The organism is Vibrio sp. 1727, assembly GCF_033344415.1.
Taxonomy (GTDB): domain Bacteria; phylum Pseudomonadota; class Gammaproteobacteria; order Enterobacterales; family Vibrionaceae; genus Vibrio; species Vibrio alginolyticus.
The window spans coordinates 1-57,671 of the sequence record NZ_JAWPOT010000008.1; the positions used below are offsets into that span (position 1 = coordinate 1).

52 protein-coding genes and 1 pseudogene (1 of these 53 running past the window's edge) are annotated in these 57,671 nt (G+C 45.4%); 31 read left to right on the forward strand and 22 right to left on the reverse strand.

Features of this window, described 5'->3' with window-relative positions:
• Nucleotides 1-209: 209 nt before the first annotated feature.
• A complete protein-coding gene (locus R8O10_RS09530; protein ID WP_318191336.1) occupies nucleotides 210-1,388 on the reverse strand; it encodes a 2-octaprenyl-3-methyl-6-methoxy-1,4-benzoquinol hydroxylase in 1,179 nt (392 codons plus the stop codon).
• A 257-nt stretch (nucleotides 1,389-1,645) separates the two neighbouring features.
• Between R8O10_RS09530 and miaB the strand changes: the two genes are divergently transcribed.
• From miaB to lnt, 5 genes are all read left to right on the forward strand, one after another.
• The gene (gene miaB / locus R8O10_RS09535; protein ID WP_318191337.1) at nucleotides 1,646-3,070 is read left to right on the forward strand and encodes a tRNA (N6-isopentenyl adenosine(37)-C2)-methylthiotransferase MiaB; all 1,425 of its coding nucleotides are present in this window, start codon (nucleotides 1,646-1,648) and stop codon (nucleotides 3,068-3,070) included.
• A gap of 73 nt (nucleotides 3,071-3,143) precedes the next feature.
• The gene (locus R8O10_RS09540; protein WP_005373033.1) at nucleotides 3,144-4,241 is read left to right on the forward strand and encodes a PhoH family protein; all 1,098 of its coding nucleotides are present in this window, start codon (nucleotides 3,144-3,146) and stop codon (nucleotides 4,239-4,241) included.
• A gap of 2 nt (nucleotides 4,242-4,243) precedes the next feature.
• Nucleotides 4,244-4,708 carry an rRNA maturation RNase YbeY gene (gene ybeY / locus R8O10_RS09545; RefSeq protein WP_005373030.1) on the forward strand — a complete coding sequence of 155 codons (465 nt, stop codon included), beginning with the start codon at nucleotides 4,244-4,246 and terminating at the stop codon, nucleotides 4,706-4,708.
• Between the two features lie 105 nt (nucleotides 4,709-4,813).
• Nucleotides 4,814-5,713: a CNNM family magnesium/cobalt transport protein CorC gene (corC, locus tag R8O10_RS09550; protein WP_005384118.1), complete on the forward strand. Its 900-nt coding sequence runs from the start codon at nucleotides 4,814-4,816 to the stop codon at nucleotides 5,711-5,713.
• Nucleotides 5,714-5,745: 32 nt separating this feature from the next.
• A complete protein-coding gene (lnt, locus tag R8O10_RS09555) occupies nucleotides 5,746-7,263 on the forward strand; it encodes an apolipoprotein N-acyltransferase (protein ID WP_005384119.1) in 1,518 nt (505 codons plus the stop codon).
• An 84-nt stretch (nucleotides 7,264-7,347) separates the two neighbouring features.
• Here the strand turns inward: lnt and R8O10_RS09560 are convergent, their stop codons facing one another.
• Nucleotides 7,348-7,818, reverse strand: coding sequence for a zinc ribbon-containing protein (locus tag R8O10_RS09560; protein WP_005373024.1), 471 nt, complete (start codon nucleotides 7,816-7,818; stop codon nucleotides 7,348-7,350).
• A 153-nt stretch (nucleotides 7,819-7,971) separates the two neighbouring features.
• On the opposite strand from R8O10_RS09560, the gene leuS reads away from it, so the two are divergent.
• From leuS to lipA, 12 genes are all read left to right on the forward strand, one after another.
• Nucleotides 7,972-10,545, forward strand: a complete 2,574-nt coding sequence (leuS, locus tag R8O10_RS09565; RefSeq protein ID WP_054730409.1) for a leucine--tRNA ligase — start codon at nucleotides 7,972-7,974, stop codon at nucleotides 10,543-10,545.
• Between the two features lie 152 nt (nucleotides 10,546-10,697).
• The gene (gene lptE, locus R8O10_RS09570; RefSeq protein WP_005373019.1) at nucleotides 10,698-11,237 is read left to right on the forward strand and encodes an LPS assembly lipoprotein LptE; all 540 of its coding nucleotides are present in this window, start codon (nucleotides 10,698-10,700) and stop codon (nucleotides 11,235-11,237) included.
• 5 nt (nucleotides 11,238-11,242) lie between these two features.
• Entirely contained in the window at nucleotides 11,243-12,262 is a 1,020-nt protein-coding gene (gene holA / locus R8O10_RS09575; protein WP_318191338.1) for a DNA polymerase III subunit delta, read from the forward strand.
• A gap of 88 nt (nucleotides 12,263-12,350) precedes the next feature.
• A complete protein-coding gene (gene rsfS, locus R8O10_RS09580) occupies nucleotides 12,351-12,668 on the forward strand; it encodes a ribosome silencing factor (protein WP_005373015.1) in 318 nt (105 codons plus the stop codon).
• Between the two features lie 4 nt (nucleotides 12,669-12,672).
• Nucleotides 12,673-13,143 carry a 23S rRNA (pseudouridine(1915)-N(3))-methyltransferase RlmH gene (gene rlmH, locus R8O10_RS09585; protein ID WP_017821762.1) on the forward strand — a complete coding sequence of 157 codons (471 nt, stop codon included), beginning with the start codon at nucleotides 12,673-12,675 and terminating at the stop codon, nucleotides 13,141-13,143.
• A 29-nt stretch (nucleotides 13,144-13,172) separates the two neighbouring features.
• Nucleotides 13,173-15,089 carry a penicillin-binding protein 2 gene (gene mrdA, locus R8O10_RS09590; protein WP_042521231.1) on the forward strand — a complete coding sequence of 639 codons (1,917 nt, stop codon included), beginning with the start codon at nucleotides 13,173-13,175 and terminating at the stop codon, nucleotides 15,087-15,089.
• A complete protein-coding gene (rodA, locus tag R8O10_RS09595; RefSeq protein ID WP_005373004.1) occupies nucleotides 15,089-16,210 on the forward strand; it encodes a rod shape-determining protein RodA in 1,122 nt (373 codons plus the stop codon). The genes mrdA and rodA overlap by 1 nt, the downstream gene beginning before the upstream one ends.
• A gap of 2 nt (nucleotides 16,211-16,212) precedes the next feature.
• Nucleotides 16,213-17,016: a septal ring lytic transglycosylase RlpA family protein gene (locus R8O10_RS09600; RefSeq protein ID WP_017635670.1), complete on the forward strand. Its 804-nt coding sequence runs from the start codon at nucleotides 16,213-16,215 to the stop codon at nucleotides 17,014-17,016.
• A gap of 91 nt (nucleotides 17,017-17,107) precedes the next feature.
• Nucleotides 17,108-18,286, forward strand: coding sequence for a serine hydrolase (locus tag R8O10_RS09605; RefSeq protein ID WP_005384132.1), 1,179 nt, complete (start codon nucleotides 17,108-17,110; stop codon nucleotides 18,284-18,286).
• Between the two features lie 139 nt (nucleotides 18,287-18,425).
• Entirely contained in the window at nucleotides 18,426-18,704 is a 279-nt protein-coding gene (ybeD, locus tag R8O10_RS09610) for a DUF493 family protein YbeD (protein WP_005384135.1), read from the forward strand.
• A 176-nt stretch (nucleotides 18,705-18,880) separates the two neighbouring features.
• Nucleotides 18,881-19,543, forward strand: coding sequence for a lipoyl(octanoyl) transferase LipB (gene lipB, locus R8O10_RS09615; RefSeq protein ID WP_005384137.1), 663 nt, complete (start codon nucleotides 18,881-18,883; stop codon nucleotides 19,541-19,543).
• Nucleotides 19,540-20,505, forward strand: coding sequence for a lipoyl synthase (gene lipA / locus R8O10_RS09620; protein WP_005391329.1), 966 nt, complete (start codon nucleotides 19,540-19,542; stop codon nucleotides 20,503-20,505). Before lipB ends, lipA begins: the two co-directional genes overlap by 4 nt.
• Before the next feature lie 461 nt (nucleotides 20,506-20,966).
• Here lipA and glyA read toward each other — a convergent pair whose 3' ends face one another.
• Nucleotides 20,967-22,217, reverse strand: a complete 1,251-nt coding sequence (gene glyA / locus R8O10_RS09625; protein WP_005381985.1) for a serine hydroxymethyltransferase — start codon at nucleotides 22,215-22,217, stop codon at nucleotides 20,967-20,969.
• Nucleotides 22,218-22,564: 347 nt separating this feature from the next.
• On the opposite strand from glyA, the gene R8O10_RS09630 reads away from it, so the two are divergent.
• From R8O10_RS09630 to R8O10_RS09640, 3 genes and pseudogenes are all read left to right on the forward strand, one after another.
• The gene (locus R8O10_RS09630) at nucleotides 22,565-23,167 is read left to right on the forward strand and encodes a YitT family protein (RefSeq protein ID WP_017635671.1); all 603 of its coding nucleotides are present in this window, start codon (nucleotides 22,565-22,567) and stop codon (nucleotides 23,165-23,167) included.
• 90 nt (nucleotides 23,168-23,257) lie between these two features.
• A pseudogene (locus R8O10_RS09635) lies at nucleotides 23,258-24,778 on the forward strand (winged helix-turn-helix domain-containing protein).
• A gap of 131 nt (nucleotides 24,779-24,909) precedes the next feature.
• Entirely contained in the window at nucleotides 24,910-25,809 is a 900-nt protein-coding gene (locus R8O10_RS09640) for a hypothetical protein (protein ID WP_318191339.1), read from the forward strand.
• Nucleotides 25,810-25,908: 99 nt separating this feature from the next.
• Here R8O10_RS09640 and treC read toward each other — a convergent pair whose 3' ends face one another.
• The 4 genes from treC to gmhB all read right to left on the reverse strand — a co-directional run bounded on the left by treC (nucleotide 25,909) and on the right by gmhB (nucleotide 30,856).
• The gene (treC, locus tag R8O10_RS09645; RefSeq protein WP_318191340.1) at nucleotides 25,909-27,594 is read right to left on the reverse strand and encodes an alpha,alpha-phosphotrehalase; all 1,686 of its coding nucleotides are present in this window, start codon (nucleotides 27,592-27,594) and stop codon (nucleotides 25,909-25,911) included.
• Nucleotides 27,595-27,681: 87 nt separating this feature from the next.
• On the reverse strand, nucleotides 27,682-29,106 hold the full coding sequence (gene treB / locus R8O10_RS09650; RefSeq protein WP_005383602.1) for a PTS trehalose transporter subunit IIBC: 1,425 nt from the start codon (nucleotides 29,104-29,106) through the stop codon (nucleotides 27,682-27,684).
• A 176-nt stretch (nucleotides 29,107-29,282) separates the two neighbouring features.
• On the reverse strand, nucleotides 29,283-30,230 hold the full coding sequence (treR, locus tag R8O10_RS09655; protein ID WP_054576934.1) for a trehalose operon repressor TreR: 948 nt from the start codon (nucleotides 30,228-30,230) through the stop codon (nucleotides 29,283-29,285).
• 74 nt (nucleotides 30,231-30,304) lie between these two features.
• The gene (gene gmhB, locus R8O10_RS09660) at nucleotides 30,305-30,856 is read right to left on the reverse strand and encodes a D-glycero-beta-D-manno-heptose 1,7-bisphosphate 7-phosphatase (RefSeq protein WP_318191341.1); all 552 of its coding nucleotides are present in this window, start codon (nucleotides 30,854-30,856) and stop codon (nucleotides 30,305-30,307) included.
• A gap of 341 nt (nucleotides 30,857-31,197) precedes the next feature.
• Here gmhB and metN point away from each other — a divergent pair, with 341 nt between their 5' ends.
• Genes metN through R8O10_RS09675 form a run of 3 tightly spaced genes read left to right on the forward strand, consistent with a single transcriptional unit; the run spans nucleotide 31,198 to nucleotide 33,741 of the window.
• On the forward strand, nucleotides 31,198-32,232 hold the full coding sequence (gene metN / locus R8O10_RS09665; protein ID WP_005381962.1) for a methionine ABC transporter ATP-binding protein MetN: 1,035 nt from the start codon (nucleotides 31,198-31,200) through the stop codon (nucleotides 32,230-32,232).
• Nucleotides 32,222-32,899, forward strand: a complete 678-nt coding sequence (locus tag R8O10_RS09670; protein ID WP_005383604.1) for a methionine ABC transporter permease — start codon at nucleotides 32,222-32,224, stop codon at nucleotides 32,897-32,899. The genes metN and R8O10_RS09670 overlap by 11 nt, the downstream gene beginning before the upstream one ends.
• 32 nt (nucleotides 32,900-32,931) lie before the next feature.
• Nucleotides 32,932-33,741: a MetQ/NlpA family lipoprotein gene (locus R8O10_RS09675; RefSeq protein WP_005381966.1), complete on the forward strand. Its 810-nt coding sequence runs from the start codon at nucleotides 32,932-32,934 to the stop codon at nucleotides 33,739-33,741.
• Nucleotides 33,742-33,867: 126 nt separating this feature from the next.
• On the opposite strand, the gene R8O10_RS09680 is transcribed toward R8O10_RS09675, so the two are convergent.
• Nucleotides 33,868-34,644, reverse strand: coding sequence for a Zn-ribbon-containing protein (locus R8O10_RS09680; protein WP_005383605.1), 777 nt, complete (start codon nucleotides 34,642-34,644; stop codon nucleotides 33,868-33,870).
• A 2-nt stretch (nucleotides 34,645-34,646) separates the two neighbouring features.
• Nucleotides 34,647-35,192: a SecY-interacting protein gene (syd, locus tag R8O10_RS09685; protein WP_318191342.1), complete on the reverse strand. Its 546-nt coding sequence runs from the start codon at nucleotides 35,190-35,192 to the stop codon at nucleotides 34,647-34,649.
• Nucleotides 35,193-35,300: 108 nt separating this feature from the next.
• Here syd and queF point away from each other — a divergent pair, with 108 nt between their 5' ends.
• From queF to xni, 5 genes are all read left to right on the forward strand, one after another.
• Nucleotides 35,301-36,146: an NADPH-dependent 7-cyano-7-deazaguanine reductase QueF gene (gene queF / locus R8O10_RS09690; protein WP_318191343.1), complete on the forward strand. Its 846-nt coding sequence runs from the start codon at nucleotides 35,301-35,303 to the stop codon at nucleotides 36,144-36,146.
• 164 nt (nucleotides 36,147-36,310) lie between these two features.
• Entirely contained in the window at nucleotides 36,311-38,593 is a 2,283-nt protein-coding gene (locus tag R8O10_RS09695) for a tetratricopeptide repeat protein (RefSeq protein WP_017635678.1), read from the forward strand.
• A 98-nt stretch (nucleotides 38,594-38,691) separates the two neighbouring features.
• Nucleotides 38,692-40,257: a diguanylate cyclase gene (locus R8O10_RS09700; protein WP_318191344.1), complete on the forward strand. Its 1,566-nt coding sequence runs from the start codon at nucleotides 38,692-38,694 to the stop codon at nucleotides 40,255-40,257.
• Nucleotides 40,258-40,548: 291 nt separating this feature from the next.
• Nucleotides 40,549-41,925, forward strand: coding sequence for a nucleotide 5'-monophosphate nucleosidase PpnN (gene ppnN / locus R8O10_RS09705; RefSeq protein WP_005383611.1), 1,377 nt, complete (start codon nucleotides 40,549-40,551; stop codon nucleotides 41,923-41,925).
• 58 nt (nucleotides 41,926-41,983) lie between these two features.
• On the forward strand, nucleotides 41,984-42,766 hold the full coding sequence (gene xni, locus R8O10_RS09710; RefSeq protein ID WP_138940417.1) for a flap endonuclease Xni: 783 nt from the start codon (nucleotides 41,984-41,986) through the stop codon (nucleotides 42,764-42,766).
• A gap of 108 nt (nucleotides 42,767-42,874) precedes the next feature.
• On the opposite strand, the gene rlmM is transcribed toward xni, so the two are convergent.
• The 7 genes from rlmM to pomA all read right to left on the reverse strand — a co-directional run bounded on the left by rlmM (nucleotide 42,875) and on the right by pomA (nucleotide 49,769).
• Nucleotides 42,875-43,966, reverse strand: a complete 1,092-nt coding sequence (gene rlmM, locus R8O10_RS09715) for a 23S rRNA (cytidine(2498)-2'-O)-methyltransferase RlmM (protein ID WP_017820611.1) — start codon at nucleotides 43,964-43,966, stop codon at nucleotides 42,875-42,877.
• Complete coding sequence (locus tag R8O10_RS09720; RefSeq protein WP_025768894.1) at nucleotides 43,963-44,361, reverse strand: DUF423 domain-containing protein; 399 nt, start codon at nucleotides 44,359-44,361, stop codon at nucleotides 43,963-43,965. The genes rlmM and R8O10_RS09720 overlap by 4 nt, the downstream gene beginning before the upstream one ends.
• Nucleotides 44,351-44,974, reverse strand: a complete 624-nt coding sequence (locus R8O10_RS09725) for an alpha/beta fold hydrolase (RefSeq protein WP_005383614.1) — start codon at nucleotides 44,972-44,974, stop codon at nucleotides 44,351-44,353. Before R8O10_RS09725 ends, R8O10_RS09720 begins: the two co-directional genes overlap by 11 nt.
• Nucleotides 44,955-45,875, reverse strand: coding sequence for a transcriptional regulator GcvA (locus R8O10_RS09730; RefSeq protein WP_005383616.1), 921 nt, complete (start codon nucleotides 45,873-45,875; stop codon nucleotides 44,955-44,957). Before R8O10_RS09730 ends, R8O10_RS09725 begins: the two co-directional genes overlap by 20 nt.
• Nucleotides 45,876-46,385: 510 nt before the next feature.
• Entirely contained in the window at nucleotides 46,386-47,834 is a 1,449-nt protein-coding gene (gene thiI / locus R8O10_RS09735) for a tRNA uracil 4-sulfurtransferase ThiI (RefSeq protein WP_213885773.1), read from the reverse strand.
• Nucleotides 47,835-48,045: 211 nt separating this feature from the next.
• Nucleotides 48,046-48,993 carry a flagellar motor protein MotB gene (locus R8O10_RS09740; RefSeq protein WP_025768893.1) on the reverse strand — a complete coding sequence of 316 codons (948 nt, stop codon included), beginning with the start codon at nucleotides 48,991-48,993 and terminating at the stop codon, nucleotides 48,046-48,048.
• Nucleotides 48,994-49,007: 14 nt separating this feature from the next.
• A complete protein-coding gene (pomA, locus tag R8O10_RS09745) occupies nucleotides 49,008-49,769 on the reverse strand; it encodes a flagellar motor protein PomA (RefSeq protein WP_005381564.1) in 762 nt (253 codons plus the stop codon).
• Between the two features lie 263 nt (nucleotides 49,770-50,032).
• On the opposite strand from pomA, the gene xseB reads away from it, so the two are divergent.
• The 3 genes from xseB to dxs are packed head-to-tail and all read left to right on the forward strand — an operon-like array spanning nucleotide 50,033 to nucleotide 53,067.
• Complete coding sequence (xseB, locus tag R8O10_RS09750; protein WP_005381566.1) at nucleotides 50,033-50,275, forward strand: exodeoxyribonuclease VII small subunit; 243 nt, start codon at nucleotides 50,033-50,035, stop codon at nucleotides 50,273-50,275.
• A 21-nt stretch (nucleotides 50,276-50,296) separates the two neighbouring features.
• Nucleotides 50,297-51,181, forward strand: coding sequence for a (2E,6E)-farnesyl diphosphate synthase (gene ispA / locus R8O10_RS09755; protein ID WP_005383621.1), 885 nt, complete (start codon nucleotides 50,297-50,299; stop codon nucleotides 51,179-51,181).
• Between the two features lie 20 nt (nucleotides 51,182-51,201).
• Nucleotides 51,202-53,067, forward strand: a complete 1,866-nt coding sequence (gene dxs / locus R8O10_RS09760; protein WP_318191345.1) for a 1-deoxy-D-xylulose-5-phosphate synthase — start codon at nucleotides 51,202-51,204, stop codon at nucleotides 53,065-53,067.
• A gap of 47 nt (nucleotides 53,068-53,114) precedes the next feature.
• Here dxs and pgpA read toward each other — a convergent pair whose 3' ends face one another.
• From pgpA to R8O10_RS09790, 6 genes are all read right to left on the reverse strand, one after another.
• A complete protein-coding gene (gene pgpA, locus R8O10_RS09765) occupies nucleotides 53,115-53,621 on the reverse strand; it encodes a phosphatidylglycerophosphatase A (RefSeq protein ID WP_031780838.1) in 507 nt (168 codons plus the stop codon).
• 91 nt (nucleotides 53,622-53,712) lie between these two features.
• Nucleotides 53,713-54,678 (reverse strand): thiamine-phosphate kinase, encoded by a 966-nt coding sequence (gene thiL, locus R8O10_RS09770; protein ID WP_318191346.1) that lies wholly within the window; start codon nucleotides 54,676-54,678, stop codon nucleotides 53,713-53,715.
• A gap of 78 nt (nucleotides 54,679-54,756) precedes the next feature.
• The gene (nusB, locus tag R8O10_RS09775) at nucleotides 54,757-55,224 is read right to left on the reverse strand and encodes a transcription antitermination factor NusB (RefSeq protein ID WP_005381571.1); all 468 of its coding nucleotides are present in this window, start codon (nucleotides 55,222-55,224) and stop codon (nucleotides 54,757-54,759) included.
• Nucleotides 55,224-55,694: a 6,7-dimethyl-8-ribityllumazine synthase gene (gene ribE / locus R8O10_RS09780; RefSeq protein WP_005381572.1), complete on the reverse strand. Its 471-nt coding sequence runs from the start codon at nucleotides 55,692-55,694 to the stop codon at nucleotides 55,224-55,226. Before ribE ends, nusB begins: the two co-directional genes overlap by 1 nt.
• Nucleotides 55,695-55,863: 169 nt before the next feature.
• Nucleotides 55,864-56,973, reverse strand: a complete 1,110-nt coding sequence (gene ribBA, locus R8O10_RS09785) for a bifunctional 3,4-dihydroxy-2-butanone-4-phosphate synthase/GTP cyclohydrolase II (RefSeq protein ID WP_005381573.1) — start codon at nucleotides 56,971-56,973, stop codon at nucleotides 55,864-55,866.
• Between the two features lie 173 nt (nucleotides 56,974-57,146).
• Nucleotides 57,147-57,671, reverse strand: partial view of a riboflavin synthase gene (locus tag R8O10_RS09790; protein WP_005381574.1) — the 3' portion only. Its footprint extends 129 nt past the window's final position; 525 of the gene's 654 nt are visible here — the last part of the coding sequence; its start codon lies off the right edge, out of view; it ends in the stop codon at nucleotides 57,147-57,149.

Here is a 57,671-nt window from a genome sequence, read left to right on the forward strand (position 1 = left end):
GAATTGGTAGACGCACCAGATTTAGGTTCTGGCGCCGCAAGGTGTGAGAGTTCAAGTCTCTCCTTCCGCACCATTATCGGAAAACCCAGCATGACTTTGCTGGGTTTTTTCTTTTTTTTGGTTCTGGACTCGGGAAATCATTAGATTTGCCGAATTAAAAAAGCGAGCTCATGGCTCGCTTTTTTTCTATCTGTGATTTGAGTAGCTTACTACATACCTAACGCGTATTTCAGTACTTGAGCCTTAATTGGCCCTGAGTTTTCAGCAAGCTTCAATGCAGCATTACGTACGAACTTCAATGGCCCAAGATCATTGCTAAAACCTTTATAGAAAAAGTCCATGCCCGTCTGCATGAGTAAGTTGTCAGGTCGACGTGCGCGTTCGTATTTCGCGAGTAAGGTATCTTCCAGCTTTTCTTGGTGTTCTGTTACCGAAAGGAGAACGTCTACATCTTTGAAGCCTAAGTTTACCCCTTGCCCTGCAAGCGGATTGATCGTATGAGCAGAGTCACCCACTAACACGCAATTTTTGCTTGAGTAGCTTTGCGCATGACGACGAGTGAGTGGGAATGAGCCAAACTGTAAAACTTCAATATCGCCCAATTCAGCAGGGAAATGACGTAAGATTTCTTCCCTCAGTTGAGGTTTACCTATCGCACACAGTTGTTTAATGCGTTTAGGCGAGTCATACCAAACCAACGAACCTTGGCCTATTTCTTGACCGTCTTCATTAGTCAAAGAGCACAAAGGTAAAAATGAACGCGGGCCTGAAGGAGTAAATTGTTGCCAAGTGATATCTTGCTGTGGCAATTCTGTTTTCACGTTAATCAACATGCAGTGTTGTCGGTAATCCCACGCAGTCACACCAATTCCAGCCAATTGACGAACTTTAGAGTTTGCACCATCAGCACCAATTACCCAGTTAGCTTCCAACTGCGCCCCACTTTCTAGTGTCACAAGGTTTACATCTGCAAACTCAATGTCTTTTAATCGCTCGGGACACATCACGGTTAGATTGTCATACTGAGAGAAGACTTGCCAAAGACCTAATTGGATTAGGCGGTTTTCAACGATATAACCGAGCTGCTCCAATGACAGTTCATCAGAGTGAAAACGAGTACGGCACTCCGGGTGCTCCCAAGTTTCTAAACGCCGATAAGGGCAAACTCGCATACTTTTAATTTCTGACCATGCGCCGAGTGAATCAAGTAACTCCACCGACTGGTGCGAAATCGCAGATACGCGAATATCCATCGCCTGAGCGGCATCAAAAGCTTTGGGTTTTGCACCTTCAACCAAGACAACACTTCTGCCCTGCTTGGCAAATCCAACAGCGACGGCTGCCCCAACCATACCGCCACCGATCACGGCGATGTCATACTTGTTCATTTTTCACTCTTCATCGTGCTGATTAATTGGCGTTTTTTATTGTACTTTCCATGGCTATTTTTACAAAATTGTTTAACAAAAAACCTTGTTCTGCATAGGGCGAAAAACTAGATTTCATCAGGCTTTGCAGAGAATTAGCTAGATCACTAGTCAGGTGCTTTTTAAAGCAGTACAATACGCCGCTTACCGCCGTGATGGCGGCTATAATTTGAGCAATAGCTCTCCGATTTAAGTACAACTGAACGAGCGAAAGTGAGATGAGTAAGAAACTGCTAATTAAAACCTGGGGCTGCCAGATGAACGAATACGATTCATCAAAAATGGCCGACCTGCTTAATGCTGCAAACGGCTACGAGCTGACGGAAGAGCCAGAGGAAGCAGACGTACTTCTACTTAACACCTGTTCGATCCGTGAAAAAGCGCAAGAGAAAGTTTTCCACCAGTTAGGCCGCTGGAAAACACTAAAAGATAAAAAACCTGGCGTAGTTATCGGTGTAGGTGGTTGTGTAGCAACGCAAGAAGGTGACCATATTCGTGAACGTGCACCATACGTTGACGTTATTTTTGGCCCACAAACTTTGCACCGCCTACCTGAGATGATCAAACAATCTCAGTCCGATGATGCACCAGTTATGGACATTTCGTTCCCAGAGATCGAAAAGTTCGACCGCCTACCTGAACCTCGCGCTGAAGGTGCGACAGCATTCGTTTCTATTATGGAAGGCTGCTCTAAGTACTGTACTTACTGTGTCGTACCGTACACTCGTGGTGAAGAAGTAAGCCGTCCAATGGATGACGTACTGTTCGAAATCGCCCAACTTGCTGAACAAGGCGTACGTGAAGTAAACCTTCTGGGTCAAAACGTAAACGCGTACCGTGGTCCTATGCACGATGGTGAGATCTGTTCATTTGCAGAACTGCTTCGTTTGGTTGCGTCTATCGATGGTATCGACCGTATTCGTTTCACGACGAGCCACCCGTTAGAATTCACAGACGACATCATCGCAGTATACGAAGATACGCCAGAACTTGTGAGCTTCCTGCACTTACCTGTGCAAAGTGGTAGTGACCGTATCCTAACGATGATGAAACGCCCTCACACCGCTATCGAATACAAATCGATCATCCGTAAACTGCGTAAAGCTCGTCCTGATATCCAAATCAGTTCAGACTTTATTGTTGGTTTCCCTGGTGAGACAGACAAAGACTTCCAAGACACCATGAAGCTAATCAAAGATGTAGACTTTGACATGAGCTTCAGCTTTATTTTCTCTCCACGTCCAGGTACGCCAGCAGCGGATTACCCTTGTGATGTGTCAGAACAAGTGAAGAAAGAGCGCCTTTACGAACTACAGCAAACTATCAATGCTCAAGCGATGCGTTACTCTCGCTTAATGCTTGGCACAGAACAACGTGTTCTAGTTGAAGGTCCTTCGAAGAAAAACCTAATGGAACTACGCGCTCGTACAGAAAACAACCGTGTAGTAAACTTTGAAGGTAGTGCAGACCTAATTGGTCAGTTCGTTGATGTGAAGATCGTAGACGTATTTGCAAACTCACTGCGTGGTGAGCTAGTACGTACTGAAAAAGACATGGATCTTCGTAGTGTGATTTCCCCAACGCAGATGATGGCGAAAACACGTTGCGAAGATGAGCTGGGTGTAGCTACTTTTACGCCGTAAGCTCGTATAAATAGCCATAGAGAGCCTGGTCGTTATCAGGCTCTCACTAAGTGGCAAAAAATGAGAGGCAACATTGAGCAATAAAATCGTAACTCTAGAAATTAACCTAGAACCTTCAGACAACCGCCGACTAGCTAGCCTGTGCGGCCCATTCGATGACAACATCAAGCATTTAGAACGTCGTCTAGGCGTTGAAATTAACCACCGTAGTGACCACTTTACGATTGTCGGTAAACCTCATACCGCATCAGCTGCGCTGGATATCCTGAAAACTCTATATGTTGATACCGCACCTGTACGAGGTGAGATCCCAGATATTGAGCCTGAGCAAATCCATCTAGCGATCAAAGAGTCTGGTGTTCTTGAGCAGAATACTGAGTCTAACATCGAGCATGGTAAAGAAGTCTTCGTCAAAACCAAGAAAGGTGTGATCAAACCACGTACGCCAAACCAAGCGCAGTACTTGGTTAACATGGTCACGCATGATATTTCTTTTGGTATTGGCCCGGCTGGTACAGGTAAAACCTACCTTGCTGTTGCAGCAGCTGTTGACGCACTAGAGCGCCAAGAGATCCGTCGTATTCTACTTACTCGTCCAGCGGTTGAAGCTGGTGAGAAATTGGGCTTCCTGCCTGGTGATTTAAGCCAGAAAGTCGACCCATACCTACGTCCGCTATACGACGCCCTATTTGAAATGCTGGGATTTGAGCGCGTAGAGAAGCTGATTGAACGTAACGTGATTGAGGTTGCCCCTCTTGCTTACATGCGTGGTCGTACTCTAAACGACGCCTTCATCATTCTTGATGAGAGTCAGAACACCACTGTTGAGCAGATGAAGATGTTCCTAACGCGTATTGGTTTTAACTCTCGCGCGGTTATCACTGGTGATGTCACGCAGATTGACTTACCTCGTGGTGCGAAATCGGGTCTTCGTCATGCTATTGAAGTACTAAGCGAAGTTGACGACATCAGCTTTAACTTCTTCTTGGCCGACGACGTTGTACGTCACCCTGTGGTTGCTCGTATCGTTAACGCGTACGAGAAGTGGGAAGCGCAAGACCAGAAAGAGCGTAAAGAGTTCGAGAAACGCCGTCGTGAAGAACGCGATGCGAAGTTACTAGAAGCAGCAAAAGCCGAACTGAATGCACAAGTTGCTTCAACTAAGGAATAACCATGGCGATTGAACTTGATCTGCAACTGGCAGTCGAAAATGAAGAAGGTTTGCCTTCGCAGCAAGATTTCCAATTGTGGCTAGATAAGACCATTCCTCTCTTCCAACCACAAGCCGAAGTCACCATTCGTATTGTTGATGAACAAGAAAGTCATACGCTCAATCATGAGTATCGCGGCAAAGATAAACCAACTAATGTGTTGTCGTTTCCATTTGAAGCACCTCCTGGTATGGAAATAGATTTACTTGGTGATTTGATTATTTGCCGCCAAGTTGTTGAAAAAGAGGCGGTTGAACAGAGCAAGCCTCTGCTAGCACATTGGGCGCATATGGTTGTACATGGCAGCTTGCATCTGCTAGGTTATGATCATATAGAGGATGACGAAGCCGAAGAGATGGAGTCCCTCGAAACCGAAATCATGCAAGGTATGGGTTATGAAGATCCTTACATTGCTGAAAAAGAGTAGCTATTGGCCACTCGACAGGGAAAGGCGAACCACCTAAATGACTCTCGTGTTCGCCTCTCTATGTGTGCTATCACACTTCTGATAGCGTTACTTAATTGAGAAACAATGAACGAAGATAATTCTCCCTCTTCTAACGAAGATAAGAAAGAAAAGGCAGAAGGTCCGAGTAGAAAGTCCTTCTTTGAACGTCTAGGTCAACTATTTCAGGGCGAACCAAAAGATCGCCAAGAGCTTGTGGATGTTATCCGCGACTCTGAAGTTAACGACCTGATTGACCATGACACTCGCGATATGCTCGAAGGTGTTATGGAAATCTCCGAAATGCGTGTGCGTGACATTATGATCCCGCGTTCGCAAATGGTTACAGTTGAGCGTACTCACGACCTTGATACCTTGGTTGCTTTGATTACCGATGCTCAACACTCTCGCTACCCTGTGATCAGCGAAGATAAAGACCATGTGGAAGGCATACTTCTAGCGAAGGACTTACTTAAATACTTAGGCTCAGGCAGTAATCCATTTGATATCGAAGAAGTCATTCGACCAGCGGTTGTGGTACCGGAAAGTAAACGCGTTGATCGACTGCTGAAAGAATTCCGTGAAGAACGTTATCATATGGCCATTGTTGTCGATGAATTCGGTGGTGTTTCTGGTCTTGTGACCATTGAAGATATCCTTGAGGAAATCGTCGGGGATATTGAAGATGAATTCGATGAAAGTGAAGAGACGGACATTCGTAAGCTGAGCAAGCATACGTTTGCTGTCAGAGCGCTGACAACCATCGAAGAGTTTAATGAGACATTCGGAACCAACTTCAGCGATGAGGAAGTTGATACCGTTGGTGGTATGGTCATGACTGCCTTTGGTCACTTACCTTCTCGTGGTGAACTGGTTGAAATTGAAGGCTACAACTTCAAAGTCACCGCTGCCGATAACCGTCGTGTCATTCAACTCCAAGTGACGATCCCAGACGAAGAAACCCTGGTTGAAGCCACTCAAGAGTAACGCGATACCCATTGGGAATCTCAGAAATTACAATGATGAATGAACTCTTTCATCGCCTTAAGCGGCCCTTAGTGGCCGCTTTTGTTGGCGCCTCTACTACACTCGCTTTCGCTCCTTACCAGCTGTGGCCTATTGCCATTCTTAGCCCAGCAATTCTACTGATTCTTCTTGCTAACCAAACTCCGAAACGCGCACTATGGATTGGTTATGCTTGGGGGTTAGGTCAATTTGCAACTGGCGTTAGCTGGGTTTACGTCAGTATCTCCGGTTTTGGCGGTATGCCGCTCATTGCCAATTTATTTTTAATGGGCTTGCTTGTTGCCTACTTGGCTGTTTATTCAGGCTTATTTGCTTGGCTCAACAACAAGCTGTTTCCTCAATTTACGCTCACAAAAGCACTTCTCGCTGCACCTGCTTTATGGCTGATCAGTGATTGGTTACGTGGTTGGGTGATGACTGGCTTCCCTTGGTTATGGCTAGGCTATAGCCAGATAGATGCTCCACTCGCAAGCTTTGCACCAATTGGCGGCGTAGAACTGCTTACTCTATTTATCCTTATCAGCGCAGGGGCGTTAGCCTACGCATGGATTCATAAGCAGTGGCTGATGGTGATTATCCCTGCGGTACTACTCAGTACTGGCTTTGGGATTCGCAACTACGATTGGGTAACCCCCCGACCAGAAGACACGACTAAGCTCGCGCTGATTCAAGGTAACGTAGACCAGAACCTAAAGTGGCTACCAAGTCAACGCTGGCCAACCATCATGAAATACGCTGACTTAACTCGTGAAAACTGGGACGCTGACATTATCGTTTGGCCAGAAGCAGCAATTCCCGCTTTTGAAATTGAAGTGCCTTCATTTTTGAGCAATATCGACAGCGCTGCAAAAATGAATAACAGCGCAATCATCACCGGTGTCGTCAATCAAGCTGAAGATCGACAGTTCTACAACAGTATTCTGTCCCTCGGCATCACACCATACGGTGACTACAGCTTCGATTTAAGCGAACGTTACCATAAGCATCACCTACTACCGTTTGGTGAGTTTGTACCATTTGAAGATATTTTGCGCCCATTAGCGCCATTCTTTAACCTACCGATGTCATCGTTTAGCCGTGGGGCTTTTGTGCAGCCAAACATCGTTGCGAATGGCATGCACATGGCACCAGCGCTTTGCTATGAGATCATCTTTAATGAGCAAGTGCGTCAAAATGTGACTGACGAAACAGACTTCATTCTAACGCTTTCAAACGATGCATGGTTTGGTCACTCTATCGGCCCTCTTCAGCATATGGAGATCGCCCGTATGCGTGCCTTAGAGTTGGGCAAACCGCTCATCCGCTCGACTAACAATGGATTAACAGCGGTAACCGATCACAAGGGTAAAATCGTTGAGCAAGTTCCGCAGTTTGAAACTGCAGTACTGCGCGCAGAGCTCACCCCAACCGATGGGAAAACGCCATATCGAATCGTTGGTACTTGGCCATTGTATATTTGGGTAGGGTTAAGTTTAGCGCTGGCTTTCGGTTTAAGAAGAAAACAGAGCTGATAACAGCTTGAAAGTAGAAAAGACAAAAAAGAGGCGACTAAGCCTCTTTTTTATTCATTGCATTATACAGTCGTTACTCGCCATTTATGGCTTTAATGACTGACGAGTAAAGCCTTTGTGACCACACTTAATACACGGAATGATTACTGTTGGGTGGTTATACGTTGTCTTGTGACCACACTCATCACAGACTAAAGTTCCTAAGCCTATCACCTCTCCTGCTTCATATAGCCCTTGATGCTCTAAGTCATCGAACAACTCAACCCACTCAACTTTAGTTCGGTCTGTAATCTCTAACAGCCCTTGCCATATCGAATCCGCAATCGTTAAGTAAAACGGACCGCTTTTGCTATCCTCGTAACTCTCTGAAAACTCTTTTAAGTCTGCTTTAAGGTACGCTTTGATTAAAGCCAATTCATCTTTGGTCAAGTCATTAGCAGCATCCACCACTTTGCCCGACGTCTCAATCGCTTTGTTAACTTCTTCCGGACTGTGCTTCAAGGTTTCAATCACATCCTCGAGCATTTCCTCATAACCTGTTTTACGTTTAGGCATAACTGACCTCCATCTTTCTCCTACCTGCGTCACTTAAGGGCGCATGGGTACAGATTGGCTATTGTTGTGATCCCTAGCTTTAGGTATTCTATGACGATCTATTTAAGTCTGTTCTAACCGAACTCACAAATTCCAAGATAACGGATACCATCGATGCAAGAACAATACAACCCACAAGATATTGAACAAAAAGTTCAAAAGCACTGGGATGACAACAAAACCTTTGTTGTAAGTGAAGACCCAAATAAAGAAAAATTCTACTGTCTGTCCATGTTCCCATACCCAAGTGGTCGACTGCACATGGGTCACGTGCGCAACTACACTATCGGTGATGTAGTATCTCGTTTCCAACGCCTACAAGGCAAAAACGTGATGCAACCAATCGGTTGGGACGCATTCGGTCTACCTGCAGAAAACGCAGCAGTAAAAAACAAAACTGCGCCAGCACCTTGGACTTACGAAAACATCGAATACATGAAGAACCAACTTAAGCTTCTAGGCTTTGGTTACGATTGGAACCGTGAATTCGCAACATGTACACCGGAGTACTACCGCTGGGAACAAGAGTTCTTCACTAAACTTTACGAGAAAGGTTTAGTTTACAAAAAGACTTCTTCTGTTAACTGGTGTCCTAACGACCAAACTGTTCTTGCAAACGAGCAGGTTGAAGACGGTTGTTGCTGGCGTTGTGATACGCCTGTAGAGCAAAAAGAAATCCCTCAATGGTTCATCAAAATCACTGAGTACGCTCAAGAGCTACTAGACGACTTAGACAAGCTTGAAGGTTGGCCTGAAATGGTGAAGACCATGCAGCGCAACTGGATTGGTCGTTCTGAAGGTGTTGAACTGAAGTTTGAAGTTAAGGGTCAACAAGACCTAGAAGTTTACACAACACGTCCAGATACGCTAATGGGTGTGACTTACGTGGGTATCGCAGCCGGCCACCCTCTTGCAGCTCTTGCAGCAGAGAACAATCCAGAGCTTGCAGCGTTTATCGACGAATGTAAGAACAACAAGGTTGCAGAAGCTGAGCTAGCGACAATGGAGAAGAAAGGTATGGCAACTGGCCTTACTGCTATTCATCCATTGAACGGCTGCGAAGTACCAGTATACGTAGCAAACTTCGTACTGATGGACTACGGTACAGGCGCGGTAATGGCTGTACCTGCACACGACCAACGTGACTACGAGTTCGCAACGAAGTACGGTCTAGACATCGTGCCAGTTATCAAGCCTGCTGATGGCAGCGAGCTAGACATCTCTGAAGCGGCATATACAGAGAAAGGTGTACTGTTCGATTCAGGTGAATTCGATGGCCTAGAATTCCAAGCGGCGTTCGATGCAATTGCAGCGAAGCTAGAAGCAGAGGGCAAAGGCACTAAGACTGTAAACTTCCGTCTACGCGACTGGGGTGTATCTCGTCAACGTTACTGGGGCGCACCAATCCCAATGGTAACGACTGAAGACGGTGAAGTTCACCCAGTACCTGCTGACCAACTACCAGTGATTCTTCCAGAGGACGTGGTAATGGACGGCGTAACGAGCCCAATCAAAGCAGACAAAGAGTGGGCGAAGACAACCTTTAACGGCGAACCTGCTCTACGTGAGACAGATACGTTCGATACGTTCATGGAATCTTCTTGGTACTACGCGCGTTACTGTTCACCACAAGCGGACGACATCCTAGACCCAGAAAAAGCAAACTACTGGCTGCCAGTAGATCAGTACATCGGTGGTATCGAGCACGCTTGTATGCACCTACTGTACTCACGCTTCTTCCACAAACTACTGCGCGATGCGGGTTACGTAACGTCTGACGAACCGTTCAAGCAACTACTGTGTCAAGGCATGGTACTGGCTGATGCGTTCTACTTCGAGAACGAGAAAGGCGGCAAAGAGTGGGTAGCTCCAACAGATGTAGCCGTTGAACGTGATGGTAAAGGCCGCATTACTTCTGCTAAAGACACTGAAGGTCGTGATGTAACGCACTCAGGCATGATCAAGATGTCTAAGTCTAAGAACAACGGTATCGACCCTCAAGAAATGGTAGACAAGTACGGCGCTGACACAGTACGTCTATTCATGATGTTCGCGTCTCCAGCGGACATGACACTTGAATGGCAAGAGTCTGGCGTAGAAGGTGCGAACCGCTTCCTAAAACGTGTTTGGAAACTAGTGAAAGAGCACACAGCGAAAGGCGCAGCAGAAGCAGTAGATACCGCAGCGCTTTCTGGTGATCAAAAAGCACTTCGCCGCGACGTTCACAAAACTATCGCGAAAGTGACGGACGATATCGCTCGTCGTCAAACATTCAACACCGCGATCGCAGCGATCATGGAGCTGATGAACAAACTAGCGAAAGCGCCTCAAGAATCTGCGCAAGATCGTGCAATCCTTGACGAAGCACTGAAAGCTATTGTTGTCATGCTTTACCCTATCACTCCGCATATCTCATACGAGCTATGGGCAGCACTAGGTGAAACAGACATTGATAACGCGGCATGGCCGACGTTTGACGAAAAAGCGCTAGTTGAAGACGAAAAAACTATCGTTGTTCAAGTTAACGGTAAGCTACGTGCGAAGCTAACAGTCCCAGCGGATATCTCTAAAGACGATATCGAACAGCTTGGTCTAAACGACGAAAACGTGGTTAAGTTCACCGATGGCCTGACTATTCGTAAAGTCATTTACGTTCCAGGTAAACTGCTGAACATCGTTGCAAACTAATCACAGCTTGCAATTTGTCTCTGTTTAGCGAACTTATTTGTTAACCAAGAGTCATTAAACAGGGTAGTTCGCTACCCTGTTTATTTACCTCAAACCATTCACATGAGTGGTTTAAGGTAAATAACCCCTTCAATTTAGGATGAATACAATCAATGCGCTTTTTCTCTTTGATTAAACTACCAGTGGTATTGGTATTAGCGGGGCTTCTTTCTGCCTGTGGTTTTCACCTTCGCGGCGAGTATTCCGTACCGGAAGAGCTGCACACTATGTCTTTCTCCAGCTACGATGAATACAGTGAATTAACTCGCTATGTTCGCTCTCAACTCGAACTGAACAAAGTTGAACTTGTTCAACCATCATCGACGGTACCCAACCTTCATTTGACGGAAGCGACTATCGATGAGCGTACACTGTCTCTGTATCAAAATAGCCGTGCAGCAGAAAAAGAGCTGACATACGTAGTAAAATACCGTGTGACGATTCCTGGCTATGGTTCTAAAAACTTTACGACAACAGTAAACCGCAACTACCTAGACAACCCGTTGACGGCACTTGCAAAATCTGTTGAACGTGACGTAATTGAAGACGAGATGCGCTTGCAAGCTGCAAAACAGATGATGCGCCAGTTGGGCCGTATTCGTGCCGAATATGAAGCAGGACAAATCTCTGAGCCAGCGAACACAAACTCTTAATCACTATGAGAATTTATGCCGATAAATTAACGGATCATTTAACTAAACACGTTAAACAAGTTTACTTAATCTTTGGTAATGAGCCGTTACTGATTCAAGAGAGCCGCCAAGCAATCCAAAAGGCAGCGTTTCGACAAGGTTTTGAGGAAAAACACCGTTTTGCGGTAGACGCAAGCATCGACTGGAATCAAGTTTACGATTGCTTCCAAGCGATGAGCCTGTTCTCAAACCGTCAATTGATCGAGCTTGAAATTCCAGAGAGTGGCGTGACAACCGCCGTCAGCAAAGAGCTGCAAACACTGTGTGATATGCTTCATGATGACATCATGCTCGTCATTGTTGGTAGCAAACTGACCAAAGCCCAAGAAAATGCGAAATGGTTCAAAGCATTAAGCTCAAAAGGCGACTGGGTAAGCTGTTTGTCGCCAGACCTTCAACGCCTACCGATGTTCATTCAGACACGTTGCCGCACGTTGGGACTAAAACCCGATCAGCAATCACTGCAAATGTTGGCTCAATGGCATGAAGGTAACCTATTTGCATTGACACAAAGCTTAGAGAAATTGGCCCTGCTCTACCCGGATGGTGAGCTTACCATCATACGTTTAGAGGAAGCCCTAAGTCGCCATAACCACTTCACTACCTTTAACTGGATCGACGCCTTACTGGCAGGTAAAGCAAACCGTGCACAACGTATTCTTCGCCAACTTGAGGCGGAAGGGGTTGAGACCGTGATCTTGATTCGAAGTGTACAAAAAGAGTTGAGCCAACTTTTAAATATGCATCAAGACTTAAGTCAAATGGGAATGAACCAGGTATTTGAGAAATATCGAGTTTGGCAAAACAAGCGTCCACTCTATAACGCAGCACTGACCCGCTTATCAGCGAGTCGTATTTGTGCATTGCTCTCCTTGTTGGCTCAAGCCGAGATAAAAGCCAAAACTCAGTATGACGAGTCTGTATGGCCAACTATTCATCAGTTGAGCTTAGAAACCTGCTCTCCTGATATTAAGCTGGCAATTTAAAAATCAAAGCGTGATATAGTGCGCGACCTGTTTTGCAAGCAAGAATGTAAAACACTGTAGAGATAAGAGACAAACCGAGGAAAACCGAGTGCTTCGCGAAGAACTGAAAGACTTTTTAGCTGATAAAGCCGACGACATGAAAGCGGAAGACATTATCGTCCTAAATGTGGAAGATAAATCAAGCGTGACAGATTACATGATCATCTGTACTGGTACATCCAAACGCCACGTTTCATCCATCGCTGACCATGTTGCAACAGAAGTGAAAAAAGCCGGTCTTGAGCCACTAGGAATGGAAGGTGAAAACGAAGGTGAATGGGTAGTCCTAGATATGGGCGACGCCATGCTTCACGTGATGCAAGAAGAGCACCGCGAACTCTACCAGCTAGAAAAACTCTGGGGTTAATCTTTTGAAAATTCAACTAATTGCTGTTGGCACAAAAATGCCAAAATGGGTTGAGGAAGGCTTTCAAGAATATCGTCGCCGTTTCCCGCATGATATGCCGTTGGAGTTGATTGAAATCTCTGCTGGCAAGCGTGGTAAGAATGCCGATATCGCTCGCATCCTGCAAAAAGAAGGAGAAGCGATGCTCGCGGCGGTACCAAAAGGCAACCGTATCGTCACGTTAGATATCCCAGGTAAAAAATGGGACACTCCTCAACTCGCTGAGCAGTTAGAAGCTTGGAAATTAGATGGCCGTGATGTATCAATATTAATCGGCGGTCCTGAAGGACTCGCTCCTGCATGCAAAGCTGCAGCAGACCAAAGCTGGTCATTATCTGCCTTAACGCTACCCCACCCTCTAGTGCGTATCGTAATGGCAGAAAGCTTATACCGAGCGTGGAGCATCACCGCTAACCACCCTTATCATCGCGAATAATCGTTGTTTAACTTTAGAGCCAAGCGTTAATGATTCGTAAACGCCGCAGTCAAATCCGAGATTATCAAGCCGAAGCGCGTCTGTTTGCCAGCCGCGCTATTGTTGCTTTTATCGGCATTGTTGTCTTGATGGGAGCTCTGGTTGCCAACATGTACAACATTCAGGTGAACCAGTTTCAAGACTATCAAACCCGCTCGAACGATAACCGCATCAAAGTAGTGCCTATCGCGCCTAACCGAGGTCTAATTTATGACCGAAATGGCGTTTTACTGGCAGAGAACCGTCCCGTCTTTAACTTAGAACTGACCCCAGAAAAAATTAAAGACATTGATGCAACCATCCAAGAATTACAAACTATTCTGGAAATTACACCAGACCAGATTGAACGTTTCCACCACGAGCGTAAACGGACTCGTCGATTTAAATCGGTCCCACTGCTTACCCAACTGAACGAAAAACAAGTAGCAGTATTCTCCGTCAATCAGTACCGCTTTCCAGGTGTGGAAATAAGTGCGACCTTAAAGCGCTACTACCCTTTCAGCGAAGTCTTAACCCACGTGATTGGGTATGTTTCTCGAATCAATGATCGCGACATGCAGCGCCTGATCCGAGAAGAAAAAGACGCAAACTATCAAGCCACTCGCGACATTGGTAAGCTGGGTATTGAAAAATACTACGAAGACCTCTTACACGGTACAGCCGGATATCAAGAAGTCGAGGTAAACAGCCGCGGCCGAGTAATTCGTACCTTAAAGTACGTTCCACCTGTACCCGGAAAAGACATCGTTTTAAACCTTGATATCAACTTGCAGTTGTACGTACACCAATTGTTGGACGGCCGCCGAGGCAGTGCTGTAGTAATCGATCCTAGAGACAACGGCGTACTGGCTATGGTTTCGAGCCCTAGCTACGATCCTAACTCGTTCGTGCACGGAATCTCAGGTAAAGACTATCGCGCCCTTCTGAACGATAAAAACCGTCCTTTGGTCAACCGCACTACACTTGGCATTTACCCCCCTGCGTCTACCATCAAACCATTTATGGCGGTAGCCGCGCTGCAAGAAGGTGTCGTCACACCTAACACCACGCGAAATGATCCTGGTTATTGGCGCATACCAAACTCCAACACTCGCCCATTCCGTGACTGGTTGCGTTGGGGGCACGGACGCGTCGATATCATTAAGTCGATCGAAGAGTCTGTTGATACCTTCTACTATCAAATCGCTTATGACATGGGTATTGACCGTATTTCGAATTGGATGATGATGTTCGGCTTTGGTGATTACACTGGCATCGATATCTACGAAGAAAGTAAGGCGAATATGCCGACTCGTGACTGGAAAATGTCTCGCCATAAAACCCCATGGTATAAAGGTGATACGATCCCTGTGGGTATCGGCCAAGGATATTGGACAGCAACACCAATGCAAATCGCCAAAGCAACCTCCGTATTAGTAAACGAGGGAGAAGTGATCGCACCTCACTTGCTCAAAGCGACGATAGAAAATGGTAACGACTTCGAAGAGCAAAAAACGACAGAATACGTGACTTACCCACCAATCAAGAATGTGCCTAAAAAGTACTGGGATATGGCGAAAGAAGGCATGCGTCGGGTAAACCATGGCACGCGCGGAACAGCTCGCCGCTCATTCTACAAAATGAATTATGAAACAGCGGGTAAATCAGGTACTGCACAGGTCTTCGGTCTGGGTGAAAACGAAGAATACAACGCCGATGAGATCGCCGAGCACTTACGTGACCATGCGTTATTTACTGGCTTTGCACCATTTGATGATCCTAAAGTGGTCGTCACTGTAGTACTAGAAAATGCCGGTGGTGGCTCTAGTAACGGTGCCCCAGTAGTAAGGAAAATTTTTGACCGAGTCGTTCTTGGTCCAGAAGAAATTGAGCCTGAAAACAATGCGAAGAAAGAGGTAAAACAGTAATGAAGATGGATCCCTCTACAGGTAAAAATCGCGCCCTGTTTGAACGCTTCCATATCGACTTACCACTCCTACTTGGCATATTGGCCCTGATGGGGTTTGGCCTGGTGATCATGTACAGCGCCAGTGGCCAAAGTTTACTGATGATGGATCGCCAAGCCATGCGAATGGTGCTTTCACTCGTTGTGATGCTCGTCCTTGCGCAGCTTTCTCCACGAACTTACGAAAGCTTGGCACCTTTGATGTTCGTTGGTGGCGTTATACTGCTTTTCGGCGTGCTGTTTTTCGGTGAAGCATCGAAAGGCGCGCAGCGTTGGCTTAACCTCGGTTTTGTGCGCTTTCAACCGTCAGAGCTATTGAAGCTCGCGGTGCCATTAATGGTGGCTCGCTATGTCGGTAGACAGCCCCTTCCACCAACGCTAAAAACACTCATTGTTGCACTGATTATGGTCTGCTTACCAACCATTCTCATTGCAAAGCAGCCTGACTTAGGTACCTCGATCCTGATCGCCGCTTCCGGTATTTTTGTTATCTTCCTCGCCGGCATTAGCTGGAAAATCATCGCTGGTGCTGCGATTGCATTAGGTGGTTTCATTCCAATTCTGTGGTTTTTCTTGATGCGAGAGTATCAAAAAGTGCGAGTTCGTACTCTATTTAACCCGGAATCTGATCCGCTAGGAGCGGGCTACCACATTATTCAGAGTAAAATTGCGATTGGCTCCGGTGGTATTTCCGGCAAAGGTTGGTTGCAAGGTACGCAGTCACAACTAGAATTTCTTCCAGAACGACACACTGACTTTATCTTTGCAGTAATTGCTGAAGAATGGGGTATGATTGGCTTCCTTTGCCTTTTAGCCATCTATCTATTTATTATTGGACGAGGTTTATATCTCGCCAGCCAAGCGCAAACCGCATTTGGACGAATGATGGCAGGCAGTATTGTACTCAGCTTCTTCGTGTATATTTTTGTAAATATTGGCATGGTAAGTGGCATCCTACCTGTAGTAGGTGTACCGTTGCCACTCATCAGTTATGGCGGCACATCAATGGTAACCTTGATGGCTGGTTTTGGTATTCTGATGTCGATTCATACGCACCGAAAAGCATTCTCTAAGGCGACCTAGACATGCAAAAACGCGCTTTATATTCCTTAGTTTTCTCTGCTCTTATTTTGGCAGGCTGTTCATCAACTAGCCAAAAAGAACAAGAAGGCCGTTACGAACTCGAATCCGATGTTGCACCGGATACACCGCTTTCAGTCGAACACATCGAGGATGCGCATCCTAAATATGAACCGTACAGCCTAGGTGGGAACAAAGATTACCACTTGCGTGGCAAAGACTACAAAATAGTTCGCAATGCGAAAGGCTTTAAAGAAAAAGGCCGCGCATCTTGGTATGGGAAAAAATTCCAAGGTCATTTGACTTCTAATGGCGAAATCTATGACATGTACTCAATGACGGCAGCGCATAAAACGCTACCGTTACCAAGTTACGTAAAAGTTACCAATACTGACAACGGCAAAACCACCATAGTACGAGTTAATGACCGAGGTCCTTTTCACGATGGCCGTATCATTGATTTAAGCTATGCCGCCGCGCACAAGTTAGATGTCATAAAAACAGGCACCGCGAACGTGGAAATTGAAGTGATCAGTATCAATCAGCCCACGGACAAAAAATCATTAGAAGCGCACCCTAGGTACGTTATTCAAGTGGCATCATCAAAAAATGAAGAACGCGCACGAACTTTAGGTACCGAGCTTGGTCAAAAATTGGATACAGAAACTTTCCTAGAGAGTGCGAAAGAGTCTTATCGCTTGTTGTTAGGGCCATTTACTGACTATTCCCTGACGCAAGCCACATTAGATAAAGTAAAGTTGCTCGGCTATTCGTCTGCATTTATTAAAAAACACAACACTGCCAAATGACCTCGTGTCATGAATTTCTCTTTGATCCCCCTCTTACATAACTAGGGATTCTGATAAGATGTCTGCAGTTAACCCAAAAATTTGAATTACCATGAATAAAAATAAGTTTGTGAAATCTATTCTCGTTTCTTCGGTTGCCCTTTCTGCAACTTTCGCTCAATCTGCTCTTGCATCACCTATCGTTGTTCCAGATGCCCCTCAAATCGCGGCGAAGGGCTACGTGCTGATGGATTACCATTCAGGTAAAGTACTGGCAGAGAAAGAGATGAACACAAAATTGTCTCCAGCTAGTCTGACTAAGATGATGACCAGCTATGTAATCGGCCAAGAGCTAGCGCGTGGTAATATCTCAGAAGATGATGATGTCACCATCAGTAAAAATGCGTGGGCGAAAAACTTCCCTGATTCATCAAAGATGTTCATTGAAGTAGGCACAACAGTTAAAGTACGTGACCTGAACCGAGGTATCATCGTCCAGTCAGGTAACGATGCCTGTGTTGCGATGGCAGAACATATTGCAGGTTCAGAAGATGCATTTGTTGACCTAATGAACGCTTGGGCCAACACATTGGGTATGACTAACTCGCACTTTGCCAACGTTCATGGCTTAGATAACGCAGAATTGTACTCAACACCATACGACATGGCACTGCTAGGTAAAGCACTTATCCGTGACGTACCAAATGAGTACCGAGTGTATTCAGAGAAGAAATTTACTTACAACGGCATCACCCAATACAACCGTAACGGTCTACTTTGGGATAAGAGCATGAACGTTGACGGCATCAAAACGGGTCACACAAGTAATGCGGGTTACAGCCTAGTAAGTTCAGCAACTGAAGGTCAAATGCGCTTGGTTGCGGTCGTTATGGGTACTAAAGATGCCAATGCTCGTAAGTCAGAAAGCAAAAAGCTGCTAAGCTACGGCTTCCGTTTCTTCGAAACAGTGGCACCGCACAAAGCAGGTGAAACGTTCGTAGAAGAAAAAGTGTGGATGGGTAACAAAGACACCGTAGCACTGGGTCTTGACCAAGATACTTACGTAACACTACCGCGTGGTGAAGCGAAAAACTTAAAAGCAAGCTTCGTCCTTGAAAAAGAGCTAGAAGCCCCAATTAATAAAGGTGATGTAGTTGGTAAGCTATACTATCAGATCGATGGTGAAGATATTGCCGAGTACCCACTAATGGCACTAGAAACCGTAGAGCAAGGTAGTCTATTTAGCCGCATGTGGGATTACATCGTATTGTTATTCAAGAGCTTCTTCTAAAAAGAACGTTAGAGTAGCAAACTTATTCGCAAAGCCGCCTGAATGGGCGGCTTTTTAAGTTTGAGCTCCTCGTCTTGAGTTCCCCCTAATTTGACTGTACTATTTCGCACCGCAACGAATATCTACTGGAGTTATCGATATGCTAACCATCAACTCTGATGCAAAATTAAAAGACCTGCTTGAGTTCCCTTGTTCATTTACTTACAAGGTAATGGGTCATGCAAAGCCTGAACTTCCAGAGCTTGTTCTTGAAGTTATTCAGCGCCATGCTCCAGGTGACTACAGCCCGACCGTTAAACCAAGTGCTAAGGGCAACTACCACTCTGTGTCAATCAACATTACTGCAACCTCTATCGAGCAGGTTGAGACACTGTACAAAGAGTTAGGTGAAATTGACATCGTACGCATGGTTCTATAATTTTTTGATAGATTAAATTTTTTTTGAAAGCAGCTTTGGCTGCTTTCTTTTTATTTATCAAAGAGATAACGAGGCTTTACATCGCTTTCAGTTAAAAATCTATTACGCAGCGGTAGAGCATCAGGGTTATCCGGTTTATAATCCAAAAACTTTATATATTAGCAACAGGAATTCCCATGCAACACCAACTTGTTGTAAAACGACTTGGCCGCCAAGACTATGAGCCTGTATGGAAGGCGATGCATGAGTTCACCGACCAACGCACAGAAGAAACCCGTGATGAAGTCTGGTTGGTAGAACATAACCCAGTATTTACGCAAGGGCAGGCAGGTAAAGCTGAGCACTTGATTAACACTGGCGATATTCCTGTTGTACAAAGTGATCGCGGAGGTCAGGTTACGTATCATGGCCCTGGTCAGTTGGTCGCCTACTTCTTGATCAACCTACGCCGCAAAAAATTAGGTGTACGAGATCTCGTTACCACAATCGAGAACCTCGTGATCAACACGCTAAAAGCATACAATATTGACTCAGCCGCGCGACCTGACGCACCAGGTGTCTACGTTGCCGGTAAGAAAATATGCTCTCTCGGTTTACGCATTCGTAAAGGATGCTCGTTTCATGGTTTAGCCTTGAACGTAAATATGGATTTAACACCGTTTCTGCGTATTAACCCTTGTGGTTATGAAGGTATGGAAATGGTTCAGGTCAGCCAATTTGGCGGCCCAGACAATGTAGAAGCCGTAGAAAAACAATTAATAGAAGAACTCGTTACTTTGCTCGATTATGAGCAAGTAGAATTCAGCACAGAAGCACCTTCTCAAGGTAATAAAGCATGAGCAAACCAATCCAGATGGAAAAAGGCGTTAAATATCGTGACGCCGATAAAATGGCATTGATTCCCGTAAAGAACATGCCTACAGAGCAGAAAGAAGTGCTACGTAAGCCTGATTGGATGAAGATCAAGCTACCAGCCGACAGCCAACGAATTCAAGACATCAAAGCGGCGATGCGTAAGAATAAACTTCACTCCGTATGTGAAGAAGCATCTTGCCCGAACCTAGCGGAATGTTTTAACCACGGTACAGCAACCTTCATGATCTTAGGTGCTATTTGTACTCGTCGTTGTCCTTTCTGTGACGTTGCTCATGGCCGCCCATTACCACCGGAAGCAGAAGAGCCTCAAAAACTGGCGAAAACCATTGCCGATATGAAGCTGAAATACGTAGTAATCACTTCTGTTGACCGTGACGATCTGCGTGACGGCGGTGCACAACACTTTGCCGATTGTAACCGCGAGATCCGTGCGTTAAACCCGCATATTAAGATTGAAACACTGGTTCCTGACTTCCGTGGTCGCATGGATGTAGCGCTTGATCTAATGAAAGACAATCCGCCAGATGTCTTCAACCACAACTTAGAAACCGCGCCACGTCTTTACCGTAAAGCTCGCCCAGGTGCGAACTACAAATGGTCACTTGAGCTCCTTAAGAAGTTCAAAGAGCAGCATCCAGATGTACCGACCAAGTCTGGTTTGATGATGGGCCTTGGTGAAACCAAAGAAGAAATCATCGAAGTACTGAAAGATCTACGCGCACACGGCGTAACGATGCTGACTCTAGGCCAGTATTTAGCGCCAAGCCGTCACCACTTGCCAGTAGAACGTTACGTTCCACCATCAGAGTTTGACGAGCTAAAAGAAGTTGCACTAGAACTTGGCTTCACGCATGCAGCGTGTGGTCCATTTGTGCGCTCTTCTTACCATGCCGATATGCAAGCTCAAGGTATCGAGATTAAATAAGCTCTCGCTTGTTTTGAAAAGCTTGTTTTGAAGAGAAAAGGTTGGCTCAGTGCCAACCTTTTTTGTATCTGGCAAATGATGATAAAAAGCCATTCTACCACCGTCATTCTGAACAGCGAGGTACGAACGTGATTCAGAATCTGTTTTCAGAATACTGAGGATTTTTAGGGAAACTCTGAGTAAAAGAGTGTGCCTCAACAAGATTCCTGATCTCGCCTCGGCTCGTCGGAATGACGTGGTTTGGGTATATTGAAAAGGGACAGTGTTGGTAGCCATCCCCTTATCACACACTCTCGCTATATCTCATTCCAAACGCCAGACAAACAAAAAGGCCCTCAAATGAGGACCTTTAGTATATCAATGTTCAAAATAGACGAGTCGAGTTCTAGGAGAACACACGGAGTTTGCGCGAGCAAATGAGTATGTTCGACACCGAAATCGACTCATTCTATGAAGAACAGTTAGGCATAAACCGGTAGACGCTTACAAATTTCTAGCACTTTCTGTTTTGTCGCTTCGATAACTTCTTCGTTGCCGATGTTATCTAGAACGTCACACATCCAGTTTGCTAGCTCTTTTGCATCTTCTTCAGTGAAGCCACGGCGAGTGATCGCTGGCGTACCTACACGAATACCAGACGTTACGAATGGGCTGCGTGGGTCATTTGGTACTGAGTTCTTGTTTACAGTGATGTTTGCTGCACCTAGTGCCGCGTCTGCGTCTTTACCAGTGATATCTTTGTCGATTAGGTCAACAAGGAACAAGTGGTTTTCTGTACCGTTAGATACGATTTTGTAGCCACGCTCTTGGAACTGACCAACCATTGCTTTTGCGTTTTTCACTACGCGAGCTTGATAAGCTTTGAACTCTGGCTCCATCGCTTCTTTGAACGCTACTGCTTTACCAGCGATAACGTGCATTAGAGGGCCACCTTGACCACCAGGGAACACTGCTGAGTTCAATTTCTTGTACATATCTTCGCCAGCATTTGACAAGATAAGACCACCGCGAGGACCTGCTAGTGTTTTGTGCGTCGTTGTTGTTACCACGTGAGCATGCGGTACTGGTGTTGGGTATTCACCGGCGGCGATAAGACCAGCTACGTGCGCCATATCAACAAATAAGTAAGCACCTGCTTTGTCAGCGATTTCACGCATGCGTTTCCAATCAACGATTTGCGAGTAAGCAGAGAAACCACCGATGATCATCTTAGGTTTGTGTTCAAGTGCTAGCTGTTCCATCTCGTCGTAGTTGATTTGACCAGCTTCATCGATACCGTAAGGGATAACGTTGTAGTGCTTACCCGAGAAGTTTACTGGTGAACCGTGAGTTAGGTGACCACCGTGCGCTAGGCTCATGCCTAAAACTGTATCGCCAGGGTTAAGAAGCGCCATGTAAACTGCGCTGTTTGCTTGAGAACCTGAGTGAGGCTGTACGTTAGCGTACTCACAACCAAATAGTTGGCATGCACGCTCAATTGCTAGTGCTTCAGCTTTATCTACGTACTCACAACCGCCGTAGTAACGCTTACCTGGGTAGCCTTCAGCGTATTTGTTCGTTAGCTGAGAACCTTGCGCTTCCATTACACGTGGGCTTGTGTAGTTTTCAGAAGCGATAAGTTCAATGTGTTCTTCCTGGCGAAGAGTTTCTTCCTGGATAGCTGCGAACAGTTCCGCATCGTAATCTGCGATGTTCATATCACGCTTAAGCATCTGTATCTCCTGACTCAGATTAGTACTGAAAGTTGCAAAAAAACTGTTGAATGACCCGACGCAAACGTTTTCGTCACCCTAATGGCGCGCATTCTACATAATTTGATTTAGGTCATAAAGAGAAATTTACAATTTTTCTCATGCAGTTTTTTCATGATGACAAGCAATGTTTATCATGCCAGCATTGCAATCGCATCACGACAATCTATTGCCTGTCAAATTTGTGCTTTACACCCTGTAAAACAGCAATTACATAGGTTTACCGTAAATTTTACCCTCTAGCTACCGAAAAGATCATCTTTTTACTACTATGCACGCCTTATTTATCACTAATGACTGCAACATTGATGGAAAAACACTCATTAAAAGAAGACTGGATAGCGATTCTCACGGGTACCTTTTTAGTAGCTCAAGGCGTTTTCTTTCTCCAATCCGCGAACCTTCTAACGGGAGGCACGACTGGATTGGCTCTGCTTATTAGCCAATTTACACCTTTTACCTTTGGTGTGCTGTACTTTTTAGCAAACAGTCCTTTTTACTTACTAGCATGGAAACGCTTCGGCCGTCATTTCGCCATTAATAGTGCCATTTCTGGCGCGTTGGTTTCTATCTTTGCCGATCATCTTTATTTGCTAATCTCGCTCGAATCGGTAAATGAAGTTTATTGCGCCGTCGCAGGCGGACTTTTAATGGGGCTTGGTATGCTGATCCTATTCCGACATCGCTCCAGCTTGGGTGGCTTTAACGTGCTGTGTTTGTTTATCCAAGACAAATTTGGCATTTCAGTTGGCAAAAGCCAAATGGCAATCGATGCATGTATCCTGTTTGCTTCATTCTTCTTTGTCACACCAGAAGTGATTGGCCTTTCAATTTTGGGGGCGTTTGCACTCAATCTCGTGTTAGCGATGAACCACAAACCGCACCGCTATTCCGTGACCTACGGTTCATAAATTTTTGATAATGATTGAAGCGCGATTTATAAGATTTCGCGCTCCAATCGCTATATAATACTTCGCGATTTCCAAATAGATCGGTACGGTATGCGCGACTTTCTGCAACAAGCTAAACAGACTCACAGTTGTATTGCGATTGGAGAGCTGATCTATAACCCGAAGACACAGACCCTTCATCAAGATGCTATCGCGATTGATCTTGAACCTCGCACCATTGAATTATTAGAACTGCTGTTAACAAGCGTTGGCCACCCACTCTCTGCTGACACCATTATTGAAACCATTTGGCAGAGCAAGTTCATCTCTAAGAATGTGCTCACGAACCGCATTAGCACCTTACGTGCCCTGCTACAGCAGTACTTACCCGAATACGATGCCGCTAAGCTCTTGGTCACTTACCCCCGCAAAGGCTACTTTCTTAACCCTGCCAATATTCGTTTAGTGCCACCAGCGAAAAACCATCGGCGCGTTATCTCAACCCAGGTGGCGAGTAATAAGAACTTCAAGCTGATTTTTGCTTACAGCTTATGTGCCATACTTGCGGTATGTAGCATGACACTCGCAAGCTTGTTATGGCAACGCCAAGAAATCTCAACACAACAAACACGTCATCAACTACTGATTCCCAAAGTCGAGCTACTACTCAACCGTGTCGATTCAATCGGCTCCCAGGCGCGAAAATACCGCATACTGGTCAAAGCCATCTTGCTGCAACAACAGGTCGAATATCCATACACCGACATCGCCAACCAAGATGCTCCCAGTTACTTTCTTGATCCTATCGGTCATACGCCATATTTCCCTGGCGCACGAAACATGCAGACCAGCGACTACGAGCTCAATATCGAGTTAAAAGACGGCACAAAACAGGGCATCTTGAAAGCGCAGATGAACCTTATTTATCCTGCGACGGGCAAGCTGGCGTTTCGCAATGAGTACACACTGCGTTTATCTGCCTTACAATCGGATATTTTCCAAATGCACTCGGATGTCGCGCAATACTTCAATCTGCCTGCACCTTCGGCAAGTTCGTGGCAGCTTTCGAATATTCACAAAAAAATGTTATTCGAGAATGCCTTTTCTAGCCAACCTCTCCGACAATCTGATGAGTTTGCGGCTATAACAACGGCAAGACATCTCGCCTTATACGAGCACGAACATCAAAAGCTGGAAGCGTATTTAACTCAAGTACAATCGTCGTTTGATGTTTTGCCAGATGAGCTGAGCCTCTGGTTAGGTCTATTGCATTTCAAATGAGGTAACTTAGACAGGGCAAAAGCTCTGTTAACGACACCAGATGGCGACTCACGTATCCAAAACGCACTGATTTATACCTTTGTGTCTCACATTGCTTATAAGCAGAACAAACTTGAACAGTTCCGTCTCAACTACATGGAATCACTGGTGGCGCTGCTGCGCGTTTTACCTTCCGAAACCTTGTTTGAGCGTCTTTCTCAATCTGAATCAAAAGAGACTTGCCTCCAACCGTGGAAAACGTTGCATGTTAGTGTGACCGATCAAGAAATCATAAGCCGATGGAAAGCGCTCATTAACGAGTATTGCACTAACGTAGCCAACGAAATAACTCCAAATAAAACAAAGACCTAAATATAAAATTAAGCTTTCATTAACCCCTGTTATCTTTTGTTTTTTGCCCTTTTTCTCTCACTGAACTTAGCATGCTCGCATTCAAGCAACGGCCCAACATGAAGCGCCCTTATCAATCAGGAATGTAAACCATGCTAAACAAAATGACGCTTATCGCAGCAGCAACTCTGGCTCTTTACGGCTGTGGCGGAGGTTCGTCTTCTGGCAGTGCGAATCCAAACAAAGTGCCTCAAGAAAGTTTCGACGTCTCGATTCACAACTCAATCTTCGCTCCCACGCCAAGCACACAGCTAAACTACGCATTTAGCTTGGATGGCCAACCAGAAGGCGACATGAAACTGAGCTTCCAAGCGATGGATCGCGAGCAAATATTGGCAGCATTGGCACAAATCCCAAACAGCGAGGCAATGGTCCAGTTGGTTAATGACTTGGTGAACTACGGCGCCGAACAGTTCTACTATTCAGACGAGCAGTACAACGACGACGAAGAGAGCAATACGCTTTACTTTGTAGGATCAGATGGTGCACTCCATGAAATCACTGACGCTTATTTCATTGGTCATCAGTTTATTGCCATGCTTATGCACAGCAGTCCGATTTTCCGCCTAAACGGTGACGACGTAAAAGAGAAAAGCCCGAATATTGACATCGGTGAAGAAACTATGTCTCTGCCAACCACTCTTACAGGCTACGCAGTTCACAACCTTCTAGACCGTTTTGAAGATCATGAGTGGGTACAAAACCTTCCTATGACAGCATCTTGCCAAGTGGTTTGGCAACAGCAAATCCGAGAGACTGGTGTGCGTAAAGCGTTCTCGATCTCAGGCAAGAAAATTGAAGCGGCATACCTGATGGAAGAGAACATCTACAACCTAAACTGTGATGATATGGACTCAATGGAGTTCGCCACTTCGGCAGAACGTTGGTTTAATCCGAGCTTAGGTCTGATTGAACAAATTGAACTGCTGAAAGTACAACAAGTACAAATCAACGAAGAGAAAGTGCAGCTAACAGCGATTGAAACAAAATAAGCTCGCATTTTTTAGAGATATCTCAATAAAAGAAGGCTTTGGGGAGCACACCAAAGCCTTCATCTCGAACATCAATCTTAGGGGTGATGACACCCGAGTTTATTCTTCTATCAATAAAATACGAGTTTCGTAAGGTCGTAACACTTGATGGTTTGACGCGACTGCGCTCGCTGAGTTTTGATAGTTAGATAGCAAGTTTTTCGCCTTACTCATATCAAAACGTTCTGGCAGAACGCATTCCACCTCTTCAGCATAGTAGTTATTGATACACAGCAGCGTTTGCTTATCGTTCTGACGAGCGTAAGCGAAAATACGTTTGTGCTCTGGCAGCAGGTCCTCGTAACGACCATCGGTGATCACTGGAACCTGTTTACGCAGTTCAATCAGACGCTTGTAAAAGTAGAACACCGAGTTTAAATCGGCAACCGCAGCTTCAGCATTGATTTCAGTGTAATTCTTCGCCACTTCAAGCCAAGGCGTGCCCTCAGTAAAGCCCGCGTGTTTTGCACTGTTCCATTGCATTGGTGTACGTGAGTTATCACGCGACTTCTGTGCCAAGATCGCCATCATATCGTCATGAGATACACCATCACGGTTGACCATGATGTCGTACATGTTAGTACTTTCAACATCACGATATTGGCTGATTTCGGTATAACCCGGGTTGGTCATGCCGATCTCTTCCCCCTGGTAAACATAAGGTGTGCCTTGCATCATGTGCACTGATGCCGCAAGCATCTTGGCAGATTCAACACGGTATTGCTCGTCGTTACCTAATCGGCTCACAACGCGTGGCTGGTCGTGGTTACACCAGAACAGCGCCCCCCACCCTTTGCCATTTAAGCCCGTTTGCCAATGATTGAAGATCTGTTTTAACTGAATGAAATCAAACGGCGCTTTGGTCCATTTTTCACCATTTGGATAATCGACTTTCAGATGATGGAAGTTGAACACCATGGATAGCTCTTTGCCGTCTAGCGAAGAATATTGCTGGCAGTGCTCTAGCGTAGTGGAAGACATTTCACCCACCGTCACGCTGCCGTATTTTTGAAACACAGATTCGCTGATCTCTTGAAGGTATTCGTGCACACGTGGACCGTCGGTGTAGAAGCGGCGACCATCACCAATATCGTCACTTGGAAAATCTTGCTGCTTGGAAATCAGGTTGATAACGTCGAGACGGAAACCATCCACTCCTTTTTCTGCCCAGAAGCTGATGACTTCTTTCACTTCTTCACGCACTACTGGGTTTTCCCAGTTTAAGTCCGCTTGCTCTTTAGCAAAAAGGTGCAAATAGTACTGGCCTGTTTTTTCATCCAGCGCCCAAGCGTTGCCACCAAACTTTGATTGCCAGTTGTTTGGTTCAGCACCATCTACCGGATCTTTCCAGATGTAGTAATCACGGTATGGGCTGTTTTTATCACCCAGTGCGGATTGGAACCACTTGTGTTCTGTCGACGTGTGGTTCACTACAATGTCCATGATGATACGAATACCCAACTGATGCGCTTCTGCTAGCAAAGTATCAAAGTCTTGCATCGTGCCGAACTCAGGGTTGATAGAGTAGTAATCGGAGATGTCATAACCGTTGTCGATCATTGGCGATTGGTAAACCGGCGTCAGCCAAATCGCATCCACACCAAGGTGCTTAAGATAATCCAGCTTAGAAATGATCCCTTTGATGTCGCCCGTGCCTTTACTGCCGCTGTCACAAAAGCTTTTTGGGTAAATTTGATAGATGGTTGCGGTTTTCCACCAGCTCTCATCATGCTTGGTCATAGCCATTTCTAACACTCACTTACCAGTAATCGGAAACTTAAAATTTGAAAAGAAAAATAGGAGGAGGCAGCCAAGTCACTGCCTCAAATAGAATTACGCGTTTGCAGGCTCAAGCTCACCTTTGGCTTGTGCACGCTTATAAAGAATTAACGTTAATGCAGCAGGTACCAGCATTGCGACTAACATAGCCAAAGCAAAAATGCCCCAGAACTGCGGTTGGATAGACAAGATGCCCGGCAAACCGCCCACACCGATACCGTTCGCCATTACGCCCGCACTACCACAAATAGCAGCAGCACACGCACTACCGATCATCGCGCTCAGCATTGGGAACTTGTATTTCAAGTTGATGCCGTACATCGCCGGTTCAGTCACGCCAAGGTAAGCAGAGATAGCCGCAGGCACTGAAATATCACGCTCGCCATGTTTTTTACTGATGATAATGATGCCAACTACCGCAGACGCTTGAGCAATGTTTGAAAGCGCAATCAGAGGCCAAATTGGCGTGCCGCCTAGCTCTTGCATCAGTTGAAGGTCTACCGCGTTGGTAGTGTGGTGAATACCAGTAATGACCAATGGCGCGTATAGGAAGCCGAAGATGGTTGAGCCAATCATTGCGAAGTCACCCGTCATGGCTGCTTTTGCTGCGAAAGCAACGCCGTCACCCAACATACGACCGAATGGACCAATGATAGAGTGCGCAAGAATCACAGACACAATGATTGAGACAAACGGCACGACCACTAGGTAAAGGTAAGACGGAATGATGCGTTTTAAGTTGGTTTCAATAAACGCCAGAGCCATACCAGCAAGCATTGCTGGAATCACTTGCGCCTGATAGCCCACTTTTTCGATGGCGAATAAGCCAAAATCCCACACTTCGGGTACTTGCTTACCAATCAGGTAGGCGTTCATCAACTGCGGCGAAACCAATGTTACACCAAGCGTGATACCCAGAATCGGAGTACCGCCGAGCTTTTTCACTGTCGACCAACACACGCCAACTGGTAGGAAGAAGAAGATCGCCTCACCAATCAGCCATAAGAAAGAGTGTACCGTTGCCCAAAACTGGCTGATTTCCGTTAGCGTTTGACCATCAAACATCTTGATGTCGCCAATCACGTTACGGAAACCAAGGATCAGACCACCGGTGATGATCGCTGGTAGCAGTGGTACAAAGATTTCTGCAAGGTGGGAAATACCACGCTCAACGATATTCATGTTTTGACGAGCAGCGTTCTTCGCTTCGTCTTTGCTGGCTTCACTTTTACCCGTCAGTCCGATCAGTACCTTGTAAACTTCATCCACTTCAGTACCGATAACCACTTGGAACTGGCCTGCGTTGGTAAAACAGCCCTTCACCATCGGTAATGTTTCTAACTGTTTCGTATCTGCTTTGTCCGTATCATTTAGAACAAAACGCAAGCGAGTTAAACAGTGACTTACACTGGCAATATTGTCCGGCCCCCCGACCAGCTCAATAAGACGCTCCACGTCTTTACGCGCAATCTTACTCATAACTTTGTCCACCCTGTATTGGATACATTCGATTCATCATTTTGTTTTTATAAATGGGAACATTCCCATTTCTTAATTTTAATATTGCCATTCGAAGACAAAAAACAAAATGGGAACAGTCCCATTAATTGAGAATGATCACAGTATAATTTTAGAGCAGATCGTTTTAGTGTGGATTAACAAACGATAGGCTGTTGAGTAAAGTGAACCACTTCCTCATCGCCATTTAATTGATTGATCAGCATGTTAGCGGACTTCTCACCTGCAAGGGTATAACCTGGGTCGACACTAAATACTTTAGGGAAAAGGAAAGAGAGCAATTCATTACCTCCAACACCTGTCACAACCACGTCTTCACGTCCTAACTCTTGAAGACGCTTAATCACGCCCAACGCGATGGTGTCACTGGCGCACACGATGGCCTGAGTGTCAGATTGAAGGACTTTGTCTACCAACTGATAAGCACTTTCATGGCTCAGCTTACCCGTCTGGAAACAAGGTGTAATTTGTTTGCGTTGACACCAAGCTTTATAAGCATTTAGACGAGCTAAGCCAGTGGTTTTGTCTTCAGGGTCAACACCAATATAAGCAATGCGAGATAAAGATTGCTGCTCAAGATGAGACAAAGCCATGTCTATCACACCTTGGTTGTCGTAGTTGATCGAAGAAACCATTTGCGTGTCCATCGCGATCACGACGATACGATTCCCCCACTCCGCCAATGCTCGCTCATCACATCCAGTAAAGCCAAACACGATCACCCCATCGACGTTGCGACGTTTAAGCACATCCAAATGTTCATTGGTTTTATCGCGATCGAATTGGCTCTCCATGATCACCGCATCATAACCAGCGGAATACAAAGCATTGAGCATTGTACCAACGGCGCGATTTTCTGATGGTGAATCTAAACGGGAGATGATAACCCCAATAACTTTTTGGCGGCCGCCACGCATTGATTGCGCAGATTTGGACGGCACATAACCAGATTCACGAATGATTTGCTCAACCTTCTCTCGCGTTTGGGGTTTCACTTTTGGATCGTTAGTAAGCACACGGCTTACTGTCGATTTGCCCACGCCTGCCAATTTTGCGATATCAAGAATGGTGAGTTTTTTGCTCATAAGTGTTCAGACTAAAAGAAGGAATCAAACAAAAGGGAAGCAGTGGCTTCCCTTATCTCAGTCAGTAATGAAGATTACTTGTTTAAGCACGCAGGCACATCTGCAATGCTATCTAATACTACCGTTGCAATGGCTTCGCCCTGTTCCGTTACTGGCTTACCAGTGCGAACCAAAATCTTAGTGCCAACGCCTGCCGCTTCTGCTGCCATCATGTCTTCAGCTTTATCGCCGATCATCACAGATTTCTCCATGTCGATCTTCAAGAAGTCACGCGCAGAAATGAACATGCCTGGTTTTGGCTTACGGCACTCACAATCTTGCTTGTACTCGCCAATGCCATGTTCTGGATGATGTGGACAGTAATAGATACCATCGAACTCAACACCATTATCAGCAAAGTTCCAATCCATCCATTGAGTCAGAGACAAGAAACGGTCTTCACTGAATTTACCGCGTGCGATGCCCGATTGATTCGTCACTAACACTAGAAGGTAGCCTTTATCTTTTAGCGCTTTCGTCGCTTCAAATACACCATCAATGTACTCAAAATCATGTTCGTCATGAACGTAGCCGTGGTCAACGTTTATCACGCCATCACGATCGATAAAAACAGCAGGTTTTGCCAAAACGTATTTCTCTATTAACTCGGTTTAATCAGATTATTACATACCTTATAAACTTCAACACTATCTAATTCATTCTAGGCCTCGACAAAACGGTTGATTTGTTGGGCAAGAATCGGTAAATCTGAGGGTGCCCCGCCGTCTACCTCCTGCTTGTTATCTATACATCTTCGTTTTAAAACAGAACATCCATACATTTAGACGTCTAGACGTAAAAATATCTATTGACTTCATTCTGCTTAACCCATAGCATCAACTGAAAATTGAGATAAAGCTCAACATTAAGTTCTGTCAAAGGCCGTTTTTGACAGCGAAGTTCCCCGTATCTTTGGGCAGGTTGAAACATGATAGAAATAAAAAACGTCAATAAAGTGTTCTACCAAGGCAGTAAGGAAATCCTTGCCCTGAAAGACATTAACCTACACATCGACAAAGGCACCATCTTTGGTGTTATCGGTTCATCAGGTGCTGGTAAAAGTACGCTGATTCGCTGTGTCAACATGCTAGAAGCACCGACCTCTGGTTCCATCATCGTTGATGGTGTAGATCTAACCAAACTCAGTAAAAAACAACTAGTCGAAACACGCCGTAACATTGGCATGATCTTCCAGCACTTTAACCTGCTTTCGTCTCGTACTGTGTTTGATAATGTGGCATTACCCCTAGAACTGGCAGGTAAAGACAAATCGCAAATCACAACAAAAGTAACTGAGTTGCTAAAGCTTGTAGGCTTAGCCGACAAACACGAGAGCTACCCATCTAACTTAAGTGGCGGACAAAAACAGCGTGTGGCAATTGCTCGTGCACTGGCATCCGATCCTAGCGTGCTGCTTTGTGATGAGGCCACTAGTGCACTAGATCCAGCAACAACTCAATCTATCCTTGAGTTATTGAAAGAGATCAACCGCAAACTCAACATCACGATTTTACTTATCACTCACGAAATGGAAGTCGTAAAAAGCATCTGTCACGAAGTAGCAATCATCGGTGGTGGTGAGCTGGTGGAAAAAGGCACCGTTGGCGATATTTTTGCGCACCCTAAGACAGAGCTGGCACACCAATTCATTCGCTCAACGCTGGATCTTTCCATTCCTGAAGATTACCAAGCTCGTCTGCAAGCAGAGCGTGTTGATGGCAGCTACCCGTTGGTTCGCTTAGAGTTTACTGGCGCAACCGTCGATGCACCGTTAATGTCGCAAATTTCTCGTAAATACAATATTGATGTGAGTATTTTGAGTTCCGACCTTGATTACGCTGGTGGCGTGAAATTCGGCATGATGGTCGCAGAGCTATTTGGTAACGAAGAAGATGACAACGCAGCTCTTGAATACCTGCGTAAGCACAACGTAAAAGTAGAGGTACTTGGTTATGTCCTTTAATACGATTTCTGAATGGCTGAGTTTAAACAGCAAACTACTTTTAGGTGCAACGTGGGAAACGCTTTACATGGTTGCGGTTGCCGGATTAGTCGGCTTTGCTGTGGGTATTCCATTAGGCGTAATCCTCCATATTACTAAGAAAGGCGGCCTACTTGAAAACACCAAACTAAATAGCGGCTTAGGCGCTATCGTTAACATTGGTCGTTCTGTGCCATTCCTCGTACTGATGGTTGCGATTATTCCAGTGACAAAAATGCTGGTTGGAACCTTTATCGGTACAACCGCAGCAATCGTCCCACTGACTATTGGCGCCATTCCTTTTGTCGCTCGTCTTATTGAAGGTGCTTTATTAGAAGTACCGACAGGCTTGGTGGAAGCAGCGCAGTCAATGGGGGCGACTCCAACACAGATCATCACAAAAGTTCTACTACCTGAAGCAATGCCGACTATTGTTAACTCAGTAACGATTACCTTGGTCACTCTCGTTAGCTACTCAGCTATGGCGGGTACGGTAGGCGGCGGCGGCCTAGGTGACGTAGCCATTCGTTACGGTTTCCACCGCTACGATGTAACTATCATGGCCGTGACTGTCGTGATGTTGATTGTTCTAGTACAGATTATTCAGTCTATCGGCGACGCTGTGGTGCGCCGTGTAGACCACAGATAAGCATCAAAAATACAAATTATAAGGAGATAAAGATGAAATTTAGCCTTAAAGGTCTTTTGACTGTAGCAACGGCCGCCTCTGCTCTTGCTCTAGCGGGTTGCGGCGACAAAGAAGTAGACGTAAACAAAGTAAAAGTTGGCGTTATTGCTGGTGCTGAAGCACAAGTAGCCGAAGTTGCCGCTAAAGTAGCAAAAGAGAAATACAACCTAGACGTTGAGCTAGTAACATTTACCGATTACGTAACACCAAACGCCGCTCTGGATGATGGTTCAGTAGACGCGAATGCGTTCCAGCACAAACCATACCTAGACCAACAAGTGAAAGACCGCGGCTACAAACTGGCTATCGCGGGTAACTCATTCGTTTACCCTATTGCTGGTTACTCAAAGCAAGTAAAATCAATTGATGAAATTCAAGATGGCGCACGCATCGCAGTACCAAACGACCCAACGAACCTAGGTCGCTCACTACTGCTTCTTGAGCAACAAGGTTTGATTACGCTACGTGATGGCGTTGGTCTACTCGCTACAGTACGTGACATCGTAGGCAACCCTAAAAATATCGAAATCATTGAACTAGAAGCCCCACAGCTTCCACGTTCACTGGATGACGTAACGCTATCTATCATCAACACCACTTACGCAAGCTCTATCGACCTATCGCCAGAGCGTGACGGCGTGTTCGTTGAAGATAAAGACTCACCATACGTAAACCTAATTGTCGCTCGCGAAGAAAATGTTAATGCGCAAAACGTACAAAACTTCGTAAAAGCTTACCAAACGGAAGAAGTTTACGAAGCGGCAAAAGAGCTGTTCAAAGGCGGTGTTGTGAAAGGTTGGTAATCCCACTTTTCAAAACATGACTGAAAACAACGTTCTAAACATAAACGTTCTAAACACAAAAGGGCTGATGTGAAAACATCAGCCCTTTCTATTTGTCTATCTACCCATTTAAGTAGCTTCAATTCGCTACTTAAGATGGTCCCAAGAGATATTCGACACGATTCGGCAGTCATCACACTTAAAATGAAATATGTCATGTAGTGGCTCATCGAGTAGCCACTCGCCATCGCATTTTGGACACTTGCGCGCTTTCTCGCTCTCCAGCGACTGACCGCCGACACGATACTGGTAATAGTACGTAGGGATCTTCGTGATGTATTCGATACGGCCACGTAAGTCCCAACCTCGGCGAAACAGCACACTATCCACATCACAAATTTCGTGGAGCGCCGCATGTTCCGCTCGGCAACCCCCTGCCATTTGGATTTCATCACACGCTTGCCACTCAGTCTGCCACTTAATGACGGCTTTATGGTCTCCATTAAGTGTTGGCTCATTACGATACAAAGGAATTGGCAACAGGGTTTCACCACTTCGCAAAGGCGAACACGTATGAACATAAGTCGTGTACAACACTTGCCAGCTAGGTGTCTCTTCTTCGGCTGCTTGTTCTGAATTCAAATCACGCCCCAGCATACGCATTTTCGGAGCAAGCAAAGACGCATCCGACAAACGGTTCATGCAAACTTTGACGAAATCTGAGTGATAACGTGGATGCAAGCTGTCTTGTTCTGGGCAAACAACACGAACGAAAAATTCACCTTCTCCCATCACTATCGGAAATTCACGACCTAATACTTGGCCGTTGTAACGCAGAGCATCCATCAAGCCATTAATGGCTTTGTCTACCGCGCTGACGGTGGTGTTATCAAAACACTCAAACTGCAACTCAACAACATACATACTTAGACGGCAGCCTCTAACTTATTCAAGAACTCAACCAATGAATCTGCCAATACATCACGTTTAGAGGTGCCCAAACGCTCTAGAATCACATTGCCAGTGAGGTTACAAATAGAAATCACATCCATTTCCTCATCTGTCGCTGCGATAAATACTGTTGGTTTAAGTTTCAAGCGGCGCTGCGTCACCAAATGACCAAGAATATTTTCTTGTAGGCGCACGAAATCGTCATCGCTCCACACTTGCAGCAGCGTCAACGAATTACCTTGCCAAGTTGCCTCCATATCAGCGCAGTATTGAGAACCATAAAAGGCTTTAACATCATCTTGCAGTGACAACTCAATCGCATTTTCCACATTGGTGAAATCGGCCATTTCATCACGTGCGACCGCTTTCCAAAGCACCTCTCCATCACGCTTCTCTTCGACACAAGGAGAAACAAGCTCTGCAAGCTCTTCACTGCTTGGCAACTCATTGTGCTTAGCTTGCCAAGCTTGTTGGTAGCGCAGGCTGAACTCTTGTAGCGCCTGAGTAACGTTTTGGGTCATGAAGATCTCCTCATTCCTTATTTATCAGATAGCCGTACTTGCCGGATGGCAATTGACCAGCGGATTCAGTAAAATTCTCGCCATTCTAATCGAAAACGACCACAAAGTATGAGCAAATATTCTGACGCTAAAGAGCTTGCTGGCCTAACACTAGGTAAAACGACCGAGTATGCGAACCAGTATGACCCAAGCTTGCTGCAACCAGTCCCTCGCAGCCTGAACCGAGATGACCTCCAGTTAGGCGATACTCTGCCTTTCATGGGGCACGACATTTGGACGCTGTACGAACTGTCTTGGTTAAATAGTAAAGGTTTACCACAAGTGGCCGTTGGCGAAGTATACATTCCAGCCACCAGTGCAAACTTGATTGAATCGAAGTCTTTCAAACTGTACTTAAACAGCTACAACCAAACGCGTTTCGCTACTTGGAAAGAAGTGACTGAGCGTTTAACACAAGACCTGTCTGAATGCGCAGGTGAAAAGGTGCTGGTTGAGGTGAATCCAGTGACCCACTATACCAATCAACCTATTGTGACAATGGACGGTGAATGTATAGATGACCAAGACATTGACATCACCAGTTACGATTTTGATGCCGATTTGCTTGAAGGTGCGGCAGGTGAAGTACAAGTTGAAGAGGTGCTACATAGCCACCTATTGAAATCAAACTGTTTGATCACTAACCAACCCGACTGGGGCAGTGTAGAAATTCGCTACCAAGGCGCAAAAATAGATCGTGAGAAGCTGTTACGTTACTTAGTGTCTTTCCGCGAGCACAATGAGTTCCACGAACAGTGTATAGAGCGTATTTTTACGGATCTAATGAAATACTGCCAACCAAGCAAACTGACCGTATTTGCCCGCTATACGCGCCGTGGTGGCTTGGATATCAACCCTTACCGCTCAACGGAACGAGATAAGCCAGCTCACAATCACCGTATGGCTCGTCAGTAAGCGCATAGGCAACAGAAATAAGTTCGGCAATCTAAAGGGTTGCCGGACGTTTTTATTGTCCAAGCATGTTACTATACCAAATGGCTTCAACCCGCATTTAAACGGCTAATTGAGGCTTTTCGCCGTTATCGCAATATCTAAAAACAGTTCGAGGGAACGAAAGGATGTTTTGGGACAGTTCGCGTCTATTCAAGTTGATTGGCTTTCTTTGCTTGCTGTTTGTACAGCCACTTCATGCAACCATTTTATCGTCCGCGTTACTCAACGAAGCACAACAATTGGCGGAAATAGAGCCATCACAAGCAAAACAAGCGGCAACCAACTATTTGTCACAGCGTGAGCTAACAGAACGCAAAGAAAGTGACAGCCCTTCAGCCATGTCTCGCGACGAAACAGATCGTAGCGTTCGCACACCAAGCAGCACCATCGAAGCGCACAAGATTATCGCTCAGGCAGATTACGCCATGGGTAATGTTCGTTCGGCTATCGAGCACCTAAATAAAGCGGAACGCTTAGCGCAAGAATATCAATTGCCGTACATGGACTTAGATCTACAGCTGATGCGCAACCAAATGATTTGGATGTACGACGAAAACTACTCAAAAGCGGAAGACACACTTAACCAAATTGAACAACAGCTCGATGAAGCCGATGCCGTATTACAACGCACCGACAGCGTTCGCTACCGACTAGTGATGCAAAGAGCACTCCTCGCTTCACATAGTGGCGATATCATTAAAGCGGAAAACTTGTACTCTGAAGCAAAGACCATGCTTGACGATAGCCGCTCTGAGTTAGCCTTGATCGACTACTACACTGCCGTCGGAGAGTTTTACCTCAATAGCAAGAAGTACAATTTGGCTTTGTCAGAACTGCTATACGGTTATTGGCAATCTATTGAAAGTAACAGTGGTGCAAGATTAGCAAAAGTGAATCGCCTTTTGGCTAGGCTCTTCCAGGAGCGACGAGTGTACGACAAAGCGATCGAATACTTATCTCAAGCCGCAGATTTTTATGACTCTTACCCTAGCTCTCCGATCCTAGCGGACGTCCTAGAGCAAATGGGCGACATCTACTTTTATCAGGGTAAGTTTAACCTTGCATTAGTGCATTACTTCAACGTGCTTGACCATGAAAGTACCAGTAAGAACATCAATAGAATCATTAAAATTCGCTTAAGCTTGGCGGCTACCTACCTACAACTCTATAACTACGCGCTAGCAGAGCAGTACTTAGACCGCTCTAAAGAGCTTTTAGAATACACTAATATTCCTAAGCTTGAAGCAAAGGCTGCCCTGCTTCAGTCAGGTCTGGCTTATCATCAAAATGACAGTAAAGACGTCATTACTAATGCAAAGCTGGCGTTAGCGCTTGCTGAAAAGTCACCTGAAAATAACAACTTCATTAAGCAGCAATCATACCGTTTACTTGGGTTAGGTTACGAGCAGGCAGGCGAATACAAACTTTCTCTGCAAGCTTATAAAAAATACACCAACCTCGTTCGTCTAGAACAAAAGCAGCTTAACCAAATCAGTGAAGATGCGTTCCGTCAGCAAAAAGAATTTGCCGAACAAACCATCCATTACATCGGTCAATCAGAACGCTTAGAGCAAGTGGAAAGAGAGCATCGTAAATTCCAAAAAATCTCATTTGCATTGTTTATTACTGTATTGGTCATGTTTTTGTTCATTATGCGCCGCGGTGTCATTATGCAGCGCCAAGCAAGTGAAATCGAAAAACTGCGTAACGACCTCTTCACCCACTCTCGCTCTCGTTTACGTAACTTGCGTATGCTGAACGTTAAGCTGTCTCGCTCATTGAAAAAGTCGAGCGAAACTTTCGAGCAATGGCAAATGGGTGAATTGATCCACGAACCACTTAATGATCGCCTACGCTTTGTTATGATCGATTTGCCATTCTTACGAAGCATGTACGTCCATAACGGCTATAAGGCAGGTCTAGAACTAGAACGTGCATTTGGCGACTTCCTTGCGGAAAAAATAGAAAAACCGTCGCGTCTTTATCATTTCTCAGATGCGAACTTACTCTACATAGAACCGAACGCTGACCGTGATGCTTCTGCCGAAGTCATGTTCGAAAAATTCCAGACTTGGGTGGATGAGTTCGCACAGCAGCACAACGTCAATCGTATTATTCGTATGGGCATCAGCGATTATCCGTTCTTACCCCGAGCCTACACTGCAATTAACGATGAGGAATTACTCGATCTGTTATTGCTTGCTACTCACATCGCACGAGAAGTCAGCTTGAAGGATAAGCAAAGCCACTGGGTGTTCTTAAAAGCCATCGATAATGCGCCTGCTGCTAGCTTTGCAACAGGTAACATAAGAACTGCTTGTCAACATGCCATTAGCCAAGGCCTGATCAAGATCCATTCGTCCTACAAGAATGAGGACGACATCAAGAAAATATTAAAAAATGGATAATTAAACGCCTGTTGAACGTAATAACTAATGACGCTATAAAGTTTTTTGTTATTATCAGATAATTATCAGTAGTACATGGACTTAACCGTAGTCACTTCATGGGAATCTTGGAATCCGATATTCAGTCGCAGCTGCATCAGCTGAGTTGTCAACTTGACCAACTCAGACTGACTCATCGTGATACTTCACTCAAATTCAAACGTGAACAACAAGTTCTTAAACGCGTTGTGGCATCATTGTCTTCAGCTTGCCAGGGTTCGAATACTCAGGTATCCAACTACCTATTTGAAATCCAACAAGAGCTGCAACATCAAAAAGATATCAGCACTCTTATCCCGCGTTTAGCGGTATTAGAGAGGATGCTCAAACAGCAGTCGAAGACGATGGATAAACAGAACGGTTACCTTGACGAACAAATCAAGCACAGTGGTGAAACACTGCAACGTGTCACTGGCTTACCTGCGCAGTTAAAACGTGAACTACGGAACCTGATGAGTTTCTCTGAAGTTCACGCCAGCAATAAAGCTGATCAAGCCACTAAGCTACTGAGTATTTACGAACGCGCTCTGAAAATCATCACGTCTAATTCACGTCTACATCTTAGTGAATTTGAAAACAATCCTGACAGATCTCAACTTGAATGCTTGGCCAGCGACCTTCAACATACTATTACAGAGCTGGATTTCGAGGGAGAATCAGGCGATAGATTGCTGGATATTCGCGCTAAGTTGCTCCTTGGCGTGAGTGCCGAGTCTCTCATTGAGCTTACGCTCTCAACGCTGAAATTGGTTGTCGAAGCAACAAAGTTCGAGCGCGAGGCGTCTAGCCAATTCCTTGATCAGCTGAACACTTCTCTCGCAAGTAACCTAAAAACCGTTCATCAGAACGTCGACCAGCATCATACCTACTTTGAACACCGCCAAGAGCTCAACACAGAAATGAACAGCTTGGTTGAATTAAGCCAAAAGTCACTTAATCAAGCTCAAGATATCGCGGTTGTGAAAAAAGAAATCACGCCTCTTCTCGAAAAAATGGCGTCGCTGACAGAGCGACTGAAAATGACGGAAGAGCGAGAGCAAGCGCTGCAAGAGCGGTTAAGTTACAGTAAGAACCAACTCGAAGCGGTATTTGAAACTACGCAAGATTATCGTCGACGCTTAGATGACCAAGCTCAGCGTATGTTGCTCGACCCGCTGACTAAAGTTTATAACCGCACTGCATTTAACGATCGACTAGAGCTAGAGTATCGCCGTTGGATTCGCTCTCAGAAAAACCTTCGTGTTGTGCTGTTTGATGTAGACAATTTCAAAGCGGTGAATGATAGCTATGGTTATACGGCTGGCGATAAAGCGCTGAAGATCATCGCTCGTACTATTAACAAGCGCGTATCAGAAACGGAAACAGTAGCTCGCTTTGGTGGCGAGGAGTTTATTCTACTCGTCCCGGAACAATCTGAAGAATACACACTGGATCTTATTAAGCATATCCAGCGTGATATTAGCCAATTACCCTTTAAGTTCCGTGAGCAAAATATCATGATTACCTTAGCTGCTGTATCGACGTCTTTCAAAGAGTCCGATACGCCAGAGTATGTGCTCGATCGTCTTGGCAAGATGCTTGCGGACGCTAAAAAACGTGGAACAAACCAGCTTAACTGGAGCTAAGATTCGTACAAAAAGCGAGCAAACAAACCAAATTTGGTGCAATCTTCGCTTTATAACCACCCATTTTCAACGAGTTATCACATTTCTTCCCTTTTAGTCTGCTAAGCTGTAAAAACCCAAGTCACTTCAAGATGATGTATTTATAAAAGGCAAATGTATCATCTTGAGGTTGCTTGGGAGTTGATAACCATAAAACCAAATCGGCCAACTACCTTTCATCAAACCATACGTATAACACCAAAAAGGTAAGTTGGTACTTTCCCTCAAATTAATGCAACACAAGGAGGCGTTATGATTACCCATATAAGCCCCGCTGGTAGCATGGACTTGCTATCTCAACTAGAAGTAGAGCGCTTAAAGAACACAGCCTCGAGTGAACTTTATCAGCTGTACCGTAATTGCACATTAGCGGTGTTGAACTCCGGTAGCCATACCGATAACTCGAAAGAACTGCTCGATAAATACCAATCGTTTGATGTCAACGTCGTGCGTCGTGAGCGTGGTATTAAGCTTGAGCTGACTAATCCGCCAGAGCACGCTTTTGTTGACGGCGAAATAATTAAAGGTATCCAAGAGCATCTGTTCTCCGTATTGCGTGATATCGTTTACGTAAACATGCATTTGGCAGACGCCCAACGGCTCAACCTTACTAACCCAATTCACATTACGAACCTCGTGTTCGGCATTCTTCGTAATGCCAGAGCATTAACTCCAGGTATCGCACCTAATCTTGTCGTATGTTGGGGTGGTCACTCTATCAATGGAGTGGAGTATCAGTACACACGTGAAGTGGGTAACGAACTGGGCCTGCGTGAACTTAACATCTGCACAGGTTGCGGCCCTGGTGCAATGGAAGGGCCGATGAAAGGTGCAGCAATTGGGCACGCAAAGCAACGTTATACTCAGCAACGTTATCTTGGTTTAACCGAACCCTCGATTATTGCTGCCGAGCCACCAAACCCAATAGTAAATGAACTGGTCATCATGCCCGACATCGAAAAGCGCTTGGAAGCCTTCGTCCGTATGGCTCATGGTATCGTTATTTTCCCAGGTGGCCCGGGCACAGCGGAAGAGCTACTGTACATTCTTGGCATCATGATGCACCCGGATAACGCCGATCAGCCAATGCCTATCGTATTAACAGGACCAAAAGAGAGTGAAGAGTACTTCCGCTCTATTGATGAGTTCATTCGCGACACACTTGGTGAGGAAGGGCAAAAGCACTACGAGATCATCATTGACGACCCGGCAGAAGTCGCTCGTATTATGAAACGCTCCATGGACTCGGTACGCCTTCACCGAAAAGAGAAAGGCGATGCGTACAGCTTTAACTGGTCATTGAAAATTGAGCCAAACTTCCAACTGCCATTTGAACCTACTCATGAGTCGATGGAACAATTGGATTTAAGCCTAGATCAAGAACCGCAAGTTTTAGCGGCCAACTTGCGTCAAGCCTTCTCTGGCATAGTGGCAGGTAACGTAAAGGCTGAAGGCATTCGAGAAATAGAACGTAGAGGGCCTTTCACCATTCATGGCGACGCAGTCCTCATGAAAAAACTCGATAAGTTGCTAAAAGACTTTGTCGAACAGCACCGAATGAAATTACCTGGCGGTTCAGACTACGAACCGTGTTATCGAATCGCTCACCCGGAAATTGGTGGTCGATAGTCAGGCTAGCATTCGTTACACTAGGGGCATTACGCCCCTTTTTTATTGCTAAGTCATTATGTCTATTCATCTTGTTATCATTGATGCCCTAAACCTGATCCGCCGAGTGCACTCAGCACAACCAGATCCAACCGACATAGCAAGAACCATAACCACAACGCAAAGAACCCTCACTCGCATTCTGTCAGAGGCCAACCCGACACACATCATCGCAGTTTTTGATCACCACGAACAAGACAGAGGTTGGCGCGCTGAAATTCTCCCTGACTATAAGCAAAACCGAAAACCAATGCCTCTGCCACTACTGCAAGGGTTAGATGCGATTCAACAAGCGTGGTGGGAGCAAGGTATTGATTCATTGCTGTCTGAAGGCGATGAAGCAGATGATTTGGTTGCTACACTCGCAACGAAAGTGGCCAGCCATGGTGAAAAAGTCACCATCGTTTCGACTGACAAAGGTTACTGCCAGCTACTTTCCCCTACCCTACAAATCCGTGATTATTTCCAACATCGTTGGTTAGATGAACCATTTATCGAAAAAGAGTTCGGCGTAAAACCAAGTCAACTAGCGGATTACTGGGGATTGACAGGGATAAGCTCTAGCCAAGTTCCGGGCGTACCTGGAATTGGCCCGAAAGCAGCGAAAGAGATTCTCACTCAGTTTGAGAGTATTGAAGCTGCCTACGCTAGTGAAGATCTCGTACCGAAATACCGTAAAAAATTGGATGAGCACATTGAGTCTGCTCGTTTATGTAAACTCGTCGCCGCTTTAAAGTGCGATATAGAACTAGGCTTTAACTTGCAAGATATTCGCTTTTTAGGGCCAAACAAAGCGGAGTAGTGCCCGATGGTAGTTTCACACCATGAAACACTCAGATATTAAAAAAGCGCCATTTGAAGGCGCTTTTTCTATTCTAATCACTATTCCCAAAAGACTCGGGGAATAAAGTTAGTAAGGTGAAATATTCGACAGACATTGGATATGAATCGTGATTTCTTCACGATCATGATACAAATGTTTAGCTTGTAGCTTGAACTTTACCTTATTATCAATGAGGAACTGCTTCAGATTTTCAAGGTCTTGCAGCACTTCGTCATAACGCCCTTTCATTGGCAGCTTAAGGTTAAAGATGGCCTCTTTTGCCCAACCTTTTAACAGCCACTGTCCCATCAGGTGAGCAACACGAGCTGGCTTTTCCACCATGTCACAAACAATCCATGTTACGTTCTTGCGGTCTGGTTCGAACTTAAAACCATCCACCATATGGTGCTTGATCTGGCCAGTTTCCATCAAACTGTCTGCCATCATGCCGTTATCAACGCAGTGAACGAACATTGAGCGCTTCACTAATTGGTACGTCCAACCGCCTGGACATGCACCTAAATCCACACCCCACATACCTGGTGCCAAACGCTCATCCCACTCTTCACGTGGAATAAAGACATGAAATGCTTCTTCCAGTTTAAGTGTTGAACGACTTGGAGCGTCTGCTGGGAATTTAAGGCGAGGGATACCCATGAAGAACTGTGAGTTGTTGTCAGTGTAAGAGTAACCAACGTAACAGTGGCCAGGCTCAACAAAGCAAATGTGCAGTACTGGTTTTTTCGCGTTATCTTTGTTCAGCATTAAGCCTTTGCCGCGCAACGCTTGACGCATTGGGACGGTAAACTTACGGCAGAATTTCAGTAGCTCTTTCGCTTCATTTGTATCTGGCGTTTCAATTCTCAAATCACCACAACGAGGGAATGCTTCAATGTCTGCTAGTTCATTCAAAATTGGACTAATGCGGTCATCACTTGGCAACGATTGAAACTCAGCTGCTACCGCAAACATTTGTCGAGCAAAAATTAAAGACTTAAAGTCTAAACCTCTCGCAAGTTTGTCGGCATCTCCATCTTGGTAACACTCGAAGACAACATAACCTGAGTTTCTCTTCACACGAGGGAAGCCATACACTTCCAACTGTGTCGCTTTGTCCTGAATTTCACCAGCACACTCTTTCTCAAAGCCAGAACGGCAATAGAGCATTAGTTGTTTCACTTGGAGACCTCTTTGATATTGAACGCAGCAAAAAAGAACAGACACCAACCAATCATGAACAGTAATCCTCCCACAGGAGTAATTGGCCCAAACCACTTAATGCCCGTCAGCGCCAGCGCGTAAAGACTGCCGCTAAAACAAAAGATGCCGATAATAAAGCAAATCGCCGCAATGAAAAAATATTTTTGTGCTTTTTGTCCCAAATTGAGCAGAAGCAGAATGGCACAAAACACAATCGCCAACGTGTGAATAAATTGATACAGAACTCCGGTCTCAAATACACCGAGCAAATAAGGGGCCAGTGTCGCTTTTAGCCCATGAGCAGCAAATGCTCCAAGAGCGACCGAAATCAGCCCAGACAATCCAGAGAATGAGAGTAACCACTTACTTTTCACTGTACACCTCTTTTATAAACGCCGCTAACTGCTCTATCGCGAGTGCAATGTTACCCACTTCAGTATGACCTGAGATCTTGCGCGGTTTGAAGCTGTGGTCACCATCAGGTAAAAAGCTCACCGTTACTTGTGACGAAAGGACGAAATCATCGAATTCCTCACGCTTACCAAAGGTGTCTCGTTCCCCTTGCAGAATCAGCGTAGGTTTCTCAATGGTTGCTAAGTGCTCGCCTTTGTATTTCTCTGGCTTTCCTGGTGGGTGAAATGGAAACCCTAAACAGGCAATGCCCGCCACCAGCTCATTTTCAGCCAACAAGCTCGACATACGACCGCCCATTGACTTACCACCAATAACCACGGGAGAAGAAGTAAAGTGAGCGATCACTTCGCTGTATGCTTCGAGCAACTTTGGCGCGCGATCGGGCGGACGCTTTTTGCCATCTTCCGAACGTTTCACCATGTAAGGGAAATTAAAACGCACTACACGAATACCTTGCTCCACTAATCCTTTGGCGACAGCTGTCATGAAGTCATGCTCCATCCCCGCACCTGCGCCGTGAGCAAAAATAAACAGCGGTCCGTTTTCAGGCCCCTCAGCTATCCAGTGATTCATCCAATACTTCCTCTTGTTCTTTTCTCGCGGTTGCTAACATCCAGTCTCTAAACGTTGCGATTCGGCCCATATCTGCCTGCTGTTCATGACACACCACATAGAATGCATTCTTAGATATCAACACCTCGTCGAATGGTGCAATGAGTCGTCCGGCTTCCATTTCAGGTTTGGCGAGTACGTTGTTACCGAGCGCGACCCCCTGACCGTGCGCAGCAGCCTGTAGCACCATCGTTGAGTGACTAAAAATAGGACCGTGGTTTACGTTGATGCCTTCAATGTTGTAATGACGAGCAAACTGCTTCCAGTCTTTACGCGAAGTATCGTGTAACAAAGTATGTAATTTGAGGTCACTTAAAGATTCTAATGGTTTGTTACCCAAAAGTAATGAAGGTGAACAAAGTGGGATCAAAAACTCTTGGTACAATTTATCTGCTCGCAAACCTGGCCAGTTCCCACGGCCATAGTAGATCGCCACATCAACATCATCAGTCAGTGAGCCTTCATCCATATCTACGGCTTTAATACGTACATCGATATCGGGCTCTTGAGCATTAAAATCGGCCAAACGAGGTACAAGCCATTGGATAGCAAAACTCGGCGGTAGGCTAATCGTCAATGCCCCTTTTTCGCTACGTTCCAACACCTTATCTGTCGCTTCCGCAATCGAGGTGAAAATATCTTTGATATCGAGAAAGTAACTTTGGCCTTCTTCTGTTAACAACAAAGAACGATTACGTCGACGGAAGAGCTTCAATGATAAGAACTCTTCAAGCGCTTTAATCTGGTGACTGACCGCGGCTTGAGTAACAAATAACTCTTCTGCTGCTCGTGTAAAACTGAGATGACGAGCAGCCGCTTCGAAGACTCGAAGCGAATTTAATGGAGGCAATCTGCGAGACATATGGGACCTCTAATAGGATTAGTTTTTTTAATCTGAAACATTATAAAATGTCCGTTGTCGAACAGCCAGATAAATTCTATATTTCACCCCGCAACACGGGCCTGAACGGCTTGATTTCTTTGGAAATCAATTGGCTTCGTTGTTGCGATGTTGTGTTTGCAAACTCGTATTTCGAGTTAGGTAGATTTCTACCATAATGTTTTGTCCACACTCCCTGTGACAAAACATATACTTCCTGTATTTATTTTTGACCTGTCTGTCAAATTTGTTACACCGCCTAAATTAGGCGGTGTTTTTTTATCTATCAAAAATCTCATCCGCATATCTGGCAGCAATATCACTTTATTACTCTTCTTTCGGATTAATTATCGTTATATCAACACAAAGTGTATGGCTTTGCGATAAGCCTCAACATTATGCTAAGTAATGGTTGTCTGTAACGCGATCAAAAACAAAAAAGGCGCAAATTGATGTCTCAATTTGCGCCTTTTAACGTATTTTATCAGTCAGCTATGGACGGTAAACTTTTACGTTGCTGAAGCCTTGCTCTTGCAAGTAAAGCGCTTGCAGACGGCTCATCACACCGCGGTCACAGTAAAGTAAGTATGTCTTAGACTGGTCTAAGTCACCAAACTGTGTACCCAGCTTGTAGAAAGGGATATGTTTCACATCCACACCTTCGATTTCAAGTGGGTTATCGTCTTCCTCTTCAGGACTACGAATATCTAGCACAACCGCGTGCTCTTCTACCGCTTGAACTTGCTCTACTTCTGGTGCGGCTTGCTCAGACTCTTTCGCGATATCACGAATGTCCATCATGCGAGCTTCTTGAACCACTTGCTCAAGGATACTAAAGTCGAATTTCTCTTCTTCAGCTTCTAGCTTGCCTTTCACCGCTTTCACGGTTGGCTTCTTAGAGATAACACCACAGTATTCTGGCATTGTCTTGGCGAAATCTTCTGTGCCGATTTCACGTGCTAGATTGATGATGTCTTCTTTATCCCAGTTGATAAGTGGACGCAGAATCAGCGTGTCAGTTACGTTATCGATGTGGCGTAGATTGGTTAGCGTTTGGCTCGATACTTGACCTAGTGCTTCACCTGTTACCAATGCTTCGATCTTCATCTTCTGAGCGATCATGCCTGCTGCACGCATAAACATACGCTTCAAGATCACGCCCATTTGGCCGTCATCGACTTTCTCTAGGATTTCCGCAACCACAGGCTCGAAATCAACTGAGATAAAACGTACTTTTGCTGAAGAACCGTATTTGTTCCATAGGTAGTGAGAAACCTGCTTAACGCCGATTTCGTGTGCTGGACCACCTAAGTTAAAGAAGCAGTAATGTACTTTTGAACCACGCTTGATATGAAGATAGCTTGAAACACCAGAATCGAAACCACCCGAGATCAGGCTTAACACGTCTTCTTGCGTACCCAGAGGGAAACCACCTAGGCCTTTATGACGAGACAATACTTGGTTTAGCTTGTCGTTCGAGACTTCTACCTTGATCGTCATGTCTGGGTTTCGTAGCTTAACACTAGCGCTTTCAATCGCTTGATTTAAACCACCGCCTACATAACGCTCTAATTCAATGGAGGTAAAGTCATGCTTGCCACGACGCTTCGCACGTACAACAAAGGTTTTATTTTCGAGTGCAGCACGGTTGAGTTCTAGCACTTGCTCGAAAATATCGTGCAAGTCTTTAAATTCAGTTTGCTTCACTTCCAGTACGTGGTGAATGCCTGGTGTATGAGTCAAAACCTCAAGAACTTCAGCGTGGAATTCGTTACTCTCAGAGGTCACTTCAATGTGATCACGACGGTTAAATACCGCGACAGACTCCGTGCGGCTCTTAATGATGTTACGAATGTTGCACTCTAAAATCTTTGTGAAGCGCTTACGCACAGATTCACTTTTTACAAAAATTTCTGGATGGGGCTTTACAATAAATTTCATAGTCTAATTCGCAGGTTAGTTTCGCAATCAACAAAGAGTGACACTCAACTTCAATACTTCATACGCAGTAAAACCGCGTTTCAGTCACAAAAAGTAGTCTGAGCTCACTTTTAAGGCGCAAGATTATACACCCAAGCGGATTGGAAAAACAAAAAAAGCGAGCAATCTGCTCGCTTTCTTGTCTCTTTACTGACTTAAAACTAAAGCCTAGTTATTGAATTACCGGCACTTCTTCACTGTAGAGAGGCTCGCCTTGCATAATGCTGATTTCAACCCGTCGGTTAAGTGCGCGATTGTCATCAGAATCATTCGGTAACAAGGGCTCCGTATCCGCCATGCCTCGTACTCTTAAACGTTGATGAGAGAAGCCTCTCACTTTCTCCATCTCTTGCGCGACTGATACTGCGCGCTGAGAAGAGAGATCCCAGTTAGAACGATAAAGTTCCGAATCTAGCGGTCGATTGTCTGTATGGCCAGATACTCGAACAATGCCTGGCACATCTTTTACTAGCTCTGCAATCTGACGAACTAAAGGGCGAAACTTAGGCTGCAAGAAGGCCGAACCTTCTGGGAATGCACCTTTTTCACGCATACGTATAACAATCTGCTGACCGAGGTTTTCAACTTCAATGGCGCCTTGTTCAATCTCTCGCTCTAAGGCTTTCTTGATGCTTTCCATCAAGGTTTCCATCTCTTGCGACATCTCTTTAGATTGCTGTTGCTGCATGTCCGCTTCGGCAGATTCATTGTTTTGAGTTGACGTTTCTGGCGATTGCCCACCCGTTAACTTGCCTTCATCACGTTTTGTGCCACCAGCTCGATCAGACTCCGCTTCATGAAATTCGAGCGTCTGCTGAGTGATGTCCATGGTTTGCTGCATGATGACATCAATCGGAGTTGGTTCCGGCCGACCCGGTCGAAACTCTTGGGCAATAATGCTAGTACCTTTGGGAATGTCTTTCACTTCAAGCTGATTTTGCACACCGAAGGCAAATTTCATTGATCCTGCAATTTGTTTGAACTTCAGTACATCCATCTCAGAAAACGAGAGTAGAAGAACAAAGAAACACATCAGTAGCGACATTAAGTCCGCGAATGTCCCCATCCATAACGGGAGACCGGGTGGCGGACAATCGCATTTGTTATCTTCATCATCCATCACTACTCTCCAAGTTACTCGTCAATCTCAAGGGCACGTTTACCTTCATTGAGGTAGTTCTTCAAGTAACTATCGATCACTCGCGGGTTTTGGCCATCTTGAATCGCTAATACGCCATCCATGATCAAACGGCGATTTAGCGTTTCTTGGTCACGGCGAAGAGAAAGCTTATCCGCAATAGGGAAAAACACCATATTGGACAGGATCGCGCCATACAATGTGGTCAAGAGTGCAACGGCCATTGCTGGTCCAATCGCTTTAGGGTCATCCATGTTTGAAAGCATCGCAACAAGACCAACCAAGGTGCCAATCATTCCCATCGCAGGAGCAACGTCGCCAAAGGCGCGAAATACGCCAGTACCTTGCGTATGTCGTTCATCCGTAAGCGCGATGTCTTTTTTGAGTGCCGCTCTCACAACGTCGGCATCATGGCCATCAACCAGTAGATCAATGCCTTTCTGCATGAATGTGTTGTTTATTTCCATCTCTTCAAGAGCAAGAAAACCACCTTTACGCGCCGCATCGGCCATTTCCACAATTTTTGCGATCAGGTCTTCGGGTTCATCCGCTTTAAACATGAAGGCTTTGCCAGCAATCTTTGTCGCACCAAAAAACTGTCCCATTGTGAACTTCATCAACACGACGAATATTGAGCCGCCAACGACAATAAGGATCGACGTGACATCGACAAACATGCCGATGCTGCCACCAAGCACCATCGCCATAATGACGAATGCAAAACCACCAATCAAACCTAATAGGGTTGCTAAATCCACAAAGCACTCCTCACGCTATACTCAAATACTGCCATTGGGCGGATTATTACCTGTATCGACAACTCGCGCAGAATTTTTAGAAAAATCTTAGCTAATGGATCACAAATTACACTTAACAACCTCAACCAAAATATGGGGTTTCATCGCTTAGACTCGTTGAACGCTAATTTTGTGACAATTATATAAGGTTAAATTTGACCAAGTTACTAGGCTAAGGTAACTTTCGTGCATCTTACCCGAGGCTTGATTAAGGCAGAAAAAAGATGGCGGTCAAGAAACCAGAAAACATGACCTTTGAAGCAACCATTGAAGAGCTTGATAGCTTGGTTGATCAATTAGAAAATGGCGATCTTGCTCTAGATGATGCCCTGCGTAAGTTTGAACGAGGCATTGCCTTAGCTCGTGCAGGCCAAACTAAATTAAGCGACGCCGAACAGCGCGTGAGCATTCTTCTTAGTGAAGATGATGAAGCACCACTGAGTGACTTCAAACCAGATTCAGAATAACAATCAGTAGTGAGCAATGTGATGCAACAGACATTGACGTCTTTTCAACAAAGAAACAATCAGCAATTGAATTTGTGGCTCGATCAGCTTCCATATCAAGAGCAGCCATTGATTCAAGCAATGAAATACGGCCTTTTGCTAGGTGGGAAACGCGTTCGCCCTTTTCTTGTTTACATCACAGGTCAAATGCTCGGCTGTAAACCTGAAGACTTAGACACCCCCGCCGCTGCTATCGAATGTATACATGCCTACTCACTCATTCATGATGATCTGCCAGCCATGGACGATGATGAACTGCGTCGAGGTCAACCAACTTGTCATATTAAGTTTGATGAAGCAACCGCAATACTGACAGGTGATGCACTACAAACCCTTGCCTTCACTATTATTGCTGATGGTCAATTAAGCCCGGCGGCAGAAGCTCAACGCATCAACATGATCAAAGCCTTAGCGCATTCTTCTGGTGCCAGCGGCATGTGTGTAGGGCAAGCCTTAGATTTAGGCGCGGAAAATCGCCAAGTTTCTCTTGAAGAAATGGAAGAGATACACCGTAAAAAAACCGGAGCTCTGATTGATTGTGCGGTAAAATTAGGTGCATTAGCTGCTGGTGAGAAAGGTATCGAGGTTCTACCTCACTTGGAGCGCTACTCAAAAGCAATTGGTTTGGCGTTTCAGGTTCAAGACGATATTCTTGATATCATCAGTGACACAGAAACACTGGGTAAGCCTCAAGGTTCCGACCAAGGTCTGAATAAGAGCACTTATCCTTCCCTGCTGGGTTTAGAGGGAGCCATAGAGAAAGCTCACACTCTGTTACAGGAAGCACTTCAAGCATTGGAAGCTATCCCATACAATACTCAGTTACTCGAAGAGTTCGCCCGATATGTCATCGAGCGCAAAAATTAACACTATAAGCGCGCATTTATATGACTCTTGATATTTCAAAGTACCCAACACTGGCGTTAGCAAATACACCGAAAGAATTACGTCTTCTTCCGAAAGAAACATTACCAAATCTGTGTGATGAACTGCGAACGTATCTGCTAAATTCAGTGAGCCAATCTAGCGGACACTTAGCGTCTGGCTTAGGCACCGTAGAGCTAACTGTCGCTCTGCATTATGTTTACAACACCCCTATCGACAAATTGATCTGGGATGTTGGTCATCAGGCTTACCCGCACAAAATCCTCACCGGACGTCGCGATAAAATGCCAACAATTCGCCAAAAGGATGGTCTACACCCTTTCCCTTGGCGTGAAGAAAGTGAATATGACACCTTATCTGTCGGCCACTCTTCGACATCGATTAGTGCAGGTCTTGGCATGGCCATCAGCGCACAAAAAGAAGGTAAAGGTCGCAAAATCGTAAGTGTGATTGGTGATGGCGCAATTACAGCAGGCATGGCATTCGAAGCCATGAACCACGCTGGCGACGTTCATCCTGATATGTTGGTGATTTTGAACGACAACGAAATGTCGATTTCAGAAAACGTCGGCGCCCTGAATAACCACCTTGCAAAGGTACTTTCTGGTAGCTTATACACTTCTATCCGTGAAGGCGGCAAGAAAGTGCTGTCTGGTGTTCCACCTATTAAAGAGTTGGTTCGCCGTACGGAAGAGCACCTAAAAGGCATGGTAGTGCCTGGTACTCTATTCGAAGAATTCGGCTTTAATTACATTGGCCCGATTGATGGGCACGACGTCAATGAACTCGTCAAAACGCTAAAAAACATGCGTGAGCTCAAAGGGCCTCAGTTCTTACACATCATGACCAAGAAAGGCAAAGGTTATGAGCCTGCCGAGAAAGATCCTATCGGCTACCATGGTGTTCCTAAATTCGATCCAACGCATAACTGTCTACCGAAAAGCAGTGGCGGTAAGCCAACTTACTCAAAGATCTTTGGTGACTTTTTATGTGACATGGCGGCCCAAGATCCTAAGCTAATGGCAATTACGCCAGCAATGCGCGAAGGATCAGGTATGGTGCGTTTCTCAAAAGAGTACCCAGACCAATACTTTGATGTGGCGATTGCTGAGCAGCACGCAGTGACACTGGCAACAGGCATGGCAATTGCGGGCGATCATCCAATCGTTGCTATCTATTCGACTTTCTTGCAACGTGGTTATGACCAATTGATCCACGACATCGCGATCATGGACTTACCAGTGATGTTTGCGATCGACCGCGCAGGTCTCGTTGGCGCAGATGGTCAAACTCACCAAGGTGCGTTCGATTTGAGCTTTATGCGCTGTATTCCGAACATGGTGATCATGGCGCCAAGCGACGAAAACGAGTGCCGACAAATGCTTTACACTGGCCATAAACATGCTGGCCCGAGTGCGGTTCGATACCCTCGTGGTAGCGGCATGGGCGTAGAAATCGAAACTGAGTTTACAGCGTTAGAAATCGGTAAAGGGCGCATGGTTCGCCAAGGTGAAAAAGTTGCTATTCTGAACTTTGGTACTTTCTTGGGTAACGCGCTAGAAGCGGCAGAATACCTTAACGCCACTGTTGCTGATATGCGCTTTGTGAAGCCGCTCGATGAAGCATTAATTCGTCAATTAGCCGCAGATCATGACGTGCTCGTGACGTTAGAAGAAAATGTTATCGCGGGTGGTGCTGGTGCTGGTGTCGTTGAGTTCATGATGAAAGATAAAATCATTAAACCTGTGTTGAACCTAGGTTTACCAGATGAGTTTATTCATCAGGGAACACAAGATGAACTGCATGAAGAGCTTGGTCTCGATGCAAAAGGAATTGAAAAATCCATCTTGGATTATTTAGCAAAATAGAATGTAAAAAGGGATGCTCATAGCATCCCTTTTTTTACGGTCAACGTTTAATTCATCCAGCCCGCATATTTTGCGACTAGAAACAGGGCAACACCGGCCATAACTCCCGCCACGATATCATCAACCATAATACCCAGCCCACCGTGAACTCGCTTATCTAGCCACCCAATTGGCCAAGGTTTTACCATATCGAAAAAACGAAACAAGATGAAGCCAGTGATCAACCACTTCCATTCAGTGAGTGGAATATTCAACGCAGGTACAATGCTCATCGTAATCCAAAAGCCCGCAAACTCATCCCATACGATTGAACCATGATCATGCACCTTCATGTCTGCAGACGTCACTTGGCATATTTGAATGCCGATCACACACGAAATCAGAACAACAATGACATACGCCGTAAATGGTAATTGTGCCAACAACAAAAAGAAAGGCACGGCCGCCAGTGTGCCCATTGTTCCAGGGATAAACGGGGATAATCCACTGCCAAAACCCGTCGCCAATAGATGCCACGGGTTCTTTAATGAAATCAGAGAAAGAGGGTTGGTCATATCCTTAAACCTATACTGCTAGTTTGGTTTCAATCGTCATGCCTGCGAGTTACTCAATAGTAACAGGCTCTTGGCTAGAGCTTAGCTCAGATCATTTAAAGTGGTCGAAGCCACTTAAGTCCCAATCAAGTGGTTGATTGTTATCATGCAGCTCGAAGGTTCCATTTGGTCGGATTTGACCAATACATGTGACCTTACAGCCAGTATGAGATAAAGCGCTTTGTAACGAGCCTCGATTTTGCTCCGGCACGGTAAAACACAACTCGTATTCTTCGCCACTTGCTAAAGCATACTGCTGCACGCTGATCTTATCATCTAAAAACTGGACTAATTCTGAAGAGATCGGTAGCTGAGAGACATCAATACTAACCCCAACCTGAGATCGCTGTAAAATGTGCTTAATATCAGAGATTAAACCATCTGAAATATCTATCGCCGACGAGGCTAAGCCAACAAGAGCTTGTCCAGCAAGCACACGCGGAGAACTAAGATAATGAGCTCGCTCTAGTGCTTCCGCGCCGGCTCTGCTGCGCAGAGAGTCATCTAGAATCACATCCAAGCCAGCTTTTGCATCGCCAAGGTTTCCCGTTACATATACCCAATCCCCAGGCTTGGCTCCGGAACGTGTGAGAGCTTTACCTTCAGGAACAAAACCTTGCACCGTTAGAGTCAGACACAATGGCCCTTTGGTGGTATCACCGCCTATTAACTGAATACCATAGTAATCAGCCAGTTCGAAAAATGCATCACAGAAAGGTGCAAGCCATTCTTCATCTGGCTCAGGCATCGTTAATGCGAAGCTCACCCACGCAGGCGTTGCGCCCATCGCAGCCAAATCACTGATGTTAGAAGCCAATGCTTTGTGTGCGACCCATGCTGGGTTCGCGTCGGCTAAGAAATGCGTTCCAGCTACCAATGTATCCGTGCTAATCGCAATCTGAACATTAGCTGGCGCTTTGACCAAAGCGCAATCATCACCAGCGGCTAGATGGACATCTTTACGTTGGCTCTGACGACCGACGAAATACTTGTCTATCAGATTAAATTCACCAGACATAATTCACTTACTTTTTGATGTAAAAGCTTTTGATACAAAAAAGGTCAGCATGTGCTGACCTTTTCATTGAAGAAATCGTTATTTCTTACGAATGTGAGGTGCTGCTTTATCAAGTACACCATTCACAAACTTGTGGCTATCTTCTGCTGCAAAAACTTTTGCAAGTTCAATCGCTTCATTGATAACAACTTTGTAAGGAACATCTTCGCGACGAGTCATCTCGTACATAGCAAGGCGAAGAAGAGCAAGTTCCATCATATCTAAATCCTGCATAGGACGAGAGATGTATGGACGAATTTTGCTATCTAGCTCAGCGTGGCTAAGTACAACACCGCTTAATAGTTCACGGAAGTAAGCTACGTCTGTCTCTGGAGCAGCAAGCGCTGGCTCAGATGCATGAAGTTCTTCTTCATCGTATTTGTCGCCAGACAAAAACTGTTCTTCAATCTTGGCAACATTCTCTTTAGTAATTTGCCATGAGTAGATCGCCTGTAGAGCGAATTGACGTGCGTTACGACGTGCGGCTGGTTTCACACTGGCCCCCATTAGGAATCAATTTCAGATAGTACATTAATCATTTCAAGTGCGCTTAGTGCAGCCTCTGCACCTTTATTACCAGCCTTGGTTCCTGCGCGTTCAATCGCTTGATCGATCGTATCAACAGTCAAAACACCAAATGCTACTGGAATGCTGAATTCCATAGACACTTGTGCTAGACCTTTGTTCATTTCACTACAAACATAGTCAAAGTGAGGCGTTCCACCGCGAATAACAGACCCTAGAGAAACAATAGCGTCGAATTTGCCAGTTTTAGCAACACGCTGAGCTACTAGAGGTAGTTCTACGGCACCTGGACAACGCACAACCGTGATGTTGTCTTCGCTTACTTGTCCGTGACGCTTTAGTGTATCGATCGCACCAGAAAGTAGGCTTTCGTTAATAAAACTGTTGAAACGAGAAATAACGATAGCAATTTTTGCATTTGGCGCTGGGAAGCCACCCTCGATCACTTTCATAAGCTTTCCTTTAACTCTATTTATAAGTGAAATATGTTCATCAAGTGAGAATCGCCGGATTCTAGCACAAATTTGTGAGCAATATCTAATGGAAATTGGAGGCAAATCACCGGTTCCTAGCCATTGACGAGTTAAGCACGTCAAAGACTAGGAACTTATTGTTCGGTTGTTACTCGCAGACGTACTCAACAACGTTCAGACCAAAACCACCTAACGCGTGGTACTTTTTGTTGGTCGATGACAGAAGGCGCATATCATGTACACCGAGATCCGCAAGAATCTGTGAACCAACGCCAACACGGCGAGACGTGCCTTGTTTTTTAGCAAGCGTTGGGGCTTCACCTTTGTCTTGCGCTTCGAACATCTTCACGCGATGAATAAGTAGATCGGTCGATTCTTCATGGCCAAGAACAACCAGCACACCGCCTTCTTCACCAATGCGTTTCATTGCCTTATCTAGTGTCCAGCTGCGCTCTGCATTACGATCGCTACGTAGTAAGTCGGTAAAAACGTCTTGAAGATGAACGCGAACCAGTGGCGCTTTTTCTTTCAAATCGCCCTTGCACATTGCGTAGTGCACTTGGTTATCAATGGTGTCTTTGTACGTGACTAACGTGAACTCGCCAAACTCTGTCGGTAACTTGCACTCTGCCACACGTTCAATCGTTGTCTCAGTGTTATTGCGGTACTCAATTAGGTCGGCAATAGTGCCCAATTTAATACCGTGCTTCTCTGCAAAGATCTCTAGATCTGGGCGACGAGCCATGGTGCCGTCGTCATTTAAGATCTCAACAATCACCGATGCTGGCTCTAAACCAGCAAGACGAGCCAAATCACAGCCAGCTTCAGTGTGACCTGCGCGAGTCAGTACACCGCCGTCTTGAGCTGCGAGAGGGAAGATGTGACCAGGCTGCACCAAATCCGCAGCTTTAGCGTTTGGCGCGACTGCTGCTTGAACGGTACGTGCGCGATCTGCGGCTGAAATACCCGTCGTTACCCCTTCTGCTGCCTCAATCGAAACAGTAAAGTTGGTGGTGTATTGCGCATTATTGTCTTGCACCATTGGTGGCAGACCTAGACTTTCGCAACGATCTTTGGTCATGGTTAAACAAATCAGGCCACGGCCATAGGTTGCCATAAAGTTGATGGCTTCCGGCGTAATATGCTCGGCAGCCATGATCAAGTCACCTTCATTCTCGCGGTCTTCATCATCCATTAGGATGACCATTTTGCCTGCGCGAATATCATCAATAATTTCTTGTGGCGTACTGATTGGCATAGTCTGTTATCCCGTTATTCTAAATTTGTTATTGCGACAGCAATGAAAAATTACGTTGCAGTGAATGCTAGTTAGGTCAATAGTTTGAGCTTTGCATTAAGCAAGTCAATGAATCTCGCGGTGTTCTGTGAGTCTGCTCTTTATCGCATGCCTCACGCAGCCACTCCCAAGACTTATGCAAAACCGTTTTGCTGTAAAAAGTCCATCGTGATACGAGACTCGGCCTTATCTTCTTGTTGTCCTTGCAGTAAACGCTCCATATAACGCGCAAGTACATCAACTTCCAAGTTGACTTTGCGCCCCACTTGAAACTGGTCAATCGTAGTTTCTTCACTCGTATGAGGAACGATCGTCAGCTTAAAAGCATTTTTACGTAAGTCGTTGACGGTTAGGCTAATACCATCAACAGTAATCGAGCCTTTCTCTGCAACGTACTTGCTAATTTCCGCAGGCATTGCAACCCAAAACTCTATCGCACGGCCAACTGAATTGCGTTCGACAATTTCACCAACCCCATCGACATGGCCAGAAACGATATGTCCACCCAATCGCGTTGTTGGCAACATGGCTTTTTCTAGATTCACCTTATCGCCTACTTGGTATTCAGCAAACCCCGTTTTCTTCAAGGTTTCTAATGACAGATCAGCACTGTAATAGTGGCTTCCGAAGTCAACTACCGTTAAGCAAACACCATTGGT

Coding starts and splice junctions, on each gene's coding strand:
- queF (WP_318191343.1), top strand. CDS start 35,301: ATGAGCAAATATTCTGACGCTAAAGAGCTTGCTGGCCTAACACTAGGT.
- syd (WP_318191342.1), bottom strand. CDS start 35,192: ATGACCCAAAACGTTACTCAGGCGCTACAAGAGTTCAGCCTGCGCTAC.
- R8O10_RS09675 (WP_005381966.1), top strand. CDS start 32,932: ATGAAATTTAGCCTTAAAGGTCTTTTGACTGTAGCAACGGCCGCCTCT.
- leuS (WP_054730409.1), top strand. CDS start 7,972: ATGCAAGAACAATACAACCCACAAGATATTGAACAAAAAGTTCAAAAG.
- R8O10_RS09680 (WP_005383605.1), bottom strand. CDS start 34,644: ATGTATGTTGTTGAGTTGCAGTTTGAGTGTTTTGATAACACCACCGTC.
- pgpA (WP_031780838.1), bottom strand. CDS start 53,621: ATGACCAACCCTCTTTCTCTGATTTCATTAAAGAACCCGTGGCATCTA.
- R8O10_RS09530 (WP_318191336.1), bottom strand. CDS start 1,388: ATGAACAAGTATGACATCGCCGTGATCGGTGGCGGTATGGTTGGGGCA.
- xni (WP_138940417.1), top strand. CDS start 41,984: ATGTCTATTCATCTTGTTATCATTGATGCCCTAAACCTGATCCGCCGA.
- lipB (WP_005384137.1), top strand. CDS start 18,881: ATGCAACACCAACTTGTTGTAAAACGACTTGGCCGCCAAGACTATGAG.
- lnt (WP_005384119.1), top strand. CDS start 5,746: ATGATGAATGAACTCTTTCATCGCCTTAAGCGGCCCTTAGTGGCCGCT.
- R8O10_RS09600 (WP_017635670.1), top strand. CDS start 16,213: ATGCAAAAACGCGCTTTATATTCCTTAGTTTTCTCTGCTCTTATTTTG.
- metN (WP_005381962.1), top strand. CDS start 31,198: ATGATAGAAATAAAAAACGTCAATAAAGTGTTCTACCAAGGCAGTAAG.
- ybeD (WP_005384135.1), top strand. CDS start 18,426: ATGCTAACCATCAACTCTGATGCAAAATTAAAAGACCTGCTTGAGTTC.
- glyA (WP_005381985.1), bottom strand. CDS start 22,217: ATGCTTAAGCGTGATATGAACATCGCAGATTACGATGCGGAACTGTTC.
- ispA (WP_005383621.1), top strand. CDS start 50,297: ATGCAACAGACATTGACGTCTTTTCAACAAAGAAACAATCAGCAATTG.
- treC (WP_318191340.1), bottom strand. CDS start 27,594: ATGGCTATGACCAAGCATGATGAGAGCTGGTGGAAAACCGCAACCATC.
- R8O10_RS09605 (WP_005384132.1), top strand. CDS start 17,108: ATGAATAAAAATAAGTTTGTGAAATCTATTCTCGTTTCTTCGGTTGCC.
- lipA (WP_005391329.1), top strand. CDS start 19,540: ATGAGCAAACCAATCCAGATGGAAAAAGGCGTTAAATATCGTGACGCC.
- R8O10_RS09560 (WP_005373024.1), bottom strand. CDS start 7,818: ATGCCTAAACGTAAAACAGGTTATGAGGAAATGCTCGAGGATGTGATT.
- holA (WP_318191338.1), top strand. CDS start 11,243: ATGAGAATTTATGCCGATAAATTAACGGATCATTTAACTAAACACGTT.
- R8O10_RS09695 (WP_017635678.1), top strand. CDS start 36,311: ATGTTTTGGGACAGTTCGCGTCTATTCAAGTTGATTGGCTTTCTTTGC.
- R8O10_RS09630 (WP_017635671.1), top strand. CDS start 22,565: ATGGAAAAACACTCATTAAAAGAAGACTGGATAGCGATTCTCACGGGT.
- treB (WP_005383602.1), bottom strand. CDS start 29,106: ATGAGTAAGATTGCGCGTAAAGACGTGGAGCGTCTTATTGAGCTGGTC.
- ribE (WP_005381572.1), bottom strand. CDS start 55,694: ATGAAAGTGATCGAGGGTGGCTTCCCAGCGCCAAATGCAAAAATTGCT.
- R8O10_RS09740 (WP_025768893.1), bottom strand. CDS start 48,993: ATGGATGATGAAGATAACAAATGCGATTGTCCGCCACCCGGTCTCCCG.
- R8O10_RS09670 (WP_005383604.1), top strand. CDS start 32,222: ATGTCCTTTAATACGATTTCTGAATGGCTGAGTTTAAACAGCAAACTA.
- xseB (WP_005381566.1), top strand. CDS start 50,033: ATGGCGGTCAAGAAACCAGAAAACATGACCTTTGAAGCAACCATTGAA.
- treR (WP_054576934.1), bottom strand. CDS start 30,230: ATGAGCAAAAAACTCACCATTCTTGATATCGCAAAATTGGCAGGCGTG.
- R8O10_RS09640 (WP_318191339.1), top strand. CDS start 24,910: ATGCTAAACAAAATGACGCTTATCGCAGCAGCAACTCTGGCTCTTTAC.
- thiL (WP_318191346.1), bottom strand. CDS start 54,678: ATGTCTGGTGAATTTAATCTGATAGACAAGTATTTCGTCGGTCGTCAG.
- ribBA (WP_005381573.1), bottom strand. CDS start 56,973: ATGCCAATCAGTACGCCACAAGAAATTATTGATGATATTCGCGCAGGC.
- corC (WP_005384118.1), top strand. CDS start 4,814: ATGAACGAAGATAATTCTCCCTCTTCTAACGAAGATAAGAAAGAAAAG.
- lptE (WP_005373019.1), top strand. CDS start 10,698: ATGCGCTTTTTCTCTTTGATTAAACTACCAGTGGTATTGGTATTAGCG.
- R8O10_RS09730 (WP_005383616.1), bottom strand. CDS start 45,875: ATGTCTCGCAGATTGCCTCCATTAAATTCGCTTCGAGTCTTCGAAGCG.
- miaB (WP_318191337.1), top strand. CDS start 1,646: ATGAGTAAGAAACTGCTAATTAAAACCTGGGGCTGCCAGATGAACGAA.
- ybeY (WP_005373030.1), top strand. CDS start 4,244: ATGGCGATTGAACTTGATCTGCAACTGGCAGTCGAAAATGAAGAAGGT.
- nusB (WP_005381571.1), bottom strand. CDS start 55,224: ATGGGGGCCAGTGTGAAACCAGCCGCACGTCGTAACGCACGTCAATTC.
- ppnN (WP_005383611.1), top strand. CDS start 40,549: ATGATTACCCATATAAGCCCCGCTGGTAGCATGGACTTGCTATCTCAA.
- rodA (WP_005373004.1), top strand. CDS start 15,089: ATGAAGATGGATCCCTCTACAGGTAAAAATCGCGCCCTGTTTGAACGC.
- dxs (WP_318191345.1), top strand. CDS start 51,202: ATGACTCTTGATATTTCAAAGTACCCAACACTGGCGTTAGCAAATACA.
- R8O10_RS09725 (WP_005383614.1), bottom strand. CDS start 44,974: ATGAATCACTGGATAGCTGAGGGGCCTGAAAACGGACCGCTGTTTATT.
- thiI (WP_213885773.1), bottom strand. CDS start 47,834: ATGAAATTTATTGTAAAGCCCCATCCAGAAATTTTTGTAAAAAGTGAA.
- mrdA (WP_042521231.1), top strand. CDS start 13,173: ATGATTCGTAAACGCCGCAGTCAAATCCGAGATTATCAAGCCGAAGCG.
- R8O10_RS09700 (WP_318191344.1), top strand. CDS start 38,692: ATGGGAATCTTGGAATCCGATATTCAGTCGCAGCTGCATCAGCTGAGT.